This window comes from Antarctobacter sediminis (assembly GCF_019218285.1).
In the GTDB taxonomy this organism is placed as follows: domain Bacteria; phylum Pseudomonadota; class Alphaproteobacteria; order Rhodobacterales; family Rhodobacteraceae; genus Antarctobacter; species Antarctobacter sediminis.
Genome location: NZ_JAHUZG010000005.1, coordinates 54586 through 112136 on the forward strand (window position 1 = coordinate 54586; position 57551 = coordinate 112136).

Annotated in this window: 53 protein-coding genes and 1 tRNA gene (1 of these 54 running past the window's edge); 29 read left to right on the forward strand and 25 right to left on the reverse strand. The window is 63.1% G+C overall.

Going from position 1 to position 57551, the window contains the following annotated elements; all coding sequences use genetic code 11:
• Nucleotides 1–73 precede the first annotated feature (73 nt).
• From KJP30_RS20790 to KJP30_RS20815, 6 genes are all read left to right on the forward strand, one after another.
• Nucleotides 74–751, forward strand: coding sequence for an SURF1 family protein (locus KJP30_RS20790; protein WP_218451293.1), 678 nt, complete (start codon nucleotides 74–76; stop codon nucleotides 749–751).
• 1 nt (nucleotide 752) lies between these two features.
• Nucleotides 753–2141: a threonine synthase gene (gene thrC, locus KJP30_RS20795; RefSeq protein WP_218451294.1), complete on the forward strand. Its 1389-nt coding sequence runs from the start codon at nucleotides 753–755 to the stop codon at nucleotides 2139–2141.
• Nucleotides 2138–3400, forward strand: a complete 1263-nt coding sequence (locus KJP30_RS20800) for a M16 family metallopeptidase (RefSeq protein WP_218451295.1) — start codon at nucleotides 2138–2140, stop codon at nucleotides 3398–3400. The genes thrC and KJP30_RS20800 overlap by 4 nt, the downstream gene beginning before the upstream one ends.
• The gene (locus KJP30_RS20805; RefSeq protein ID WP_218451296.1) at nucleotides 3400–3984 is read left to right on the forward strand and encodes a GNAT family N-acetyltransferase; all 585 of its coding nucleotides are present in this window, start codon (nucleotides 3400–3402) and stop codon (nucleotides 3982–3984) included. The genes KJP30_RS20800 and KJP30_RS20805 overlap by 1 nt, the downstream gene beginning before the upstream one ends.
• Nucleotides 3985–4120: 136 nt before the next feature.
• On the forward strand, nucleotides 4121–4948 hold the full coding sequence (locus KJP30_RS20810) for an MBL fold metallo-hydrolase (RefSeq protein WP_218451297.1): 828 nt from the start codon (nucleotides 4121–4123) through the stop codon (nucleotides 4946–4948).
• Between the two features lie 62 nt (nucleotides 4949–5010).
• Nucleotides 5011–6426: an FAD-binding oxidoreductase gene (locus tag KJP30_RS20815; protein WP_218451298.1), complete on the forward strand. Its 1416-nt coding sequence runs from the start codon at nucleotides 5011–5013 to the stop codon at nucleotides 6424–6426.
• 90 nt (nucleotides 6427–6516) lie between these two features.
• Here KJP30_RS20815 and KJP30_RS20820 read toward each other — a convergent pair whose 3' ends face one another.
• A complete protein-coding gene (locus KJP30_RS20820) occupies nucleotides 6517–7404 on the reverse strand; it encodes a lytic transglycosylase domain-containing protein (RefSeq protein WP_425515726.1) in 888 nt (295 codons plus the stop codon).
• A gap of 359 nt (nucleotides 7405–7763) precedes the next feature.
• On the opposite strand from KJP30_RS20820, the gene KJP30_RS20825 reads away from it, so the two are divergent.
• From KJP30_RS20825 to KJP30_RS20890, 14 genes are all read left to right on the forward strand, one after another.
• Nucleotides 7764–7943 (forward strand): hypothetical protein, encoded by a 180-nt coding sequence (locus KJP30_RS20825; RefSeq protein WP_218451299.1) that lies wholly within the window; start codon nucleotides 7764–7766, stop codon nucleotides 7941–7943.
• Between the two features lie 126 nt (nucleotides 7944–8069).
• Nucleotides 8070–8249, forward strand: coding sequence for a hypothetical protein (locus tag KJP30_RS20830; RefSeq protein WP_218451299.1), 180 nt, complete (start codon nucleotides 8070–8072; stop codon nucleotides 8247–8249).
• Nucleotides 8250–8361: 112 nt separating this feature from the next.
• Complete coding sequence (locus KJP30_RS20835; protein WP_218451300.1) at nucleotides 8362–8541, forward strand: Flp family type IVb pilin; 180 nt, start codon at nucleotides 8362–8364, stop codon at nucleotides 8539–8541.
• A gap of 195 nt (nucleotides 8542–8736) precedes the next feature.
• A complete protein-coding gene (cpaB, locus tag KJP30_RS20840; RefSeq protein WP_218451301.1) occupies nucleotides 8737–9591 on the forward strand; it encodes a Flp pilus assembly protein CpaB in 855 nt (284 codons plus the stop codon).
• A 221-nt stretch (nucleotides 9592–9812) separates the two neighbouring features.
• Entirely contained in the window at nucleotides 9813–11246 is a 1434-nt protein-coding gene (locus KJP30_RS20845; RefSeq protein ID WP_218451302.1) for a type II and III secretion system protein family protein, read from the forward strand.
• A gap of 47 nt (nucleotides 11247–11293) precedes the next feature.
• Nucleotides 11294–11917: an OmpA family protein gene (locus KJP30_RS20850; RefSeq protein WP_224874554.1), complete on the forward strand. Its 624-nt coding sequence runs from the start codon at nucleotides 11294–11296 to the stop codon at nucleotides 11915–11917.
• 352 nt (nucleotides 11918–12269) lie between these two features.
• Nucleotides 12270–13520, forward strand: a complete 1251-nt coding sequence (locus KJP30_RS20855) for a CpaE/TadZ family protein (RefSeq protein WP_218451304.1) — start codon at nucleotides 12270–12272, stop codon at nucleotides 13518–13520.
• Between the two features lie 14 nt (nucleotides 13521–13534).
• Nucleotides 13535–14980, forward strand: a complete 1446-nt coding sequence (locus KJP30_RS20860) for a TadA family conjugal transfer-associated ATPase (RefSeq protein ID WP_218451305.1) — start codon at nucleotides 13535–13537, stop codon at nucleotides 14978–14980.
• A 5-nt stretch (nucleotides 14981–14985) separates the two neighbouring features.
• Nucleotides 14986–15951, forward strand: coding sequence for a type II secretion system F family protein (locus KJP30_RS20865; RefSeq protein WP_218451306.1), 966 nt, complete (start codon nucleotides 14986–14988; stop codon nucleotides 15949–15951).
• A gap of 10 nt (nucleotides 15952–15961) precedes the next feature.
• Nucleotides 15962–16939 (forward strand): type II secretion system F family protein, encoded by a 978-nt coding sequence (locus KJP30_RS20870; protein WP_218451307.1) that lies wholly within the window; start codon nucleotides 15962–15964, stop codon nucleotides 16937–16939.
• 4 nt (nucleotides 16940–16943) lie between these two features.
• Nucleotides 16944–17516, forward strand: a complete 573-nt coding sequence (locus KJP30_RS20875) for a tetratricopeptide repeat protein (RefSeq protein ID WP_218451308.1) — start codon at nucleotides 16944–16946, stop codon at nucleotides 17514–17516.
• 114 nt (nucleotides 17517–17630) lie between these two features.
• A complete protein-coding gene (locus KJP30_RS20880) occupies nucleotides 17631–18482 on the forward strand; it encodes a tetratricopeptide repeat protein (RefSeq protein ID WP_218451309.1) in 852 nt (283 codons plus the stop codon).
• A 5-nt stretch (nucleotides 18483–18487) separates the two neighbouring features.
• Complete coding sequence (locus tag KJP30_RS20885; protein WP_218451310.1) at nucleotides 18488–18991, forward strand: prepilin peptidase; 504 nt, start codon at nucleotides 18488–18490, stop codon at nucleotides 18989–18991.
• Between the two features lie 443 nt (nucleotides 18992–19434).
• Entirely contained in the window at nucleotides 19435–20748 is a 1314-nt protein-coding gene (locus KJP30_RS20890; protein ID WP_218451311.1) for a DUF8689 domain-containing protein, read from the forward strand.
• A 6-nt stretch (nucleotides 20749–20754) separates the two neighbouring features.
• Here KJP30_RS20890 and KJP30_RS20895 read toward each other — a convergent pair whose 3' ends face one another.
• Nucleotides 20755–21786 (reverse strand): AbrB family transcriptional regulator, encoded by a 1032-nt coding sequence (locus KJP30_RS20895; protein ID WP_343222804.1) that lies wholly within the window; start codon nucleotides 21784–21786, stop codon nucleotides 20755–20757.
• Between the two features lie 144 nt (nucleotides 21787–21930).
• On the opposite strand from KJP30_RS20895, the gene KJP30_RS20900 reads away from it, so the two are divergent.
• A tRNA-Met gene (locus KJP30_RS20900) sits at nucleotides 21931–22007 on the forward strand.
• A 138-nt stretch (nucleotides 22008–22145) separates the two neighbouring features.
• Here the strand turns inward: KJP30_RS20900 and KJP30_RS20905 are convergent.
• The 5 genes from KJP30_RS20905 to KJP30_RS20925 form a co-directional block, all read right to left on the reverse strand.
• Nucleotides 22146–22643: a pseudoazurin gene (locus KJP30_RS20905; protein ID WP_224874531.1), complete on the reverse strand. Its 498-nt coding sequence runs from the start codon at nucleotides 22641–22643 to the stop codon at nucleotides 22146–22148.
• 190 nt (nucleotides 22644–22833) lie between these two features.
• Nucleotides 22834–23553 (reverse strand): hypothetical protein, encoded by a 720-nt coding sequence (locus KJP30_RS20910; protein WP_218451313.1) that lies wholly within the window; start codon nucleotides 23551–23553, stop codon nucleotides 22834–22836.
• A gap of 80 nt (nucleotides 23554–23633) precedes the next feature.
• Nucleotides 23634–24674, reverse strand: coding sequence for a lipocalin-like domain-containing protein (locus KJP30_RS20915; protein WP_218451314.1), 1041 nt, complete (start codon nucleotides 24672–24674; stop codon nucleotides 23634–23636).
• On the reverse strand, nucleotides 24664–27060 hold the full coding sequence (locus KJP30_RS20920) for an FtsX-like permease family protein (protein ID WP_218451315.1): 2397 nt from the start codon (nucleotides 27058–27060) through the stop codon (nucleotides 24664–24666). The genes KJP30_RS20915 and KJP30_RS20920 overlap by 11 nt, the downstream gene beginning before the upstream one ends.
• Nucleotides 27057–27713, reverse strand: a complete 657-nt coding sequence (locus KJP30_RS20925; RefSeq protein ID WP_218451316.1) for an ABC transporter ATP-binding protein — start codon at nucleotides 27711–27713, stop codon at nucleotides 27057–27059. The genes KJP30_RS20920 and KJP30_RS20925 overlap by 4 nt, the downstream gene beginning before the upstream one ends.
• Nucleotides 27714–27882: 169 nt before the next feature.
• On the opposite strand from KJP30_RS20925, the gene phnF reads away from it, so the two are divergent.
• Complete coding sequence (gene phnF, locus KJP30_RS20930) at nucleotides 27883–28599, forward strand: phosphonate metabolism transcriptional regulator PhnF (protein WP_218451317.1); 717 nt, start codon at nucleotides 27883–27885, stop codon at nucleotides 28597–28599.
• Nucleotides 28600–28605: 6 nt separating this feature from the next.
• Here phnF and KJP30_RS20935 read toward each other — a convergent pair whose 3' ends face one another.
• Complete coding sequence (locus KJP30_RS20935) at nucleotides 28606–29421, reverse strand: sugar phosphate isomerase/epimerase family protein (RefSeq protein WP_218451318.1); 816 nt, start codon at nucleotides 29419–29421, stop codon at nucleotides 28606–28608.
• Nucleotides 29422–29558: 137 nt separating this feature from the next.
• Nucleotides 29559–30929, reverse strand: a complete 1371-nt coding sequence (locus tag KJP30_RS20940) for an aspartate aminotransferase family protein (RefSeq protein WP_218451319.1) — start codon at nucleotides 30927–30929, stop codon at nucleotides 29559–29561.
• A gap of 251 nt (nucleotides 30930–31180) precedes the next feature.
• Here KJP30_RS20940 and KJP30_RS20945 point away from each other — a divergent pair, with 251 nt between their 5' ends.
• The 3 genes from KJP30_RS20945 to KJP30_RS20955 all read left to right on the forward strand — a co-directional run bounded on the left by KJP30_RS20945 (nucleotide 31181) and on the right by KJP30_RS20955 (nucleotide 34616).
• Entirely contained in the window at nucleotides 31181–32365 is a 1185-nt protein-coding gene (locus tag KJP30_RS20945; protein WP_218451320.1) for a M24 family metallopeptidase, read from the forward strand.
• Between the two features lies 1 nt (nucleotide 32366).
• Entirely contained in the window at nucleotides 32367–33521 is a 1155-nt protein-coding gene (gene argE / locus KJP30_RS20950; RefSeq protein ID WP_218451321.1) for an acetylornithine deacetylase, read from the forward strand.
• Between the two features lie 63 nt (nucleotides 33522–33584).
• Nucleotides 33585–34616 (forward strand): L-idonate 5-dehydrogenase, encoded by a 1032-nt coding sequence (locus tag KJP30_RS20955; protein ID WP_218451322.1) that lies wholly within the window; start codon nucleotides 33585–33587, stop codon nucleotides 34614–34616.
• Between the two features lie 46 nt (nucleotides 34617–34662).
• Here KJP30_RS20955 and KJP30_RS20960 read toward each other — a convergent pair whose 3' ends face one another.
• From KJP30_RS20960 to KJP30_RS20980, 5 genes are all read right to left on the reverse strand, one after another.
• Complete coding sequence (locus tag KJP30_RS20960; protein ID WP_218451323.1) at nucleotides 34663–35400, reverse strand: SDR family oxidoreductase; 738 nt, start codon at nucleotides 35398–35400, stop codon at nucleotides 34663–34665.
• Nucleotides 35397–36722: an FAD-binding oxidoreductase gene (locus KJP30_RS20965; RefSeq protein ID WP_218451324.1), complete on the reverse strand. Its 1326-nt coding sequence runs from the start codon at nucleotides 36720–36722 to the stop codon at nucleotides 35397–35399. The genes KJP30_RS20960 and KJP30_RS20965 overlap by 4 nt, the downstream gene beginning before the upstream one ends.
• Nucleotides 36719–37141 (reverse strand): GtrA family protein, encoded by a 423-nt coding sequence (locus KJP30_RS20970; protein ID WP_218451325.1) that lies wholly within the window; start codon nucleotides 37139–37141, stop codon nucleotides 36719–36721. Before KJP30_RS20970 ends, KJP30_RS20965 begins: the two co-directional genes overlap by 4 nt.
• A 1-nt stretch (nucleotide 37142) precedes the next feature.
• On the reverse strand, nucleotides 37143–38633 hold the full coding sequence (locus KJP30_RS20975) for a UbiA family prenyltransferase (protein ID WP_218451326.1): 1491 nt from the start codon (nucleotides 38631–38633) through the stop codon (nucleotides 37143–37145).
• Nucleotides 38634–38749: 116 nt separating this feature from the next.
• On the reverse strand, nucleotides 38750–39505 hold the full coding sequence (locus tag KJP30_RS20980) for a hydroxypyruvate isomerase family protein (protein WP_218451327.1): 756 nt from the start codon (nucleotides 39503–39505) through the stop codon (nucleotides 38750–38752).
• Nucleotides 39506–39680: 175 nt separating this feature from the next.
• Here KJP30_RS20980 and KJP30_RS20985 point away from each other — a divergent pair, with 175 nt between their 5' ends.
• Both KJP30_RS20985 and KJP30_RS20990 read left to right on the forward strand, forming a co-directional pair.
• Nucleotides 39681–40997 (forward strand): aromatic ring-hydroxylating dioxygenase subunit alpha, encoded by a 1317-nt coding sequence (locus KJP30_RS20985; protein WP_218451328.1) that lies wholly within the window; start codon nucleotides 39681–39683, stop codon nucleotides 40995–40997.
• Nucleotides 40979–42427, forward strand: coding sequence for a glutamine synthetase family protein (locus KJP30_RS20990; RefSeq protein WP_246594674.1), 1449 nt, complete (start codon nucleotides 40979–40981; stop codon nucleotides 42425–42427). Before KJP30_RS20985 ends, KJP30_RS20990 begins: the two co-directional genes overlap by 19 nt.
• On the opposite strand, the gene KJP30_RS20995 is transcribed toward KJP30_RS20990, so the two are convergent.
• Complete coding sequence (locus KJP30_RS20995; RefSeq protein ID WP_218451329.1) at nucleotides 42424–43119, reverse strand: response regulator; 696 nt, start codon at nucleotides 43117–43119, stop codon at nucleotides 42424–42426. The genes KJP30_RS20990 and KJP30_RS20995 overlap by 4 nt on opposite strands.
• Nucleotides 43120–43309: 190 nt before the next feature.
• Between KJP30_RS20995 and KJP30_RS21000 the strand changes: the two genes are divergently transcribed.
• Nucleotides 43310–44011 (forward strand): sensor histidine kinase, encoded by a 702-nt coding sequence (locus KJP30_RS21000; protein ID WP_218451330.1) that lies wholly within the window; start codon nucleotides 43310–43312, stop codon nucleotides 44009–44011.
• A gap of 5 nt (nucleotides 44012–44016) precedes the next feature.
• Here the strand turns inward: KJP30_RS21000 and KJP30_RS21005 are convergent, their stop codons facing one another.
• From KJP30_RS21005 to KJP30_RS21015, 3 genes are all read right to left on the reverse strand, one after another.
• Entirely contained in the window at nucleotides 44017–44415 is a 399-nt protein-coding gene (locus tag KJP30_RS21005; RefSeq protein WP_218451331.1) for a response regulator, read from the reverse strand.
• On the reverse strand, nucleotides 44412–47075 hold the full coding sequence (locus KJP30_RS21010) for an ATP-binding protein (RefSeq protein ID WP_218451332.1): 2664 nt from the start codon (nucleotides 47073–47075) through the stop codon (nucleotides 44412–44414). Before KJP30_RS21010 ends, KJP30_RS21005 begins: the two co-directional genes overlap by 4 nt.
• A gap of 120 nt (nucleotides 47076–47195) precedes the next feature.
• Entirely contained in the window at nucleotides 47196–48164 is a 969-nt protein-coding gene (locus tag KJP30_RS21015; RefSeq protein WP_218451333.1) for a ketopantoate reductase family protein, read from the reverse strand.
• A gap of 325 nt (nucleotides 48165–48489) precedes the next feature.
• Here KJP30_RS21015 and KJP30_RS25120 point away from each other — a divergent pair, with 325 nt between their 5' ends.
• Nucleotides 48490–50928, forward strand: coding sequence for a PIG-L family deacetylase (locus KJP30_RS25120; protein ID WP_218451334.1), 2439 nt, complete (start codon nucleotides 48490–48492; stop codon nucleotides 50926–50928).
• Between the two features lie 3 nt (nucleotides 50929–50931).
• On the opposite strand, the gene KJP30_RS21025 is transcribed toward KJP30_RS25120, so the two are convergent.
• The 7 genes in view from KJP30_RS21025 to KJP30_RS21055 are tightly spaced (at most 36 nt apart) and all read right to left on the reverse strand, a layout consistent with a single transcriptional unit that may run on beyond the window.
• A complete protein-coding gene (locus tag KJP30_RS21025; RefSeq protein ID WP_218451335.1) occupies nucleotides 50932–52206 on the reverse strand; it encodes an aspartate aminotransferase family protein in 1275 nt (424 codons plus the stop codon).
• Nucleotides 52207–52210: 4 nt separating this feature from the next.
• On the reverse strand, nucleotides 52211–53314 hold the full coding sequence (locus KJP30_RS21030) for a mandelate racemase/muconate lactonizing enzyme family protein (protein WP_218451336.1): 1104 nt from the start codon (nucleotides 53312–53314) through the stop codon (nucleotides 52211–52213).
• Complete coding sequence (locus KJP30_RS21035; protein WP_218451337.1) at nucleotides 53311–54417, reverse strand: mandelate racemase/muconate lactonizing enzyme family protein; 1107 nt, start codon at nucleotides 54415–54417, stop codon at nucleotides 53311–53313. Before KJP30_RS21035 ends, KJP30_RS21030 begins: the two co-directional genes overlap by 4 nt.
• Nucleotides 54414–55520, reverse strand: coding sequence for a mandelate racemase/muconate lactonizing enzyme family protein (locus KJP30_RS21040; RefSeq protein WP_218451338.1), 1107 nt, complete (start codon nucleotides 55518–55520; stop codon nucleotides 54414–54416). Before KJP30_RS21040 ends, KJP30_RS21035 begins: the two co-directional genes overlap by 4 nt.
• Before the next feature lie 28 nt (nucleotides 55521–55548).
• The gene (locus KJP30_RS21045) at nucleotides 55549–56136 is read right to left on the reverse strand and encodes a dimethylsulfonioproprionate lyase family protein (protein WP_218451339.1); all 588 of its coding nucleotides are present in this window, start codon (nucleotides 56134–56136) and stop codon (nucleotides 55549–55551) included.
• A complete protein-coding gene (locus KJP30_RS21050) occupies nucleotides 56133–57215 on the reverse strand; it encodes an alcohol dehydrogenase family protein (protein WP_224874536.1) in 1083 nt (360 codons plus the stop codon). Before KJP30_RS21050 ends, KJP30_RS21045 begins: the two co-directional genes overlap by 4 nt.
• Before the next feature lie 36 nt (nucleotides 57216–57251).
• Nucleotides 57252–57551, reverse strand: the 3' end of a protein-coding gene (locus KJP30_RS21055; RefSeq protein ID WP_218451340.1) for an FAD-dependent oxidoreductase. 2157 nt of this gene lie beyond the right edge of the window; the window shows 300 of its 2457 coding nt (coding positions 2158–2457); its start codon lies beyond the right edge, outside the window; the stop codon is at nucleotides 57252–57254.

The following is a 57551-nucleotide window of genomic DNA, read 5'->3' on the forward strand; positions in this document are numbered from 1 at the left end:
TTGAACCCAGAGCCTCAGAAGGTACACCAAGGCGCGCCCACCCGGGCGCGCCTTTTCCGTTTCGGAGCCGCTGTTGAAACGTTACATCGCCCCCCTGCTGATCGGTCTTCTTGGCGCCGCCATCCTGTTGTGGCTGGGAACCTGGCAAATTTCGCGGCTGGACTGGAAACGTGGAATCCTTGACGACATTGAAACCACCATCGCCAGCGATCCAAAACCCCTGCCCCGCCTGATCGACCCGGACGCCCAGCGCTATCAGCCGGTGGCCCTGAGGGGAGAGATCGGGGACGAGGCGCTGGCCGTTCTTGTTTCGGTCAAACAACGCGGTGCCGGATGGCGGCTGATCTCGGCCTTCCAGACCGACGACGGACGCCGCGTCCTGCTGGACCGCGGGTTCGCCCCGGTCGACCAGAAAGACGCTCCGCTCTATGCCGGACCTGCCGAAGTTACCGGCAATCTGCACTGGCCTGACGACCGCAATTCCTCAACCCCGGACAATGACCCGGCGGGCAACACATGGTTCGCCCGCGACCTAGCCCCGATGGCCGAGGTGCTGGACACCGAACCGCTTCTGGTCGTGGCGCGGCAAATGTCGCCCGCAGACAAGGGTGTGACGCCCCTGCCCGTCGACACCAGCGGCATCCCGAACGATCACTTGCAATACGCCATCACGTGGTATTCGCTCGCCGCGGTCTGGCTCATCATGACCGGCGCCTGGATCTGGCGCCTCAGGACAGGCAGGGAGGCCTGACATGCGATACATCTCCACCCGCGGACAGGCCCCGGCCCTGACCTTCGAAGAGGCGATGCTGTCGGGCCTTGCCCGTGACGGCGGTCTTTATGTGCCCGAAACCATCCCGCAGATGAGCGCCGATGACATTCGCGCCCTGCATGGTCTCAGCTACGAGGAAACCGCCTTTCGCGTGATGCGCCCCTACGTGGGCGACGGGTTCACGGATGAGGTCTTTGCCGACCTGATCGCCAAGGCCTATGCCGGGTTCGGCCACAACGCCCGCGCACCCATGGTGCAGCTGGCCCCCGGTCACTTCCTGCTCGAACTGTTCCACGGGCCGACGCTGGCCTTCAAGGACTTTGCCATGCAGCTGATCGGCCAGCTGTTCCAAGAGGCGCTGGAGCGCCGCGGCGAGCGTGTGACCATCGTCGGCGCAACCTCGGGTGATACTGGTTCGGCCGCGATCGAGGCCTTCAAGGGGCTCGACAACGTGGATGTCTTCATCCTCTTCCCGCATGGCCGCGTCTCCGAAGTGCAGCGCCGCCAGATGACCACGCCCGCCGAGGCCAACGTGCACGCCCTCGCGCTCGACGGCCATTTCGACGACTGCCAGGCGCGGCTCAAGGACATGTTCAACCACTTCGAGTTCCGCGACAGCGTGCGGCTGGCGGGTGTGAACTCGATCAACTGGGCGCGCGTGCTGGCGCAGGTCGTCTATTACTTCTCTGCCGCCGTCAGCCTCGGCGCTCCGGACCGCAAGGTCAGCTTTACCGTCCCCACCGGCAACTTCGGGGACATCTTTGCGGGCTATATCGCCAAGAAGATGGGCCTGCCCATCGACCGGCTGGTGGTGGCGACCAACCAGAACGACATTCTGCATCGCTGCCTGTCCTCGGGGGCCTACCAAACCTCCGAAGTACATCCTTCGATCAGCCCCTCGATGGACATTCAGGTCAGCAGCAACTTTGAACGCGCTCTGTTCGATGCCTATGGCCGTGACGGCGCGGCGGTGTCGCAGCTGATGGATGAACTCAAGGCGGGCGGTTTCAACGTCAGTCAGGGCGCGCTAGAGGCCCTGCGCGAACATTTCGACAGCGGTCGTGTCTCCGAGGACGAAACGCTGGAAACCATCCGCACCGCCAACACCACGATGGGAGAGCTGCTTTGCCCGCATTCGGCCATCGGTGTCCGCGTGGGCGAAACGATGCGCGATCCGGCCACGCCCATGGTCACTCTGGCCACGGCACACCCGGCCAAGTTCCCCGATGCGGTGGAAAAGGCCAGCGGCATTCGCCCCCCTCTTCCCAATCGCATGGCCGATCTGTATGAGCGTCCGGAACGGGTGACGCGGGTCGCGAATGACCTGACCGCCCTAGAAACCCTCATTCAGGAGCGTATTGCCAAGTGACCGTCCAGCTCGCCACCCTTTCCAACGGACTGCGCGTCGTGACCGAAAACATGCCCGGGCTGCAAAGCGCGGCTGTCGGGCTATGGGTCACGGCAGGGGGACGCCACGAAAGGGAAGAGCAGAACGGCATTGCCCATTTCCTCGAACACATGGCCTTTAAGGGGACAAAGACGCGCAGCGCGCTTCAGATCGCCGAGGCCATCGAGGATGTGGGCGGCTATATCAACGCCTATACCTCGCGCGAGGTGACGGCCTATTATGCCCGCGTTCTTCAGGCCGATGTCGGGCTGGCCGTGGACGTGATCGCCGACATCCTGCGCAACCCGGTTTTCGACCCCGCCGAAATCGAAGTCGAACGCCACGTGATCCTGCAAGAGATCGGACAGGCGCATGACACGCCGGACGACGTGATCTTTGACTGGTTGCAGGAACAGGCCTACCCCGACCAGCCCATCGGTCGCACCATCCTTGGCGAAGCCAACCGCGTCCAACTGTTCGGCCGCGACGATCTGGCCGGTTTCGTGCAGGAACACTACGGCCCCGATCAGATGATCCTGTCGGCTGCGGGTGCAGTGGATCACGACGCCCTTGTGCGGCAGGCCGAGGCATTGTTCGGCGACATGATCCCGCGCAGCGCCCTGTCGCCGGCGCCGGCCCGGTTCCGCGGAGGCGAAACGCGCAAGTCGAAGGACCTCGAACAAGCCCATCTGGCACTGGCCTTCGAAGGTCCGGGCTATCGCGATCCGGCCTTTTACACGGCGCAGATTTATTCTGTCGCTCTCGGCGGCGGTATGTCCTCGCGCCTGTTCCAGGAAATCCGCGAAAAGCGGGGCCTGTGCTATACAATCTTCGCTCAGAACGGGGCCTATGCCGACACCGGCATGACCACGATCTACGCGGGCACCTCGGGCGAGGAAATGCCGGAACTGATCAACCTGACCATCGACGAGATGAAGCGCGCCGCCGAGGACATGAGCCCGGCGGAAATCGAACGCGCCCGCGCCCAGATGAAGGCCGGCCTGCTTATGGGGCTGGAAAGCTCGTCTTCGCGGGCCGAACGCAGCGCCCGCATGGTACAGATCTGGGGCAAGGTTCCCGATATCGAACAGACGGTGGCAAAGATCGATGCCGTTACCCGCGAGGATGTTCTGGCCTTTGCGCAGGAACAGGCCGCGCAGGCGGCAGCTGCACTGGCACTATATGGTCCGGTCGCCGGAGCGCCTTCGCTGGCCGATCTACAGGCCCGCCGGGCGGCATGATGCTGGCCTTCAGGCGCAAGGTGAAGCTCGAAACCGAGCGGCTGACCCTGCGCCCGCCGGTCCATTCCGATTTCACGCCCTGGGCCAACCTGCGCCGCGAAAGCCGTGATTACCTCACCCCGTGGGAACCATCCTGGGCCGAGGATCACCTCACCCGCAAGGCCTTTACCAACCGTGTCTACTGGGCCTCACGTTCCATCGGCATGGGCAGCGCCCTGCCCCTCTTCCTGATCCGGCGCGACGATCAGGCCCTTCTGGGGGCGATCACGCTGGACAATATCCGACGCGGCCCGGCACAGGCCGGCACGCTGGGATATTGGATCGGCGAACGCTATACCCGGCGCGGCTACATGTCCGAGGCCATCGCCGCGATGGTGCACCAGTCCTTCGAGAAGATGGGCCTTAGCAGGCTCGAAGCCGCCTGCCTGCCGGAAAACGTCGCTTCGCGCGGGTTGCTGGAGCAATCCGGCTTCAAATACGAAGGCGTCGCGCAAAGCTATCTTCAGATCAACGGGCGCTGGCGGACCCATGTCCTGTATGCCGCCCTACGCTCGGACCGGCGCGGCCGGACCGAGGTCGGCTGACCGCTGTCAAACTGACAGCAAGCCGCCCGGAAACAAGGCACGACCCGGGAAACCACGGCGCCGCGTCGCATTTGTTAATTTGGCTGAACGCCCTGACGCGCTACCCTTTCGGAAACCCACCGGAACGGAGCGCCCCATGATCCGCCTTGCCGCCGTCCTTCTGTGCCTGCTGGCCACGGTCGCCAGCGCACAGGACCAACGCCGCCCCAGCCATTGCATCGCCATCGCCGACGCCGCCCCCGGCCTGCAATACCTGCACAAGGCCAGCTGGACCGCGCCGATCCCGGAATACACCGTCCGCATCCACTATATCGCCCATGCCTCTTTCCTGATCCAGACACGTGGCGGGCTGGAGGCCGTGACCGATTTCAACGGTTTTATCGGCAACACGCGGCTGATCCCAGATGTGGTCACCATGAATCACGCTCATGAAACGCACTGGACCCGAGCGATTGATCCGGCCATCCCGCATGTGCTGCGCGGTTGGGGCGAAGAGTTCGGCACCGGGATCGACCACTACCTTGATCTGGGCGAAATGCTGATCCGCAATGTTTCGACCGACATCCGCTCGGCGTTCGGCGGCGACGAACCCAAGGGCAATTCGATCTTCATCTTCGAGGTCGAAGGCCTGTGCATCGCCCATCTCGGCCATCTGCACCATGAACCCACTGATCGGCAATACGCTGCACTTGGACGCGCCGACATCCTGATGGTGCCGGTCGACGGCGGCATGACCATTCCCTTGTCCACGGTCGAACGCATCGTCGACCGGCTCAAAAGCTCTGTGGTCATCCCGATGCACTGGTTCTCGGGCTATGCGCTTGAACAATTCCTTGGCAATGTCAGCGATACCTTCGAAATCGACCTTCGGGACACCGCAACGCTGGAAATCTCGCTGCGCGACCTGCCGCGCCGCCCCACCGTCATCGTGCTGCAACCACGCTACCTCGAAGATCCGGACTGATCCGTCTGGCCTCACGCTCCGCCGCATGCCACAAACGGCCCAGCCCAGCGAATGAGGATGCCATGCCGCTTGTCCCCGCCGACGACAATTTCGCACAAACGCTCGCGGCGCTGCTGCCCCCGGATACCCTGCGCCGCGCCGAGCCGCGCTACCGCGAGGAACCGCGCGGACGCTGGACCAGCACCGCGGAATGGATCGCCCTTCCCCGCAACACCTCTGAGGTCGCCACGATCATCAGGGCCTGCGCCACCCATATCGTCGGTGTCCTCCCCTGGGGCGGCGGCACCGGCCTTGTCGGCGGCCAGTTGAAACCTGACGGCCCAGCGCCCCTGATCCTTGCCCTCGAACGCATGAACACGATCCGCGCCACGCACCCGCAGGAAAACGCCGCTGTGGTCGAAGCAGGCTGTATCCTGGCCGATGTTCAGGACGCGGCACAATCCGTCGACCGCCTGTTTCCCCTATCGCTTGCCTCCGAAGGCTCCGCCCGCATCGGCGGCCTGCTCTCGACCAACGCGGGCGGCATAAACACGCTGCGCTACGGCAATGCCCGCGACCAGGTTCTGGGGCTCGAAGCCGTGCTGCCCGACGGATCGGTCTGGAACGGGTTGAAACGGCTGCGCAAGGACAACACGGGCTATGACCTTCGGCACCTGCTGATCGGTGCCGAGGGCACGCTGGGCATCATCACCGCCGCCAGCCTGAAGCTCGCCCCGCGCCCAGCGTCAACCGGCACCGCGCTGCTGACCGTCCCCTCGCCAGAGGCCGCAATCAAGCTGCTGGCCCTCGCACGTGACCATGTCGGCGACAGCATCAGCGCCTTCGAACTCATGCATCGCACCGGTTTCGACTTTCTCGCCGAAACCCTTCCTGAACTGCGCCAACCCTGGGACAGCCCGCCGGACTGGTGCGTATTGATCGACCTCGGGCTTGGTCGTGGTGCCGATCCCGCCGCGGCATTGGAAACGCTCTTTGCCGACGCTTTCGAGGCCGGGCTGGCCACCGATGGCATCGTCGCGCAATCCCTCGGCCAGGCCCGCGACCTCTGGACCCTGCGCGAGCATATGTCCGAAGCCAACCGCCGCATCGGTGCCGTCTCCAGCCATGACATCTCGGTCCCGCTCGGCACCATCCCCGAGTTCATCTCCCGCGCCGGCCCGGCACTGGCCCGGCTTGGCGACTGGCGGATCAATTGTTTCGGCCACGCCGGCGACGGAAACCTGCACTACAACGTCTTTCCCGCCCCCGGCAAAACCCGCGCCGACCATGTCGACCAGCGCGACGCAATCAAGACCTGCGTGCATGATCTGGTGCATGACCTCGGCGGCTCGGTCAGCGCCGAACACGGCATCGGACGGCTCAAGGTCGATGACCTCGAACGCTACGGCGACCCGGCCAAGCTCGCCGCGATGCGCGCCATCAAATCCGCGCTGGATCCAAAGGGCATCATGAACCCCGGCGCCGTCCTGCGCGGCTGACCCCGCGACGCACAGCAACCTGCCCGCTTCTTCTGTCCTCAAATATCCCGGGGGTGAATTGGCCGTCAGGCCAAGAGGGGGCAGCGCCCCTTATTGCGTCATCACCCGGAATACACAGCCGTCCGAGATAAGCTCGGGCGGCGTCACGCATAGCCCGCGCGCCACGGAAAATGCAGCCAGAACCTTGGGAACATAATCCCGTGTCTCGGCATAGGGCGGCACGCCACCGTGGGTGCCGATCGAATTCTCGCCCGCGTTGTACCCGGCAAGGACAAGGATCGGATCCCCCTCGAACTTCTCCATCAGGAAATCAAGGAACGCAACGCCACCACGGATGTTCTGCGTCGGGTCAAAGGCATCCTTGACCCCGAACCGGGTCGCGGTGTCCGGCATCAATTGCATCAAACCCTGCGCACCGGCCTTGCTGCGGGCATGGGCCTGCCCGCCGGATTCCACCGCGATCACCGCCAGTGCAAGGGCTGGCGAGACCCGCGTGCCGACCGTTTCGCGCAAAAGGTCGATGCCATGCGCCGCCGCGATCTCTTGCAGGCCTTGCAGGCGGGGGGCGCCGACGCTTTGCCCTTCGGGGCCTTTTGCAAGCGTGGCAATCGCCGCAGGAAGACGCCCCGGTCCGGTCGCCGCTGCCTCTGGCGAAACCGCGCTCCAGAACCACGAATAACTGCCCAACGGCACCGAGGGCGCGCCGGCCAGAGCTGGCGAAACCGGCGCGGGGGCAACTGCCGCGGCCGCCTCTGGCGCAGCGGGGGCTTTCGGCAAGGGCGGTGCAACCGCTGGATTGGCCCGCGGCGCGATCTGCACGGTGATGCGTTTCTTGACGCCAGCCTTGGGCGGTTTGACCCGCTTGAAGGTGAAATCCTCGAAAGGCGCCGGCGCGCTGCCCGCGTCTTGCGCCAAGGCGGGCGGCATACATAGGCCAATAGACGCAATCGCGGCGCCGATCAGTGTTCTGACGACCATGGGGCTGCTCGATCCCTGTTGTCCGGTCTGACTTTTCCACAGTTTCGCACAATCCGCGCGAATTATCCATCAGTGTTGCGAAAAGCCGAACCCGACACACCCAAAGCGGGCATTCTTCGGTCAACATTAACCTTTGCACCACCATCAAGGACAAAAATTTCCGTTCAAAATCAGCTTGCTAACCTAATTTTCACATGTTTTTTGCCCGGCTGCAAAATCAATCCATTCGGGCCACACTCTCGCCCCAAACCAACTGCTTAATAAGCTCATACCGACGAGGGACAGGGCAAGGTGAGAGAGGCCCACAACGCCCAAGACGGTCACTGAAACAAACGCACTACACCTACGGAGAGAGAACCATGATCAACTTCATCAAGAACTTCCGCAAAGACGAAGACGGCGCCGTTACTGTTGACTGGGTCGTCCTGACCGCAGCCGTCGTCGGCCTGGCCGTCGCAGCCTATACCACCATCGAAGGCAACTCGCAGGCTCTGATCGACGCAGCCGCGGCACGTGTGGCTCTCGAAAACGACTTCTAAGTCGGGCGCGGCCTGAGCGCCGCGTAACCCACGGCGCGCGCCCGATGCGCGCGCCCTCCCTACAGTTCCCCGCGGCCAGGTTGGTCGCATGACATCACTGACCTGAGGGTCAACCGGAGAAAAACCATGATCAACTTCATCAAGAACTTCCGCAAAGACGAAGACGGCGCCGTTACTGTTGACTGGGTCGTCCTGACCGCAGCCGTCGTCGGCCTGGCCGTCGCAGCCTACACCACCATCGAAGGCAACTCGCAGGCTCTGATCGACGCAGCCGCGGCACGTGTGGCTCTCGAAAACGACTTCTAAGTCGCCTGATCGCATGACGATCACCTAAGACATCCAGGCGCGCGCCCGCCGCGGCGCGCGCCTTTTTCACACCCGCACCACATTGTTCGTGCGGGCAACCCGGAGAAACACGATGCGCAAGCTGTTCAGATCCTTCAAGGACAAGGAAGACGGTGCCGTAACTGTGGACTGGGTCATTCTGACGGCCGGCATCGTCGGTTTCTGTATCGCGGCCTATACCGCGGCCGAAAACGCGACGCTGGGTCTGCGAGACGGCGTAAGCGCCGAATTGACGCGCCAGAACGATTTCTAATCCTGCTGCCCCAAGACTTTCCGCGGACGGCCTGGGTATCCGGGCCGTCCGTCGACGTGTCGGGGCTCACCAACCGGATCAGTTCCGGGTCGCCAAGAAGCCCTGCATCCGTCCCGTTCTTGCCGCATTCGCGTGCGAGGCTGGCCCGAGCCGGTGAAAACCGGCCGAAACCAAGTTGTCCAAGTGAGGTGAAAAATGCGACTCGTATTCGGACTTGTGCTGATCGCCGGCCTCGCCCTGGCGGGCTTTGCCGTCTACATGGCGCAGAATTACATCGGGGCCTATGAAAACGCGCTGGCGCAAGAGCGCGCGAAGTCCGGAGCATCGGTGCCCGTGGCCAAGATCTATATCGCCAAACGTGCCATCAACTATGGCGAAGAGATCAAGGAAGAAGACGTGGCCCTTGCGCCATGGCCGAAAAAGACCCTCCCCGAAGACTACTTTGACGAAGAAAACCCCTTCTTCATCGACGGCGAAGGCCCGCGGCTTGCCATGCGACCGATCGAGAAATTCGAAGCGTTGATGAAGGTCAAAGTGTCCGAACCGGGCGGCGACGCCGGTCTGACGTCACGGCTGGATCGCGGGCAACGCGCCTTTGCAATCAAGGTCGACGTGGCCTCCGGCGTCTCGGGCTTTCTGCGTCCCGGTGACCGGGTCGATGTCTACTGGACGGGCCGCCTGCCCGGCGAAGTCGGGGAACGTGCGCAGGGCGAGGTCACCAAGCTGATCCAGACCGGCATCCGCCTGATCGCCATCGACCAGACCGCGAACACCGAATACAACACCGCCACCATCGCACGCACAGTGACCGTCGCCGCCAGCCCCCAGCAGGTTGCCGCGCTGGCACAGGCCCAGTCCACCGGCAAGCTGTCGCTGTCGCTGATGTCCCAGCTTGACGATACCGTGGCCGAGGCGATCGAGGTCGATCAGCGCTCGCTTCTGGGGATCGTGGCCGAGGAACGGGTGGAAAAGCAGGCCGCGAAATCCTGCACGACCCGTGTCCGTCGTGGCGCGGAAGTGATGGAGATCCCGATCCCCTGCACCAACTGAACGCGCAATTCAAACGGCGTTTTCAACCGCTTGAACAGGAACGACCCCCGCCTTGGCGGGGGTCTTTTGCTTGCCGGTCAGCCCTGTCTGTTGCGGGTTATCCACATAAGCCCCCCGGCTTAGGGCTTTGATTCTTGCAAAAAAACAGGGAATGCCGCATGGTTGCAAAAAAAATGCAGGCGTCAGACCTGCGTGTGAGCAGTGATCGAGAGGCAGGTCACATGAAAATTGACAGATTCCTGAAGACGGCCCTTCTGGGCCTGTCGCTTGCGGTTGCGCCGCTTGCGTCGCAAGTGCAGGCCGAAAACCTGCGCATCCTTCGCAATGGCACGCAACCGGTTTTGCAGGTGCCGATGAACCGTGCGCTGGTTGTCGAAAGCGACATTCCCTTTGCGGAACTGTCCATCGCCAACCCGGCCATCGCGGACATTTCTTCGCTGAACGACCGCAACATCTATGTTCTGGGCAAGGCTCCGGGAACGACGACGCTGACGATTCTCGATGCCGCAGGTGAGTTGATCACCAACGTCGATATCCGCGTCTCTCCCGATGTGTCCGAGTTCAAGGAACGCCTGCGCCAGATTCTGCCGCAAGAAAAGATCGAGGTGCGGACCGCCAATGACGGCATCGTGCTGTCCGGCACCGTATCGTCCACGGGTCGGATGCAACGCGCCCTGGATCTTGCCGAACGCTATGCACCGGACCGCGTATCCAACCTGATGAGCGTTGGCGGCGTCCAGCAGGTCATGCTGAAAGTCCGCTTTGCCGAGATGGAACGGACGGCGGCCAAGATGCTGCGCACCTCGCTTGCCACCGGCGGATCTGTTGCCGGCGGCGATCTGGGTGTGGAACTTGGCACACTGAACGCCGCATCGCGCGCTGCTGTCGATGCCGTGGCCGACAAGCTTGCGCCCGCGGGTCTGGACGTCGAAGGCGCTGTTCTCTTCGGTTTCAACGCCGGTGGGCTCGAAGTCGGCATCATGCTGGAGGCGCTGGAACGCAAGGGTGTTGTCCGGACGCTGGCGGAACCGAACCTGACCGCCCTTTCGGGGCAAGAAGCCAAGTTCCTGGCGGGCGGCGAATACCCGATCCCGGTCAGCCAGCAGAACAGCACGATCACCATCGAATACAAGCCCTTTGGTGTCGAACTGAACTTCATTCCGCGCGTCATCGACGGCGACCTGATCAACCTCGAACTCGAAGCGGCGGTGTCGGCCATCGACACCAACAACTCGATTGTGCTTTCGGACATCACGGTCAACGGCTTCCGCCGTCGCGAGGCTTCGACCACCGTGGAACTGCGTGATGGCGAAAGCTTTGCCATCGCCGGCCTGCTGATGGACGATTTCACCGACACCAACTCGCAATTGCCATGGCTGGGCGACGTTCCCGTGCTGGGCGCGCTCTTCCGCAGCGCGGAATACCAGCGTTCGCAATCCGAACTGGTCATCATCGTGACGCCGCATCTGGTCACCCCAACCCGGGGCGAATACCTCGCGCTGCCCACGGACCGCGTGGTGCCACCGACCGAACGTGACCTCTTTTTGCGTGGCAAGGTGGCCGGGCAGCCGAACAGGAACGCTCCGAAATCCGGTGCCGCGGGCGAAGTGGCCAAGCAGGACTTCACCGGGTCCTACGGATATGTGATGGACTGATGCAGAGGCGCAAGATGATCAGGCTCCCCCTTACCGCCGCACTGGCCATGGGCCTTGCGATCACCGGGTGCAGCAAGGCCCCTGTCGGTTTCGACCGAGAGGCGGGCGCGCTGATCGACACCGGGCATTTCGGCAATGCCACGATGAACAACCATCAGCTGATGACCGGTGAAAAGCAGATCATCTACGACCTGTCGCAACGCTTTGCCTCGGAGGTGATGACCACGGTCAACTTTGCCTTCAACAGCGCCGAGCTGGACCATGGCGCGCGCGACACCCTGCGCGAGCAGGCCCATTGGATCCGCCAGTTCCCTGAAATCCGCTTCCGCGTTTACGGCCACACCGACAAGGTCGGATCGGACGGGTACAACAAGGCTTTGGGCATGCAGCGCGCCCGCGCCGTGGTGAACTACCTCGTCAGTCAGGGCATCAGCCGATCACGGCTGGAGGCGGTTGTCTCCTACGGAGAAACGCAGCCGTTGATCGTGACCGAAGGCCGCGAACGGCGCAACCGACGCACAGTGACCGAAGTCTCGGGTTTCGTGTCCGGGCATCCCACGGTGATGGACGGAAAATACGCCGAAGTGATCTATCGCGAGTACATTCGCAGCGCCGAACCCAAGACAGGCCTGACCGGCCAGCAGGGGCAGGATTTCGCGATCACGCAATAAACTCCAGCGTGTTGCCGATGCAGAAAAGAGGGCCCCGGCCCTCTTTTTTCGTTTTGGACCACCTGCGTTTCCCGGCCCCCTTGATCGCGAAACCGCGACAATCCCCCACTATCGCAAAAATTGTTCGTCTGCTTCGCGGAACCACCAGAACGTCAGGTGCGCCGCGTTTCGGCCCGGTTTCGGTCGCCGATCACCGTACAATTTCGGTTTTTTGGCCCAAATGTTGCCTCCTTTGTGGGTGAACTTCGCCTTGGAGACCCAGTGCGTGCCGCAAGGCGAGTCGCGCATCGCGGGACCGGGGGACATTTTTCGCCACGTCCGACCGGTCCGGCAAAAGCAAAGGACGACAGGCATGACGAACGCGACATCACAGCAAACCGATCCAGCGCCGATCGTGGCCTGCACGATCAGCCGCGATGTCCAGAATTTCGATCTGCTCATCGACGATATGGAAGCCCTGCTTGGCGAAGGCTGGGGTGACCTCGGGTTCGACGAGGCCACCGCCTTCCTCAACCAGCCGGACGGCCGGTCGCTGGAGTTCGTCGCCATGGCGATCGACGCCATTGACGAACCGGACCTGCCGATGTTGTCCAGCGTTATCCGGGCCGCCAAGGAAAACGACGTCAAGGTGATCCTGATCGCCGAGGACGTAACGCCCGCCTCGTTGCACCAGCTATTGCGCGACGGCGCCGATGAATTTGTCCCCTACCCCCTGCCAGAGGGCGAACTGGCTGGCGCGCTGGAACGAATCCGCCGCCCCGCGCCCTCGGCGCCCGCGGTCGAAGCCCCCGGCACATCACCCGAAGGTGTCAAACTGTCGGGCGGCGGGGACGGCGTTCTGATTGCCGTTCACGGGTTGGCCGGAGGTGTCGGCACCACCACGGTGGCCGTGAACCTGGCCTATGAACTGGCCACCAGCGGTAAGGAAAAGAACCCCAAGGTCTGCCTGATCGACCTCGGCCTGCAATTCGGGTCAGTTGCCACCTACCTTGATCTGCCCCGACGCGAGGCCGTCTACGAAACCCTGTCCGACATCGAAGCCATGGACGGCGACAGTTTCGGGCAGGCATTGGTCAGCTTCGAAGACAAGCTTCAGGTCTTTACCGCGCCGTCGGACATCCTGCCGCTGGACATCATCGGCCCCGCCGAGGTCAAGCGCCTGCTCGACATCACGCGGGACCATTTCGACTATGTCATCGTCGACATGCCGTCGACTGTCGTTCAATGGACGGAAACTGTCCTGTCCGAGGCGCAGCTGTATTTCGCCCTGATCGAGTTGGACATGCGTTCGGCCCAGAACACCCTGCGGCTGAAACGGGCGCTGCAATCCGAGGATCTGCCATTCGACAAGATCCGCTTTGCGCTGAACCGCGCCCCCAAATTCACCGACCTGCAAGGCAAAAGCCGGGTCAAGCGTCTTGCCGACAGTCTTGGCATCTCGCTGGACGTGCAACTGCCAGATGGAGGCCGCACCGTGATGCAGGCCTGCGACCATGGCCTACCGCTGGCCAGCCACGCGGCCAAGAACCCGCTGCGCCGTGAAATCGTCAAGCTGGCACAACAGCTTAACGCAATCGGCGACAGCGACGCCGAAGCCGCCTGATCGAGGGGATTTAAATGTTTTCGCGTTACAAGAAGCCCTCCGCGCCGGGAACCCAGCCGGTCAAGGCCCCCGCGCCTGCCGCACCGGCCGCCACGCCGTCCCAACCCGCCGCCCAGCCAAGCGCCGTGCGCCGCAAGGTCGCCAAGTCCGCCGCTCAGGCCGGGCCGGTCGACAAGGAAAAGAAGCGCAAGGAGCGGCTGTCCGAGATCAAGCTCGAACTGCACCGCGCATTGCTGGAAAACCTGAACCTCGCGGCGCTCGACAAGGCCTCGGAAGGTGAACTGCGCGAGGAAATCGGCGCTATCGCCAACGAGACCCTTCAGGAAAAGGGCGTGGTGCTGAACCGCGACGAACGCCGCACCATGATGGCCGACCTCTACGACGAGGTGAAAGGCCTTGGCCCGCTGGAGCCGCTGCTCAAGGACGAGACGATCTCGGACATCCTTGTTAACGGGCCGCACCAGATCTTTATCGAACAGAACGGCAAGCTGTCGCTCTCGGACGTGACCTTCAAGGATGAAAAGCACCTGATGCGGATCATCGACAAGATCGTGTCCGCCGTCGGCCGCCGTGTCGATGAATCGAACCCCTATGTCGACGCCCGTCTTCAGGACGGGTCACGTTTCAACGCCATGGTGCCACCCGTTGCCATCGACGGCAGCCTTGTTTCCATTCGTAAGTTCAAGAAGGACAAGCTGGGCATCGACGACTTGGTGAACTTCGGTGCCTTTACCGAAGAAATGGCCGTCTACCTTCAGGCCGCCGTGGCCACCCGGCTGAACGTCATCGTCTCGGGCGGGACCGGTTCCGGTAAGACCACCACGCTCAACGCGCTTTCGTCCTTCATCGACGACAGCGAGCGGATCCTGACCATCGAGGACACCGCCGAACTTCAGTTGCAACAGACCCACGTGGGCCGGATGGAAAGCCGCCCGCCCAACGTCGAAGGCAAGGGGGCCGTCACTCCGCGCGACTGTCTGAAAAACGCCCTGCGGATGCGCCCGGACCGGATCATCGTCGGTGAAACGCGGGGCGAGGAAGTCATCGACATGTTGCAGGCCATGAACACCGGCCACGACGGTTCGATGACCACGATCCACGCCAACTCGGCCCGCGATGGCGTTGCACGTCTGGAAAACATGATCGCCATGGCCGGGATCGAAATGCCGCTCAAGGCGATGCGCAGCCAGATCGCTTCGGCTGTGAACCTGATCGTGCAGGCCAGCCGCCTTCAGGACGGTTCGCGCCGCATGGTCTCGATCACCGAGATCACCGGCATGGAAGGCGATGTGATTTCAATGCAAGAGATCTTTCGCTTCCAGCGCGTGGGCCTGACGCCCGATAACAAGATCATCGGCCATTTCACGGCCACCGGTGTCCGTTCCGCCTTTGCCGAACGGTTCCGCATGTGGGGCTACGACGTTCCGGCCTCGATCTACGAACCCTTCAGAGCGGAGTAACGCCCATGCTCAGCGCAGAACCAATCATCTACGGGGGGATTTTCCTCGGCGTTCTGATCCTGGTCAACGGCGTCTACCTCGTGGCCTTTGGCCAGTCGATCAGCCTGACCCGCCGCGTCAACCGCCGCCTTGAAATGCTCGACAAGGGCGAAAGGCGCGAAGATGTGCTGGCCAAGCTCCGCAAGGAGATGGACCAGCACATGCAAAGCCGCTCGCTGCCCATCTATTCCATGCTGGCCAGCAAGGCGCAGAAGGCCGCTCTGGCCTTTTCGCCGCAACAGCTCATTATGGTCATGGTCGCGGCCTCTGTCTTTGCCTTCCTCGGCCTAAGCATCGGGACCGAGGCCACCGCGCCGGTACGCGCTGTCATGGCGGTCGGCATGGGGGTCGGTGGTGTCTACTTCTGGGTCAACCACCGCGCCAAAAAGCGCCTGAGCATGATCGAGGAACAATTGCCCGACGCGGTCGAACTGATGGTGCGCTCGCTGCGCGTGGGCCATCCGTTTTCCTCGGCCATTTCCATCGTCGCCAAGGAACTGAAAGACCCGCTTGCCACGGAATTCGGCATCATCGCCGATGAAAGCACCTATGGCCGCGACATAGGCGAGGCGCTGAAGCATATGGCCGAACGGCTGGATCTTCAGGATCTGCGCTTTCTTGCGGTGGCCGTCGCGATCCAGCAACAGGCCGGCGGCAACCTTGCTGAGATCCTCGAAGGGCTGGCCAAGGTGATCCGCGCCCGGTTCCGCCTGTTCCGAAGGGTCAAGGCCATCACCGCCGAAGCGCAGTGGTCGGGCAAATTCCTGTCCGGCTTCCCGGTCGCGGCACTGGTATTTATTCAGGTGGCCAAGCCCGACTACTACGATGAGGTGCTGGATCACCCGTGGTTCATTCCCGCCTGCTTCATCGTGGGCATCATGCTGGCCGCGAACATGATCGTCATGCGCTGGCTGGTGAACATCAAGGTCTGAGGAAAGCCCCATGCTCGACACGCTCAACACGATGATCACCGACATGCTGGGCCCGGCCGGTCCGCTGATCGTGGTCGCCGGTCTGGCGGGACTGCTGATCCTCGCCACGATCCCGATGCTTCTGAATGCCAAACCCGACCCGCTGGACAAGCTCAAGCAAGACGGTCAGAAACGTATGAACGCGGAAACCCGCGCCGTACTGCGGGAAAGAAGCAAGAACGAGAAGCTGAACAAATACGCGCAGTTTCTCGAACCGCAGGACGAAAAGGAATACTCGGAAATCCGCACCAAGATGATGCAGGCCGGCTATCGGTCCAAGGATGCGGTGCAGATGTATTACTTTGCCCAGTTCGCCCTTGGAGTGACACTGCTGGGTGCGGGGGTGGCATATTACTTGCTGATGATCGACCCGGCGACGGCCACGATGCAGACCAAACTGATGTATATCCTCGGCCCCGGTGTCTTTGGCTACATGGCGCCCAAGTACTGGATCAACAAACGTGTCGCAAAGCGGCAGGAACAGATCCAGCAGGGCTTTCCTGACAGTCTGGACATGATGCTGGTCTGCGTCGAGGCTGGCCAGTCGATGGAACAATCCATCGTCCGCGTCGCCAAGGAACTCCGGTCGTCCTTTCCGCCGCTGGCGGAGGAATACCAGATCATCAGCTACGAAATGAAGGCCGGCAAGGACAAGAGCCAGGTTCTGAACGATATGGCCGACCGCTGTGGCCTGCCCGATATTTCCTCTTTCGTGACGGTTCTGAACCAGGCCCAGACCTTTGGCACCTCGATTTCCGACGCCCTGCGGGTCTATGCAGGTGAAATGCGTGACAAAAGAGTCATGCGCGCGGAAGAAGCGGCAAACAAACTGCCGACAAAGATGACGCTGACCACTATGATGCTGACGGTGCCGCCGCTCCTGATCATCCTTGTGGGCCCGTCCGCGGTTGGCATTTCCGAGATGGGTTCGATCGCCGTAGGTAACTGACCGAATGAAGCAGGCTCTTTGGGCCGCCGTTCTGATCCTTCCGCTGGCCGCCTGCACCGCAGGCGGCCCGTTCGCGCGTGGCCCCTCCCCCGATGCGTCACCATTTGCTCCGGGGCTTGATCCGCGTGGTCAGGCGGTGGATGGCCTGACCGTCGGGCACCGCCTGATGGCCGCCGGCCAATATGAACTGGCGCTTGAGGCTTTTTCCCGCGCGGCGGCCGAGCAGGGCTTGACCGGTGAGATCCTGATGGCGTTGGGATCCGCCAATCTTGGTCTGGGGCGCCTGAATCAAGCTGAACCGCTGCTGCGCCGCGCCGTAGAGGCCGAACCGGAATGGGCCGAGGCCTGGAACAATCTGGGAATCGTTCTGATCGAATTGGGCGAAACCGCCGAGGCGTCTCAGATCTTTCGCCGGGCCTATGCGCTGGACAATGGCCAAAGTGACTCAATTCGCGACAATCTGCGCTTGGCGCTCGCAAAAATGGAAAATTCCGGTTATGGTTCGGAGTTAGAACAAGAATACAAGATCGTTCGCCGCGGGCATGGGGATTACCTGATCCGCCGCACCGGCGGTTGAGGGCGACGCGCCACACAGGTGGTGCATGGAAAGACCGGTCTCGCAACGACGGGACACAAGAACAACCGCCGCAAAGGCGGGTACGAGGCAGAGCAGCACAAGGACGCAGGCAAAATGCGCCACCCTATCATCGTTTCCCTCTGCGCGGCCGGCGTGGTCGCGCTTTCGGCCTGTGACAAGGGCGTCGACAGCGCCGAAATGGATCGTAAGTTCCAAGGCGTGAACGTCGTCGACGAAAGCGACCTGAACGAGGTCATGCTGACCGTGGGCGACCCGAACGAGGCCGTAACCTACTTTCAGCGCACCGCGCGCGACAATCCCGAACGGATCGACGTGCTGCGCGGTCTTGCGCAATCTCTGGTCCGGGCCAAGCGCATCCCCGAGGCCCGCGTCGCATGGGCCAAGGTCGTGGACCACAAGGACGCCACCGAAGAGGACAAGGTTCATCTGGCGGATGTGCTGATCCGCGCCGGCGAATGGGATCAGGCAGAAAAGGTGCTGGACGCCATTCCGCCGACCCATGAAACCTTCAAGCGCTACCGGCTGGAGGCAATGATCGCCGACGGCAACAAGGAATGGAAGAAGGCCGACAGTTTCTACGAAGTCGCGGTTGGCCTGACGACCAAGCCGGGGTCCGTGCTGAACAACTGGGGATATTCCAAGTTGACGCGCGGCGATTTCGAAGCTGCCGAAAAAATGTTCCTTGAGGCAATCCGCCATGACGACAAGCTGTACACCGCCAAGAACAACCTTGTGATGGCGCGCGGCGCGCAGGGCAAATACACCCTGCCGGTCATCCCCATGACACAGGTTGAACGGGCGGAGCTGCTGCACACGCTTGGTCTGGCCGCGATCAAGAGCGGTGACGTCAAGACCGGCAAGGCACTGCTGCGCGAGGCGCTGGAAACCCATCCGCAGCATTTCGAGGCCGCGGCCCGCGCGCTGGCGGCGCTGGACGAGGTCTAAGCGCGATGTCCCTGTCCGCCAGCGCCGCGATGTGGTTCCTGCCCTTCGTGCTGCCGATCTGCATCTACATCTGTTACACTGACATGAAGGGCATGCGCATCCCCAACCATGCGGTTGTCGCGCTATTCCTTGTCTATCTGTTCATCGGCGCCATTGCCTTGCCGCTGGATGCCTATTTCTGGCGTTACCTGCACCTGATCGTCGTGCTGGTGGCCGGGATCGCGCTGAACGCGGGCGGCGCTATGGGGGCAGGCGATGCAAAGTTCGCCGCCGCGGCGGCACCTCTGATCCATATCGGTGATCTGCGGTTTCTGATGGCGCTCTTTGCCGCCAATCTTCTGGCCGCCTTCGTGGCGCACCGGTTGGCGAAACGCTCGCCGCTTCGGCAATTGGCACCGCATTGGCACAGTTGGGAATCCGGGTCCAAGTTCCCCATGGGGCTGGCTCTTGGCGGTACGCTGGCGATCTATCTCGGGTTGGGCATTCTTTACGGTCAACCGGCCCCTTGAGCTGGGACCTTCGTACTCAGCCGAACTTGACGCCCTGCCCCCGCCCGTCGCTCATGTCACCGGCGACTGGCACCCCCTGACCATCGAAACCAAGACCCCGCAACGGACCATCTCTGAGCATCTGCCCGGGACCGACTGGACAGATCCCGCATGGGGCCTGTTGCAAGGCTCCGACTGGTCCATCGAATGCAAAATGGGAACCGAGCCCCGCACCATGTCGACCGCGCTCTACGTGCGCGGTGGAGAGGGCGAATGCCGGTTTTGCCGCCTTCCGCGCTTTCCGGGACAAAGCCCTGGCGCACCACCAACCTCCGCGCGGGCTGTTCAGCCGATTGCGCGATACCTTTGGGATTTAAGGTCCGCGTCTTTCCCAATCGCCGCCCCCCTGCCGCCACAATCAACTGACAGGTTTGCCCCCAAAAGCAGTCAAGGGCAGATCCGTCATGAACATGGAAACCGGCAACGTCATCGCCCCGCCACAGCCGCGGCGGATCGAGGAAATGCAGCTTCCTCTGGTGATGATGCGCGACATCATCCTCAAGACGATGTTCCGCAAGAATACCAATGTCGTGACGGATCTGGCCCGCACCGTCTGCTTGCCGGTCCCGGTTACGCAGGAATTGATCGACATGTGCCGTGGTCAGGGCCTGATGGAGGCCATGGGCACGCTGGGCGCAGCGGGCGAGGTTTCCTCCGAAATGCCCTACCAGTTGACCGACAGCGGCAAGGCCCGGGCGCTGGATGCGCTGGCCCAGTCCGAATATTTCGGCCCGATGCCCATCCCTCTGGATGTCTATTCCGAACAGGTCAAACGGCAGTCCATCCGCAACATCCAGATCACGCGCGAGCAATTGACCGGGGCCATGGGCCATCTTGTCCTGCCCAACGACCTGATTTCCAACCTTGGGCCGGCGGTGTCCTCTGGCCGGTCGATCCTGATGTATGGCCCGCCCGGGAACGGCAAATCCTCGATTTCGAACGGCATCCGCGACGCCATGGGCGACAAGATCTATGTCCCGCGCGCCATCGAATATTCCGGTCAGGTCATCACGGTGTACGACCCGATCGTGCATTCCAAGGCCGAAGGCGACGAGGAAAACCCCAATGCCCTGCGCCGCACAGCCCGGTTCGACCGGCGCTACGTGCTGTGCAAGCGGCCCACGGTCATCACCGGGGGCGAATTGTCGTTGAACATGCTGGATCTGGTCTACAACCCGACGGCACGCACCTATCAAGCACCGCTTCAGCTGAAGTCCACCGGCGGTATCTTTATCGTCGACGACCTTGGCCGGCAGGCGGAACCGCCGCAAAAGCTGGTCAACCGCTGGATCGTGCCGCTGGAGGAATCGAAAGACATCCTTGCCCTGCAATCAGGCGAAAAGTTCGAGGTGCCCTTCGACACGCTGGTGATCTTTTCAACCAACTTCCACCCGAATGAGATCTTCGACCAGGCCGCCCTGCGCCGGATCTTTTTCAAGATCAAGATCGACGGGCCGAACCAGCAGGATTTCCTCAAGATCTTCAGCCTCGTGGCGCGCAAGAAAAAGATGCAGCTGGACGAGGCAAGCCTCGTTCATCTGCTCAAGAACAAGTACCCGACCATCAACAATATCTATGCCAACTACCAGCCGGTCTTCCTGATCGACCAGATGATTTCCGTTTGCGATTTCGAGGGCATCCCCTATCGCATGACACCCGAACTGATCGACCGGGCGTGGAGCAACATGTTCGTCAAGGACGAACATATCGTCAAATAGGCCGGACTAGCGGGTTTGCCCCGAACCGACCCGATGCACCCATAGCGGCACGAGGAAAGTCAGGATCAACAGGCGCATCACGTGATGCGCTGCCACATAGGCCGGGTCCAGCCCCAGCGTCACGGCGATGGCCGCCATCGCCTCGACCCCGCCGGGGGCATAGGCCACGATCAGCACCGCAGGCGACATCCCCAGCAGCACCATGGCCACGGCCATGGCACCCAGAGCCGTGACCACATTCACCAGCGTCAGCCAGAGCCCTGCCAGAACCGAGCTGCGCAGCACGGCGGCGCTTTGCCCCGCGAACCGGGAACCGATCAGGGTGCCCATGATCAGGAAGGCGCCAAAGCCCAGTTCCCGCGATAACCGCCCCGGCGTCAGGTCCAGCACATGACCCAAGGCGCTAACCGTCATCCCTGCCATCAAAAAGGCCGCCGGGACGCGCAGCCAGCCATAGGCATAGCCCAGCGCCAGCGCTGCAACCGCCAGCACAACCAGTGACAGCACCGTCATGTCCGCTACCGGCAATAGATCCGCTCCGCTTGCGCCAAAGACCGAGCTGACCAGCAATGGCACGCAGAGCGTGAGAAACAGCACCCGGATGCTTTGGATTACGGCGATGCGGGCGGTGTCGCCCCCCTGCTCCAAGGACATGCTCAGCACATAGCTCAGATGTCCGGGGGCCGAGGCCAGCACCGCATCGCGGCGGTCAAAGCCCATCCAGCGGACCATTCCCGCCTGCGACACCGCCATCCCGATTGGCAGGCTGGCCGCCAGCACGGCGATGCTCAGCGGCCAGTTGGCCGCCGCCTGCAAGGTTTCCGGCGTGACCCCGGTGCCGATGTTGATGCCCAGCACCACAAAAGCCCCGTTGCGCATCCAGACCGGCAGATCAAAACGCAGCCCGGCCAGCCCCGCCAAGGTGACACCGACCGCCGATCCCGTCAGCGCCGCTGCGGGAAAGCCGATCAGGGCAAAGGTCAATGCGCCCAAGGCCCCGGCACAAAAGGCCAGAAAGATCCCGATGACATGAGACATGTGGCCACGTTTATCGCTCTGTTCGGGCAACGACCAGCCCCACGGGGGCGGCATCGACCGGCACAAAACAAGAAGACGCCGATCCATGTAATTTTGCGCTTGACGGCAGGGCGCAGCTTCCGTATCCGACCCCCCACACTGCTTGGCGCGGTAGCTCAGTTGGTTAGAGCGAACGACTCATAATCGTTAGGTCGGGGGTTCGAGTCCCCCCCACGCCACCACTTCCCCCTCATGGAATCTGCCAGTGACCGCGCATTGCCGCGTGAAGTCATGCGCCGTCCAGAGTCCTACCTGACGGCCACAAAAAAGGGGGGAGGCAGTGCTGCCTCCCCCCCGTGGACCAGTGATCGATCCTGAAATCAGGCGGACAGGTCCATGCCGTCCACTTCGGCCCAGATGTCGCCCCAGACGGCGCGCGCCTTGCCGCGGTGGGTGACAGCCTTTGCCGCTTCGAGGTTGTCCATCATGCCTTCGCCCTTGACGACGATCAGGCCCACCATGCCGATCGCGTAGTGCGGCTGGCACTGGTAGCCGTAGAAACCCGGCTTGTCGAAGGTGACTTCGATCTCTTCGTTGATCTTGCCTTTGAAGTCTTCGGTGCCCTCGGGGGTCATGTCCTTGGACGACTGGGCGTTGTGGCCCTTGTCGGTGGCAAGGAACTTCACGCTGTCGCCGGGTTCGATCACGACGATGCGCGGGAAAAAGACCTGCCGCAGCTTGCGGTCCTCGGGGTGCACGTTGAGCATCTGCACTTCGTGGGTGGTGGCCGCCAGAACGCGGCTGGGCAGCGTCAGGGCCAGCGAAGCAGAGGCCGCTGCGGACAGCAGGGCGGTGCGGCGGGTGATGAATTGAGTCACGATATTCTCCATCAGGTTTGCGATCCGGCAGTCTTGCCAGGCCTAGGCGGGACGCAATCAGCGTGCGGTATCAACAGCCGACTTGTCCAGCGCGTGCCCGGCCCGAAGGCCGATTTCCGCCTTGCCATTTAGTAGCGGTTTAGCGCTAAACACGCCCCAAAGCGTCAATCTGCGTCGCTTTGTCCTGCTCTCAGCCAAGACCCGGCAAACGCCGGCCCAGCCGCCACAGGCCCAGCCCCGCCAACAGCCCGATCACTGCCGTCGCGCCCATCAGCCAGCCTTGCCGGCGCGGGGCCGTCGCGGGCACATTCAGCGCCTCCCCCGGAGCCAGCCACACGTCTTGCCGCGTCACGCCGCCGTCGGTCCCATAAACCGTCAGAGCCACCTCCAGCCCCTGCCCAGAAATGCCCGGAATGGCAAATTCCAGTCCGCCGCGCGGGTCGGGCGGATAGGCCACAAAACCGGAATAGAGGTACAGGTCGTTCAGGCGGGGCGGCACATCAGGCGCTGTCACCCCGCAAACGGAAATCGCGGTCAGCCCGTCCAGCGGAGTTTGGAACGGCAGGCGTTGGTCTTGCAGGTGGACCATCAAAGAGGTGGCTTCGAACCGCGCCGCCTGCCCGCCGATCCGTGTTTCGACGGCTTGCAGCAGGGCGTCGCCCAAGTCCCATGTGCCTTGCCGGAAATCCTCGAAATGGACTTCGCCCTCTGCGTCCGTCAGCAGGCCGGGGGCCATGCCAAAGGCACTGACCGCTGTCTGCGCAGGCATGCCGAAAAAGACCTCGACCGCCGAGGCGCTGCGATCCACGATCAGTTCGACCTGCGCCGCCAACGCCGGACGCAGGCCCAGGACCAACAGCAGCGCCGCAGCCCTGATCGACCCTGTCGCCATCTGTCCCAGCGTGCGCATCACTTTCAATCTCCGGCCGTTTGAGCCGGATTTAACCAGCTTTTGAGCCTGATCAATGCGTGACAGCGCCGCGTCGCGGATTAGTCATAGCCCGTCATCTCAAGATAGCCGCGCCCGCCGTGGCTCCCCCTGACAAGCACCGGGCCCTCCCAATAGGGGATGGACAGCGCCATCCATGCTTGTGGGTTCAACGCCTCGACGGTGACATCGACCTCGCGATCCGCCAATTTGAGCTGCCACGCCACGGGCACTGTTCGTCCGGCCACCTGCGCGCTGTCCAGCGGTTCGGCGGCAAAAGCGCCGTCGGGATAGGCCCGCGTGCCCCCGTCCCGCCCGATCCATGTGGCCGAAGTATAGTGGCTGCCATCGGTCTGGCGCAGGCGGAACCCCATCAACTTGTCCCCGCTGTCGAAGGACAGCGAAAACCAGTCCCACCCCGACTGGTTTTCGCTCAGTGGTTGCGAGGAATACTCACGGTCCAGCCAAGCCTCTCCCGTGACTGGCACATCCCCTTGCGGCAGGTGCAGCACACCTTCAACCCGGTAGAAGGGTTGCGAATAGTAATAGCTGGCCTGCCCTTCGGCGGATTTCACCGAAAAGCCGCCCTGCCCGTGAAAGACAAGCGGCCCCTCGACGGTCAACTGCAAATCATAGCGGAATTCTGAACCGCTGGCCCGCAGCGACACCTGGTCCAGAGTGTCCCCTGACATCTGCCAATCGTCGATCCATGCGCGAAAAGGCTGAGCCACGACATCGGCCTGACCGATCCCCCCACGGGCAAAGCGTTCCGCCACATGGTGCTCCGTTGGCGTGGTGACGGCGGCATGGGCAAACCAGACCTGCGGCGAGCGCCAGCCCTCGCCTTCCCCCGGGGCCAGCGCCGAACGGAACAACGTCCACTGGATCCCGTAGTCCGTGCCGTCCGGTCCGGTCAGGTTGGCGGTCAGATACCACCATTCGATGCGATAGTCCGGGTGCGGCCCATGATCGGCGGGAAAATCGAAATCGACACCGGCGCGCGGCACGGCAAAGCCTTCGGCATCCGTACCCAGCCCGGCAAACCCCTGCGACAAGGCCGCAACAGGCCAGAACAGCAGAATGACCAGCAACCTAACGCTCATTGGCAAAGACCCTCAGCAAATGGGACACCGGCACCCGTGCCATACGCAACGCGGGCCAGAGCGCAGCCAGCCCCGCCGCCAACAGCGTCAACAGCCCCAGCCGCGCATAGTCCAGCGGGAACAGATACATCGGCAGACTCCAGCCAAAAGCCTGAACATTGACCATCGCCAGCAGGACCCAAGCCAACGCCAGCCCAAGCGGCAGGGCCAAAAGCGCGGTCAACACGGCAAGAACCAGCGCGCGGATCAGTTCCACCCGGGCCAGCGTGCCCCGAGTCAGCCCCATGGCCCAGACCGGCGCCAACTGTGGCAAGCGGATCGCGGACAGTGTCAAAAGGCTCATCAGGATGGCAAAGCCCGCCACCGCCAGTGTCAGGACATTCAGCGCCGCCGTCACGGTAAACGTCCGCTCAAAGACCGCCAGCGAAAAGGCCTTGACCGCGGCTTGGTCGGAGACGCTGGTGCGCGGTACGCCGAACGCCTCGCCCAGTGCGTCGCGCAGCTCTTCGGCTCCGGCTCCCAAGACCCCGAATTGCTGCGGTCGCTCCTCGGGAAAGCGAGCGGCAAAGCGCGTCTCGGACAGGATCGCCTGCCCCAGAGGGTTGCCATAATCCCCATAGACCCCAACCACCGGCAGGCTCAGCCCCTCGCCCAGTTCCAGCCCGTCGCCCAGCCAAAGGCCAGCCCGTCGCGCCAGTTGTTCGTTCACGATCACCGCTTGTCCGGCGGCCACCCGATCCCATGCGTTTGGCTGTGCATCGACAAACGCCCAGTTGGCGCGATAGGCCGGGCCGACCCGCGCGCCCATCAGTTCGGAAGGGACGCCGGCCAGCCGGGTTTCGACCCGCAACAGGGGCAGCACTGTCAGCCCCTGATCCTGCAAATAGACCTCGATCTCGGCCATGCGGTCACCGTCGATGCCCCGCACATAGGCCTCGGCAAACAGGCGCTGGTCGAGGAAATCGACAAAAGTCAGCCGAAAGCTGGACACCATGGTCGACACGCCCACGTTGGCCGCCATCGCCAACAGCAGCGCCATCAGCGCAAGACTGAGGCCCGGCAATTGCTGGCGCGTATCCGCCCAGAACCAGCCGCCGATCACCCCTTTGGCGCGCGCCTGTCCAAAAGCCAGCACCGCCCCAAGCACCATCGGCAGCGCCAAGGCTGCACCGATCAGCAAACAGGCCAGCAAGGCAAAACTGGCCAAAAGACCCGCATCTGCAAGGGCAAGGCCGCCCGCCCCCATCAGCAAGAGCAGCGACACAGCCGCCTGAATCCAACGCCCGCGCCCCGCAGCCATGGCCCAGGCCCTTGGCCGGGCGCTGGCAAGGATTGGCATCCGCACGATCTTCCACAAGGCGCCGCCACCGGCGACACAGGCCCCAAGCACCGCGATCCCCAGCCCCGACAGCCACCAGACCGGGCGCAATTGCAACCCGCCCGACACCTGCGCGCCATAAAGGCCCTCCAGCGTGGCGGCCACGTCGGGCAACAGCAGCGCCGCCACCACATAGCCCAGCACAACACCGATCGCGCCCGCCAGCACCGCAAGAACCAAAAGTTCCAGCGCCATCAACAGAACCAGCCTGCGCAGCGGCACACCCAACGTCCGCAGGGTGCGGACCATGCCGCGCCGCTGTTCGAACACCAGCCCGATTGTGCCATGCACGATAAAGATCCCGACAGCAAAGCTCAGCAGGCCAAAAGCCGTCAGGTTCAGGTGGAAACTGTCCGTCAGCTGCCCCACGTCGCTGCCCGATTGCGCCGCAACGCGAGTCACTCCGGGAGCGACCTGTTCAAGGGGCGGCAAGCCCATCGGCTGTTGCGGGGCCACGATCAACCGGCTGAGCCGTCCGGGCCTGTCCAGCAAACGCTGTGCCACCCCCACATCGGTCAACACCGTATCCGGCGCGACAGAGGCATCGACAACCACCTTTTGTGGCAGTTCCCCCAGACGCGCCGCCGTTTCGGCATCGGCAAACAACACACCGACCGTAAGAAAGGCCTGCAAGTCGATGTCGCCGTCGCCTTCGACCGGGCTTAGCGCGCCGGGTGTGGTCAGCGGGTCCAGCCCCACCAGCCGCAGGCTGCCATCTGTCAGGCGCAGGCGCCCCTCGACCACGGGGGAAACCTGCCAGCCTGCGCGCCGCAGCGCGATATAGGTGTCTTGTGCAAGTTCATCGCCCGCCCGCGGCACCAGCTGATCAAAGCGCCCCTCGCCCAAAGTGGCGGCAGCGGCGTCATAACTCGCCCGCGCCTCGGCGTTGATCGCCTGCACGCCGGACCACAGCGCAGTGGCCAGCGCCAGCCCCGCCAGAAAGGTAAAGAACTGAAGCGGGCTGCGCCGCCAGTGAGAGATCAGCGCCTGAAGGACCGCGCCGGTCATGCCAGCCGCCCCCCCGCAAGATGCAATTGGCGGTCCATCCGGGCGGCCACTGCGGGCGAATGCGTCACCACCATCAACCCCGCGCCGGTTTTGCCCACCAGCGCCAGCATCTCTTCCAGCACTTCGCCGGCGGTGGCCTCGTCAAGGTTGCCGGTCGGCTCATCCGCCAGGATCAGCCGCGGACGCGCCGCAAGCGCACGGGCAATCGCAACCCGCTGTTGCTGTCCGCCGGACAACTGCTCGGGGTATTTGTGGCGGTGGCTCGCCAGACCCATGGCGCGCAATAGCTGTTCCGCCTGCCCCGCATCCGCGCGCCCTGACAGCCGCGCCTGAAACCGGATGTTATCCCAGACGTCCAGCGAGGGGATCAGGTTGAACTGTTGAAAGATCACCGCCACGTCCGAACGCCGCAGCGCGGCGCGGCCCGCTTCGTCCAGCGTGGCGATATCGCGACCGTCGAACAGGACCTGCCCGGAATCCACCGTATCCAGACCGCCGACGATATGCAGCAAAGTGCTTTTGCCGGACCCGGATTCGCCTTGCAGGGACATGGTCTGTCCCATGTCCAGCCTCAGATCCACACCAGCCAGAACCGGCACGGGCCCTTCGGCCCCGGCGAATGTCTTGGTCACGCCTTTGACATCAAGCAGCATGGCAATCCTCCGTCGGGGAGACATAGCCCCCCTGCCCGCTTAGCAAACCCGCAAGACCGGCAACAGCGCCGGCAGCACCCTGTTTTCCGCTCTCGACCTTGGTTCGCGCATTTGTCACACCCGGGGCATCCTGCGATGCTATGCTCAAGGATCCGAACGGAACGCCCTCATGCCCCGCACCACCTGGACCACGATCAAAGATGCGCTGGAACGCGACATTGCCGAGGGACGCCTGTGCCCCGGCGACCGGCTGCCGACGGAACCCGATCTGGCCCAGCGTTTCGAGGCCGGGCGGCATTCGGTGCGCCGCGCCGTGGCCGCGTTGGCAAAAGAAGGCAAACTGAGCATCGAACAGGGACGCGGCACCTTTGTCGAAAGCACGCCGCTGCTGACCTATGCGATTTCCCGCCGGACGCGGCTGCGGCGGAACCTTGCGCCACAGGGGCTGGAGGTCAGCGGTGACCTTCTGAACGCCGAGGTGATCGAGGCCACGGCCCCTGTGCGGCTGGCGCTGCGTCTGAACAAGGGGGCCAAGGTCATTGCAAGCCGCCGTATCACCTACGCGGACAAGATGCCGATCTCTGTCGGGGTCTCCTATCATTCGGCGGACCGGTTCCCCGACTACCTCGAACGGCGGCGGGTGACAGCCTCGGTGACGGAAACCTACAAATCCTACGGGATCGACGACTACCTGCGCGGCGAAACCCAGTTGCACGCCCGGCAGGCGGACCCGGACGAGGCCAAGCTGCTGCGTCAGCATCCCGATCTGCCGGTGATCGTGGTGCGTGCCATCGATACTCTTCCCGATGGCACGCCCATAGCGTTCAAAGAGGTGATCTGGTCGGCCGCGCGTGTACAGTTCACCATGACCGGGGGCGAGGACTGAGCCCGCTCAGACCGCCAATCCCAAAGCCTTGAGATAGGCAAAGCCTTTCGGGATCTCGCCCTTGTCCCTCAGTTCCAGCACAAGATGCGGCGCGCTTTCGCAATCCGCCAAGGCACGGAAAACCGCGGCCCATTCGATCTCGCCCTCCCCCGGAGCCCAGTGCCGGTCGGCATGGCCGTCCACATCCTGAAGATGTACGTGGCGCAGCAGGCTGCCCGCGTCGCGCACGAAGTAATCTACCGGCGGGGCACCCGACATGCGGCGCGCCAGTTGCGCGTGACCCGTGTCGATGGACAGGGCAATCGCCTCGGAATCGAAGCTTGCGACCATCTCGCGGCGGGTGGCGGGGTCGACGTCCTGAATGTTCTCGATCACCAGTTGGATGCCCATTTCTCCTGCGGAGGCGACAACCGGCGACAAAACCTCGTGGATGCGCGCCAGTTTCTGTGCGGCATAGCCCGGCTGGCACAGCAGGTTGTTGCGATACCACAGTGTATAGGGCGAATGCAGCACCACTTGCCGCGCACCGATCCGGTCTGCTGCCTCCAGAGCGCGCAGCATCCGCGCGGTTATCAGCGGGCGCAGTTCAGGATCCTTGTTGTCCAGATCCAGCCCCTCAAACGGGCCATGGATACCCAGCCGCCCCTCGAACCCTTGCAAGACGGCCTGCGCCGCGGAAACCAGATCATCCAGTTCCGTCGTCAGGGCGGCGTGACTCATGAAATCCTGCAATTCAAGGTCGCGCGCACTGTCGAACAGCCAATCACGATGTTCATAGACCTGCGTGATCTTCAGGCAGGCCCCGATCTTCAAGGGGGTCATGGTATTGTCTCCTGCCCCGGCGGCGTGCGGGGGCCTTGGGCAGGGCTATCGGCAATCCCGGTGTCAGCGGCGTGACGGGCGGGCGACAGAAATGTAACGGGTGGGCGCGCCGGGTTCGCAGGCGCGCCCCAAGGGGATCAGCCCAGCACTTCGGCCACCGCCTGCGCCGTCTTGCCGGCGACCTCTTCGGCCTCGGCCCGCGTCAGGCTGAAGGGCGGCGCAAAGCCGAGGATGTCGCCCTGCGGCATGGCACGCCCGATTACGCCGCGCTTCAACAGAGCAGCCGCGATCGACGGCCCCACCTTTTGCGACGGGTCGAAAAAGCTGCGGCTGTCGCGGTCGGCCACGAATTCCACCGCCGCCATCATGCCTTCGCCACGCACCTCGCCGACATTCGCGTGATCGCCCAGCGCGTCCCGCAAAGCGGCATTGAAATGCCCACCGACCTCGCCCGCGTTCTGCACAAGGTTCAGCGCGTCCAGAAGTTTCAGGTTCGCCACGCCGGCCGCCGCGCCGATAGGATGGGCCGAATAGGTCCAGCCGTGGCCGATGGGGCCGTTTTCATCGGTGCCCTGTTCCAGCACTTTCCACATGCGGTCGCCCACGATGGACCCGGACAGCGGCGCATAGGCCGAGGTCAGCCCCTTGGCGATGGTGATCAGGTCCGGTTTCAACCCGTAGTGGTCCGACCCCATCATCGTGCCCAGACGGCCAAAGCCCGTCACCACTTCATCCGCGATCAGCAGGATATCATGTTTGCGCAGCACCTCCTGGATCGCCGCCCAATAGCCCGGCGGCGGCGGCACGATGCCGCCTGTGCCCAGCACCGGCTCTCCGATGAAGGCGGCGATGGTATCCGCGCCCTCGCGGTCGATCAGCGACTCCAGTTCGGCCACGCAATGCGCGGTGAACTGCTCCGGCGTCAGGTCAAGGTTGTCGCGGCGGTAGTAATACGGTGCCTCGGTGTGGATCACCTGTGCCAGCGGCAGATCGAATTTCTTGTGGAACAGCTCCAGCCCGGTCAGCGAGCCGGTCATCAGCCCCGAGCCGTGATAGCCACGCCAGCGCGAGATGATCTTCTTTTTCTCGGGGCGGCCAAGGATGTTATTGTAATACCAGACCAGCTTGATGTTGGTCTCATTCGCGTCCGAGCCGCTGAGGCCGAAATAGACCTTGGACATGCCTTCGGGCGCGCGGTCGAGGATCATCTTGGACAGGGTGATGCTGGCCTCGGTGCCATGGCCGACATAGGCGTGGTAATAGGCCAGTTCCCGAGCCTGCTCGGCAATCGCCTCTGCGATCTCGGGGCGGCCATAGCCCACGTTCACACAATAGAGCCCGGCAAAAGCGTCCAGCAGGCGGTTGCCATCGCGATCCTCGATATGGCAGCCCTGTCCGCCGGTCACCACGCGGTTCGGCAGGTTGCCGCGCGCAAATTCCGCCAGATGGGTGGAGGGGTGAAAGAAATTCTCCCGGTCCCAAGCGTCAAGTTGATCGTTTTTCAGCATGTCAGGCTCCTCTTGCGCGGCAGCGCGCCGCTGGCTGTTAAATCAAGGAAGCCCCGTGTCGCACGCATCGGGCGCCAGAGGCTCCACGATCCCCGGCAGCAGCGCGCAATGCCTTTATTGCGGGGGATGCCACATGGCTATCCGATTCACCGCGCCCTGACCAGCCTGTCGGACGCCCTGCCCAATTTCTCCTTGCAGAACCGCCGCATGAGACAGCAAATGTCAGGATCACCCCAACAAAAAGGCCCGCCATGTCCGCCCCCAACCTGCCCTTTTCCCAGTCCGAATACGACCGGCGCCTGCGGCTGGTCGAGAAACGTATGGAACGGCTTGGGCTTGATGCATTGTTTGTCGAGGACCCCTCGAACATGGCTTGGCTGACCGGCTATGATGGCTGGTCCTTTTACGTCCATCAGGGCGTTCTGGTCATCCCCGGCGAGCCGCCACTGTGGTGGGGCCGTGCGATGGATGCCTATGGCGCGCTGCGCACCGTCTGGATGAAGCCGGAACGCATCCTCGGCTATGCCGACGATTACGTGCAGGCCACCGACCGCCACCCGATGCAGGACCTTGCCAGCCACATCCGCGCGCGCGGGTTGGACGCGGGCCGCATCGGGGTCGAGATGGAAAACTACTACTATTCCGCCAAGGCGCATCTGACGCTGCTGGCCGAACTGCCCGAGGCCGAACTCGTCGATGCCACCGCGCTGGTGAACTGGCAGCGCACCATCAAGTCCGACGAGGAAATCACCTTTATCCGGCGGGCTGCGCGCATCTCGGAAAAGCTGGTGGACGGCATCCTTGAACGCGTCGAACCCGGCCTGCCCAAGAACGAACTGGTGGCCGAGATCTATGCCGATGCGATCCGAGGGGCCGATGGCCATTGGGGCGATTATGCCGCCATCGTGCCGCTGCTGCCCTCGGGCCTTGATGCCTCTGCCGCGCATCTGACATGGGACGGGCGCCCCTTCGCCAAAGGTGAGGCAACCTTCTTTGAACTCGCCGGGTGTTACCGCCGCTACCATGCGCCTTTTTGCCGGACGGTCTTTCTTGGCAAGCCGCCGCAGCACATGCTGGACGCGGAAAAGGCGCTGGTCGAGGGGCTGGAAATGGGGCTGGAGGCCGCGCGCGCTGGCAATACCGCCGGCGACATCGCCCGCGCGCTCTATGCCGCGCTGGCCAAGGGCGGCATCCAGCGCACCGGGCGCTGCGGCTATCCCATAGGCCTCAGCTATCCGCCCGATTGGGGCGAACGCACCATTTCCATCCGCACCAGCGATGAAACCGTCCTGCAACCGGGCATGACCTTCCACTTCATGCCCGGCCTCTGGATGGAAGACTGGGGGCTGGAAATCACCGAATCCATTCTGATCCGCGAGGACGGCCCGGCGGAATGCCTTTGCGACCGGCCGCGCCAACTGTTTGTGAAAGACTAAGATGGAACTCCTGCACCGGACAGAGGGCCTGCTGGGCGAATTGATCGGCTTTCCGACCGTCTCGGCAGACAGCAACCTCGACCTGATCGGCTGGGCTTCGAACTACCTCAAGGGGCTGGGGGCGGTCTGTGACATCTCGCTGGACGAAAGCGGTCACAAGGCCAACCTCTTTGCCACATTCGGCCCCGAGGGTGACGGCGGGCTGGTCCTGTCCGGGCATTCCGACGTGGTGCCGGTGGCCGATCAGGATTGGTCCAGCGATCCCTTCGTGATGAAGGCCCGCGAGGGTCGGCTATTCGGGCGCGGCGCCTGTGACATGAAAGGATTCATCGCCTGCGTGCTGGCGCTGGCACCGCGGATCGCCCAATGGCGGTTGACCCGTCCGGTGCATATCGTTCTGACATATGACGAAGAGGTCGGCTGTTTCGGGGCCCGCGCGCTGGTCGAGGAACTGCGCGACCGCGGGCTGCGCCCGGCCACCGCCATTCTGGGCGAACCGACCATGATGCGGGTGATCGACGGTCACAAGGGGTGCTACGAATATACCACGCGGATTACCGGCTGCGCCGGGCATGGCTCGGCCCCCGATCTGGGCGTGAATGCCGCGGTTTGCGCCACGCGCTACGCCGCCCGCCTGATGGAACTGGAAACCGACCTGCGCCAACGCGCCCCGCAGGGCAGCCCATTTTCGCCGCCATGGACCACGCTGAACATCGGTCGGATTCACTCTGGCCATGCCCATAACGTCATCCCCGACCACGCGGAAATCGACTGGGAGATGCGGCCCGTGCAACGGTCCGACGCCGATCACGTGTTGGCCCAGATCGACCGCTTTGCCGATAGCCTGCTGCCCGCCATGCGCGCCATCCACCCGGAGGCCACCATCACGCGCGAGGTCATTGGCGAGGTCGCGGGATTGGAGCCTGTGCCGGGCAATGCCATCGCCGGGATCGTTTCGGCCCTGACCGGATCAAACGGTACGGATGTGGTCAGCTTTGGCACCGAAGCCGGGCTTTTCCAGTCTCTCGGCATGGATTGCGTCGTCTGCGGGCCGGGGTCGATCGAACAGGCGCACAAGCCCGACGAATACGTCAGCCGCGACCAATTGGCCGCCTGTCTGTCCATGCTGCAAGGGTTGGAAAAACACCTGTCCTGACGGGTCTCGACAAGCCTTCCTGCCGGTCTCATCATGGCCGCCAATCTCGGGGAGGAGACCGACATGAAAACCATCGTCGCGCACGGCGCTCATGACCTCAGGATCGAAGAACGCGAGATGCCCTCGCCCGGTCCCGGACAGGTGCTGATCCGCCTCGAAACCGGCGGGATCTGCGGATCGGACCTGCATTATTATCACCACGGCGGCTTTGGCCCCGTCCGGCTGAAGGAACCGATGATCCTGGGCCATGAGGTTGCCGGGATCGTCGAGTCGCTCGGCCCCGAGGCACAGGCGCTGCACAGGGGTCAACGTGTGGCGGTTTCACCCTCGCGCCCCTGTCGGGCCTGCCGGTTCTGCCACGCCGGTCAACCGAACCAATGCCTGAACATGCGGTTTTATGGCTCCGCCATGCCTTTCCCGCATATTCAGGGGGCCTTTCGCGAATATCTCGTGGCCGACGTGGCCCAATGCGCCCCGGCCGAGGGGCTGACCGCGGGAGAGGCCGCCATGGCCGAACCCCTATCCGTGGTGCTGCATGCCGCCAACCGTGCAGGCGTCCTGTTGGGCAAGCGTGTGCTGGTGACGGGCTGCGGCCCGATCGGGGCGCTGGCCGTTCTGGTGGCCCGCGCGGCGGGCGCGGCTGAAATCATCGCAACGGACCTGACCGACTTCACCCTGAACATGGCACTGAAGCTGGGGGCCGACCGCGCGATCAACATGGGGCAGGAACCCGATGGGCTGGCCCCCTACGCCAGTGACAAGGGGCAGGTGGACGTCCTATTCGAATGCTCTGGTGCGGCACCCGCGCTGGTGGGTGCCATTCCCGCCATGCGCCCCGGCGGTATCATCATGCAACTTGGTCTTGGCGGGGACATGACCCTGCCCATGCAGGCCATCACCGCGAAAGAGCTGCAAATGCGCGGCTCTTTCCGCTTTCATGAGGAATTCTTTACGGCCGTGCGGCTGATGCAATCCGGCCGTATCGACGTCAAGCCGCTGATCACCCATGAAGTCGCGCTGGACAAGGCCGAGGAAGGTTTCAAGCTTGCCTCGGACCGGGCGCAGGCGATGAAGGCGCAGATCCGCTTTTCCTAGGGCCACGGCGCATTCGGTGCGCAACTCTTGCGCATCCGATGCCGGATCAGATCTTCATTTTCTTGAAGATCGGTTCCGGGATATTGCGAATGATCGCCATGACCAGCCACCAGATACTGCGCACGTAGATCACGTTGCGCCGTTTCGCGACCGCCTTCACCACCGCCGCGCCGACCTCGGACGGATCCGCGGTCAGCTTGTCGGGCAGGTCCATCCCTTCGGTCATGGCGGTGCGCACGAATCCGGGCAGAACCGTCACCACATGCACCCCCTTGGGGGCCAGCCGGTTACGCAGCCCCGACAGGAACGCCGTGAACCCGGCCTTGGCCGAACCGTAGACATAGTTCGTGGCGCGCCCACGGTCCCCGGCAACCGAACTGACCCCGACCAGCGTGCCGCTACCGCGGGCCTCGAACCGGTTGGCGAGCAAGGCAAGGATGCTGGCGGGGCCTTCGAAATTGCTGCGCAGGACCAGCGCCGCCTGTGCAAGATCCTGTTCGTTCTCAGCCTGTTCGCCCATATAGCCGACCACGCAGACCGCAACGCCCGGCAGATCTGGCAGACCGTCGATGAACGCGGCGAAACCGTCCCGATCCAGCACGTCGAACTCGTGACAGCTCACATCGACCCCGTGGCGCAGCGACAGGTCGGTGCGCTGGGTTTCCAGCCGCCCCGCATCGCGTGCCGCAAGCTGCACCGGGTGCCCCTTGGCCGCAAAGGCATGGGCAATGGCCTGTCCCATATCGGACCGGGCACCAAGGATCAGGACGGGGGCAAGAGTCACAACGATAGCCTTTCGGATTGGGATGAGGCGAACCGCGCCTTGAGGCCCTGCGCATGGCGCAGGGTTTCGAATTCGGCAACCCGAGGATCAGCCTTGCGCAGGGTCTCGGCCCGCATCCGGCTGTCCTTGGCAAGGTAGAACCGCCCGCCATGGGACAGCGCGATGGCATCCAGCCGTTCCAGCAAGTCCAGCGTGTGCGCCTTCATCGGGAAATCCAACGCCAGCGTGTATCCTTCCATCGGGAAGGAAAAGGCGCTGTCCTGTGGGCCGAACCGTTTCAGCACCGCAAGAAATGACCCGGCCCCCGCGTCCGAGATCGCCCCCAGCAATTCGGTCAGGCCCTCACGTGACGTGGCCAGCGGGATCACGCATTGGAATTGGGCAAAGCCCTTGCGCCCGTAGATGCGGTTCCATTTCAACACCGAGTCCAGCGGGTAGAAATAGGTATCCCAATCGACAAGCGCCTGCCCGGATTTCCAGACGCCCATGCGATAATAAAGCTCGTTGAAGGCGCGGACGGTCCATCGGTTCAGCGCAAATCCCGGAAAGTCCATCGGCACCGACAAGGCGCCCTTGTGGCCGGCATCCAGCGGGTTCGCTGCCTTTTTTTCATCCAGTTCGGACAGGGTTGCGTGCTCTCCCAGCATCACAAGAGACCGGCCCAACGTCCGGTCGTGGCCCATGCAATCAATCCAGGCGACGGAATATGTATCCTGCCCATGTTCCTCGAACAGATCCATGGCGGCGGCAAGGTTCGGTGCCGGGATCGTTTTTTGCCGGATCCATGCGGTTTCGACAGAGCGCAGGCGGATCGCAGCCCGCAGGATGACCCCGGTCAGCCCCATGCCCCCCAGAGTGTAGCGAAAAAGGTCAGCATTCTCACGGCGTGAGGCGCGCCGGACCTGTCCGTCCGGCCCCATGATCTCGATCCAGTCGACCGAGGAGCCAAAACTGCCGTCAACGTGATGGTTCTTGCCATGCACATCCGCCGCGATGGCCCCGCCAAGGGTGATCAGCTTGGTCCCCGGCGTGACCAGCGGAAACCAGCCGCGCGGTAAAAACGCCTCGATCACATCGCCAAGCAGCACCCCCGCCTCGGCAACCAGTTGCCCGGTTTCCGCGTCGAAGCTCAGCATGTGGTTGAAATGGCGCATATCCAGCGTCAGGCCCGCGCCCACGGCGCTGTCCCCGTAGGACCGGCCATTGCCCCGCGCGATGACCGGCCTGTCCCCTGTGACGCAATCGCCCAGCGCCGTCAGGTCACGCGGCGCACAGACCTCGGTTTCGACCTGTGGAAATCGTCCCCACCCGGAAAGTTTCATGACATCGCTCCCAACCGCGCATCCGTGAAAACAAAGCGCCGGTCGAGATTGTACTTGATGACATAGCCGATGGTGAGCCCGATGACTGCGCCCAATTCGCGCATCATATCGCTTTTCCAGAATATCCAGAAAGCGCTTTCCGTCCCCCAGAATATCGCCGTCGTGACAAGGCCCATGGCGGTATACAGCGTGAACTTGCGCCCATGCGCCGCCAGCCCCTTGGCGTCGTCGTAAAAGATCCAGCGCTTGTCGAGAACGTATTTCACCACAAGCCCGGCCAGCGTGCCCGCCGCCATCGCCATCAGAAAGGCCGCACCGCTGTCGCCCGCCAGCAGGATCAGCCGCTGAACGGCCAAATTCGCTATTGTCGCGATCACGGCAAATCCGGCGTAACGCAGGACCAGTGTCTTGCGGGTCATTCTACAACGCCCCCGCCACGGCAAAGCCGAGGCACAGGATCATGCAGATCTGGCTGACGCGGTCGCGGGCGGCATAGACCAGCGGATCGTCATGCATATGACCGCGATGCGCGATCATCACCGTCCGCGTGAGCCAGAACAGCAGCACGCCGCCGATGCCCCACAGCATGCTGGGTTCCTTGTACAGCGTGCTGACATCCGGCGAGTCCACGTAAAGCACCAGAACCAGCACCGAAACATAGCCGGCCGCAATCGCGATCATCGTGATGATCGGCAGATCGCCCACGTTATAGCCACGTCCCCGCGCCCGCAGCGTTCCGCGTTTGGCGCTGTCGACCAGTTCGGCCTGCCGTTTCACAGCGGCCAGCGCGAGGAAGAAAAAGATCGCAAAGGCCAAAAGCCAGACCGACAGGGGAATCCCGGTGGCCACCGCCCCCGCAACGATCCGCATGCTGTACAGCCCCGCCAGTGTACAAATGTCGATCACCATCCGACGCTTGAGGTTCAGAGAATAGGCCGTCGTCAGCACAAAATACCCGCAGACCACCGCCAGAAAGGCCGGTCCGACGGCCAGTGATATCCCCGCCCCCGCAAGGAACAGCAGCGGCGCCATCAACATCCCGTGTGACAGCGGCACCGCACCAGAGGCAAAGGGCCGGCGCTTTTTTCGGGGGTGCGCGCGATCCGCGTTCAGGTCGGTCATGTCATTGACCACGTAAACGCTGGACGCCACGAGGCTGTAGGCCACAAAGGCGGCGACCGCCAGAACCACGGTCCGCGCGTCGATCTGGTGACCGGCCAGCATCGGCAGGAACACGAGGATGTTCTTGAGCCATTGGTGCGGACGCAAAGCCTTGAGATACGGCCGGACAGAATTCGGCACCGTGGTCAGATGTTCGACGTCATGTGCAACGGATTCGGCCTCGGCGCGTAGGCGGGCCGAGGCATTCACCGTGACCGCCTTGGCGGCAAGGCTCCAGACAGGCAGATCGGCGGGGCTGTCTCCCATGTAGACAAATCGCCCCTGTCCGAAACGTTCGGCCAGAAAGGCCGCCTTGGCCTGTCCCTTGAGGTTGCGGCTGTCGTCCGAGCCATGCACCTCGTCGAACAGATCCAGATGCGCGGCGATCGGGTCGGCCAGCGCCTGGTTCGACGCGGTGACAAGCGCGGTGCGCCCCCCGTTTGCACGCCACGCGCGCACGTAGTCCAGCACCTCCTTGTCATAGGGCAAGGTCGCCGGTTCCAAACGCGCAGTTTCCGCCAGCGCAGCCTTCAACGCCGCACGTCCCTGAACCAGCCCGCGCATCGCCGTCAGCGCCACGGTCCAGTCGCGTCCAAAAGCGGTCCAGAAACTTTCGTACAGCATATCGCTGCGCAAGAGCGTCCCGTCGAGGTCAACGACCAGGGTCAGGCTGGTCTGGTCCTGTACCGGTCCCTCCCCTGCCCCTCCGGACAGGCCATCGGGGCCGCGTGCTGGCTCTTGCGGGTACATTTCTTTGCCTGTTCAGGTGCTTGCTCCGGGAGATACCCTAGGCGGGCGGCTGCGTCACGTCGAGACCGGAAAACAGAGGCTGCAACCTGTGTCCGGGCGGACACAAACCTGTGGCTTCAACCCCTGCGCGCATCCGCCAACCAGCCCAGACTATCCTCGGTGGCGCCTGCGGGGCGATATTCGGCACCAATCGGTCGGTCCCAGCCGAGTTGATCGAACAAGGCAAAGAGCGGCGGGTAATCAACCTCTCCATGGTCGGGCGCGCCACGGTCCGGCACCGCCGCAAACTGGACATGGCCAATGCGCGGCAACAGCGCCCGAAAGCGCCCTGCCACGTCGCCCTCGGTACGACCGACATGGTAACAATCAAACATCAGGCGCGCATTCGCTGTATCCAGTTCGGCCAGAATCCTTTCGGCCTGCGCCGTGTCCCGCAAAAAATAGTCGGGGGCATCATGCGCGTTGAGGGGTTCGATCAGGATCATGCGATCCGTCTGGGCACAGGCATAGGAAAGCGTTTCAAGAAACGCCTCATGCGCCGCGGGCCCCTTGGAATTTCCTGCCATGACGTGGATTGCCTGCGCGTCAAAAGCCTCGGCCAGCGCAATCGCTTCGTCCACGGCGGCGCGGGCCTCTGCCGCGCGCCCCGGAAGCGCCGACAGCCCAAAATCCCCTGCCGGTCCGCGCGAGGTGTTCAGCCCCAGCAAGCTCAGCCCGGTCTCATTCAATGCCGCGCGCACGTCACCTTTGGGCTCGGCAGCCGGCCAGTGGCATTCCACCGCGTCAAAACCGGCCCGTGCCGCCGCCCGGATCGCCTGAGCCAACGGCATGTCCGCCCAGAGAAAGCCAAGGTTGGCAGAAAATTTCGGCATCGGATCCCCCCAGTCGTCCTGCCCCACGGTGCAGGGATTAAGACATGAATGCCCGCCGATGAACAGAACCTCAGGTTGACCCTGGGGCACCCCATGCAGTTCCCGCCTTGGCCTTGACGGGACAACCAAGCCGCCGCCACACTCTGCGCGAACAGAGCCTTGGGAGGGGCCGCAAATGATCAGCCAGGAACTCAACGATCGCCTGACACGGGTGGGACCGGGCCAACCGGCAGGCGAAGTCCTGCGCCGGTATTGGCAGCCGGCGGCGCTGAGCGACGAGCTGAAGGGCGCGCGTCCGGTGGTGCCCGTCACGCTACTCGGCGAACGATTGGTCCTGTTCCGCGACAACGAGGGCGAACTGGGTTTGATCGGGCGTCACTGCCCGCACCGCGGGGCCGATCTTTGCTACGGACGGCGCGAGGACAACGGCCTGCGCTGTCCTTTTCACGGCTGGCATTTCGACCGCAGCGGGCAATGCGTCGAAACCCCTGGCGAGCCGGAAGACTCGCGGATGCACGAGCAGATCCGCACCCCCGCCTACCCGGTGATCGAACGCAACGGTATCGTTTTTGCCTACCTCGGCCCCGGCGACCCGCCGCCGCTGCCCAATTTCGACTGTTTTCGCGCGCCGGACAGCCATGTCTTTGCCTTCAAGGGCCTGTGGGAATGCAACTGGCTTCAGGCGCTGGAGGTCGGGATCGACCCGGCCCATGCCTCGTTCCTGCACCGTTTTCTGGAGGATGAGGATCCCAAGGACAGCTATGGCAAGCAATTCCGCGACAGCGCCGCTGACACCAACATCCCGATGACCAAGCTGCTGCGCGACTACCCCCGCCCCGAAATCCGGGTGGAAGAAACCGATTTCGGGCTGAAGCTGACCGCGCTGCGCCACATGGAAAACGGGCTGACCCATGTCCGCGTCACAAACCAGATCTTCCCCGAGGCGATCTGCATCCCCATGAGCCGCGAGATGACGATCACCCAATGGCATGTGCCGATCGATGATCAGACTTGCTATTGGTATTCCATGTTCACCAGTTTCGACAAACCGGTGAACAAGGAACTGATGCGGGAACAGCGGCTGAAGGAACACCGCCTGCCCGACTATGCGCCGCTAAAGAACAGGCGCAACGACTATGGCTATGATCCTGAGGAACAGGCGCGCGAGACCTATACCGGCATGGGGCTGGACATCAACGTTCACGACCAGTGGGCCGTGGAAAGCATGGGCGCGATACAGGATCGCACACAGGAACACCTTGGGCGCACGGACGTGGGCATCATCCGCTATCGCAGGATGCTGCGTGCCGCGATGGATGCGCTCGACGCTGGCGTAGAATCGGCCCTGCCGATGCGGGGGACCGTCGATCCCTCTACGATCAGGGGGCCACTGTCCAATGACGCCATTGCCGACAGCTCTGACTGGAACGGTGCCAGCCTGCGCGCCGACGCCGACCGCAGGGCGGCCTGCCCATGGGACGCAGAACTTTGATGCAAGAACGGCTGGCGCAGGGGCGGCTTTGCCGGGAGGGCCTGCTGTCAGCCGAGGCCGCCGCCGACCTGTGGGCACGGGTCGAGGCCGAGGGGATCGAAACCGTCCGCATGGTCTTTGCCGATGCGCATGGCATCCTGCGCGGCAAGACCCTGACCCTGCGAGGGTTGGCAGGCGCGCTGACGAACGGGATGCGGGTGCCGTCGACCCTGCTGCTGAAAGACCTGTCCCATCGGACCGTCTTTCCCATCTGGACAGAAGAAGGAGGCACCCCGATGGCCGGGGCCAGCGACCTGATGCTGGTGCCACGGCCCGAGACGTTCGCCCCTTTGCCCTATTCGCCACATTCGGCCCTTGTGCTGTGTGAACCAAGGTATCCTGACGGCCGAACGATCCCCTTTTCATCGCACAGTTTGCTGCAAGGCGCGGTTGACCGCATGAGCGGACGGGGATTGCGGGCGGTCATGGGGCTGGAGGTCGAATTTCAGGTCTTCGAGGTGACAGACCCTGCGCTGGACCATGCCGACGCCACAATGCCGTCCCGCCCGCCCGCAACACGCGGCCTGAACCAAGGATGGCAGTACCTGACCGAAACCCGCTATGACGCCGTGGAACCGCTGATGGACAAACTGCGCCGCACGGCCGAGGCAATAGGCCTGCCCGTGCTGTCCGTCGAGGTGGAAATGGGGCCCAGCCAGTTCGAATTTACCTTTGACGCAAGCGACCCGGTGACGATTGCGGATCGAGCGGTTTTGTTCCGGACCCTGGTCAAGGAGGTCTGCGCGCGCGACGGACTATTGGCATCGTTCATGGCCAAGCCGCGGGTGGAAAACGCCGCCGCCAACGGTTGGCACATCCATCAGAGCGTGACCGACTCGGCCGGCACAAACCTTTTTGCACCGGACGACACCGGGCAGCTGACTCCGACTGCATCGGGGTGGATTGCCGGGCTGTTGGAACATGCGCGGGCCTCTTGTATCGCGACCACGCCCACTGTGAACGGGTACAAGCGCTATACGCCTTTCCAACTTGCCCCCAACCGCATCGGCTGGGGCAAGGACAACCGCGGCGCCATGCTGCGAGCCTTGATGGCCCCCGGCGACCGCGCCAGCAGGGTCGAGAACCGGGTGGCCGACAGCACTGCCAATCCCTACTTCGCGCTGGCGTTCCAGATCCTTTCGGGGTTGGACGGCATTGCCGAGGCCCGCACAGCGCCCGCGCCGCTTGGAAATCCCTATGACGAGGGGGCTGAACGGTTGCCCGCAACACTGGGCGAGGCCATTGCCGCATTTGAGACCTGCCAGATGTACCGCAAGACCCTCGGGGATGAGACCCTGGCCTATCTGGCCACGTTGAAACGGGCCGAATGGGATCGGTATCTGTCCAGCATTTCAGAATGGGAACAGGCGGAATATTTCACCGCCTTCTAGCGAAACTTGAGCGGTTCATCGTTGTCGAACAGATGCGAGCCGTTCCAGTTTTCCGGTTCGGTAAAGCCGCGCGCGGTCAACATGTCCACAATACGCTTGTCGATCGTATCGACGAAGCGCCCGAATTCCATCTCTTCGCGGATGACCTTGGCCACGTCCTGCGCGATCTGCACCCTTTGTTGCGCCAGAAGTTCACCGATCCAGTGGCGAGAAGCCTCTGCAAAGACCTTGGCCGAGGCAATCATCAGGTCGCGCAGCTTGTCCGTGCTCAGCGCATCCTTGTCGAGACAGTCAAGCGACCCTTTCTTCATCGACGCCACCGCAACATCGGTCCGCATCTCGGACGAGATCATGACAATGGCAGCCCCGAAATTCATCGCGTGGTTCTGCACGATCCGTTGCGCATGCAGTCCGTTCCCATGCGGCAGCAGGTAATCGACAAAGATCACGTCATAGGTCCGTTCATCAAGCGCCTGTTCGAATTCTGACAGGTCCGAGGCCGTCCATGCACGAACCGGCAGGCCGGTTTTCTGGCAATCGCGGATGATCCGGTTCTGATCGAAACGGCTGTCATCCAAAATCAGGATATCGAATCCGCTGTTGCGCTGAAAGGCGGTAGAGGCCTCATGATAGCTTGCCTCGATCGCCGACAGGTCGCGCGCTGCCGTATGGTCCGACGATACGGGGTGCATGGCGTAAACTCCGGGTTAATTCCTATTTCACGTCCACGTTATTTCACCGCGCCCTAACGGCACATTTAGAGAACATCGCAAACTGCCTTCAATTCAGCGAAAAACAAATATGCTATAAAATTGTCCGAACAACGAATTCCTGTTATTCCTCGACACCATAACAAGAGCAGTCTTCACGGGATCCAGCCTGATGGACGGAAACGCGGCCTCTTCGCGGGAATTCGAATCGTATCTTTATGCGATAACACATGACCTCAAGAGCTATTCGCGTGCCATGCGGGTGATCCCGGACTGGATTGTCGAAGATCTGGGAAAGTCCAACGCCACCTTGCCCAGCGAAGTCGCGGATCACCTTTCGATGCTTCAGCACTATGCCCGCGGAATGGACAGGATGCTGGATGGTCTGACCGATCTGTCTCGTGTTGGTCGCCTGGCCGATACCCCGACAAAGTTGGACCTGCGCCCCGCCCTGTGCCACGCGTGGGACACGATCCCCGATACGCAGGGTTTTGTCGCCAATTTCGACGGTGCTGCGCTGGCTGTCATAGCGCCTGAGAACGACCTTCAAAGGCTCTTGCGAGCCTTGCTGGACAACTGCGTGCGACACCATGACCGGCAAGTGGGCCGCATCGCCGCCTTTGCCACCAGACAAGGGGACAGGGTCATCTTGCAAATGGCCGACGATGGCCCCGGCATCGAGGCCCCCTATCGTGAAAAAGTGTTTGAGCCGCTGCACACGCTTTTCCCCAAGGATGACACCGGCTTTTCCGGGTTGGGACTGACGATTTCCCGCAAGGTCGTGAGCACCCTCGGCGGCGTGATCCGCATCATCGACGGTCCCGCCCAGTTCGGACGCGGTTGTCTGGTGGAATGTGATCTGCCTGCCGCCTGATCGGGTCAAAGCGCTCGGGCGCTCAACATCCTGTCCATTTCTTCCAGATGCGCCATGTCCAACGGCTTTTGAATGTAGTCTCTGACCACATCATACCCCGAAGCGCGTTTGCGATCCTCATCCGAAATTGAGGTCGTAAGCATGATGACCGCCGCCTTGACGAAATCAGGGCCAAAGGCGGCCACAGCAGCATCGAGGAATTCAAACCCGTTCATCCGTGGCATATTGATGTCCAGCAATATAATGTCGATGTCTGGCCGTTTGGGGGAGGCAAGAAACTCCATCGCATCCGTCGCCATCAGAAAACAATGCAAGTCTTTCACCAATCCGCTTTTCCGAATGATCCGCGAATAGAGCTTTTGATCCACCGCATTGTCATCAATGATCATCAAGGATCCGATCATGGTATTTCCTTTCTGAGAAAAACGGTAAATGTGCTTCCCTGCCCCGGAGTTGACGCCACGGAAATCCGCCCGCCGTGATTCAGGGCAATTCGCTGGCAAATCGCCAGCCCCAGTCCGTTCCCACCGAAATCAGTGGTCGAGTTCAGTCTTTGAAACAATTGAAAGATACGATCCCGATGCGCAGCGTCGATACCGATGCCATTGTCCGTCACCGCAAGTCCTACGAACCCCTCTGGCGCGGCGGCGGGACCGATGGCAACGACGGGTGTACGGCCCCGTGCACAGAACTTGATCGCGTTGTCTATGAGGTTGGCCAAAAGGATGCGCAACTGGCCGGGCGACCCGCGCATGCGGTCCAGAGGCGCCAAAGTGACATCGGCCCCGCTGCGGCGTACCCTGTCCGACACAGAAAGGATGGCAGCACGCGCTGTTTCTTCCAGATCCAGATCTTCGTTCGCCACGTTTGGACCGATGGCATTTGTGTAGCTCTGCACGTCGTCGATCAGCCCGGACATGTCGACCAACGTCTTGCGCAAATCTGACAGCAACTCCTCATCCTCGGCACAGAGTTTGCCTTCCAACTCTTCTGACAGCGCAGCCGCGATCATGATCGCGGTATTGGTCGGCGATTTCAGGTCATGAGAGGTCGCGTAAGCAAAGGCGCGCAGGTCCTCCGTGGCCGCACGGGCAAGGCGGATCTGGTCCTGCAAATCCTCGTTCAGCATCTGGATCTGGCGCAACCGCGCCCGTTCTTCGGTAACATCCTGCCGCAGCAAAAGCGTTTCTCCGCCACGCAACAGTTTGGTTGTGCGGACAAAGATCGGCCCGCTCGCAACCTGCACCTCACGGATGCAACCATCGGTTCGGATGTCTTTGATCTGCTGGTCGATCCATTGATCCCGCGACATGCCAGCCAGATCGGCGCGTCCCGCGTCCACAAGATCGCGCACCGCATCGACATAGCATCGGCCCACGGACAACATTCCGCTGGTCGAGGCCCGGGTCGAGGCGGTGACCTCGTTCACGTATTTGATCCGGCCATCCCGGCCCAGAAGGATCAGCCCCAAAGGAATCTTGTCGATCAGGTCTTCGGCAATGTCGCGCCGCGCCTCGGACAAGCGCCGCTGGTAACGTTGCCACCCCATCCCGGCCACGAACAGCACCATCGCCGCCCCGGTCGCGCCAAGATAGCTGGACAACCCCGCAACCGCCCAATGCGGCCTTTCGTGCAACCACGCGATCTTGAGATCAACATACCGGGGCGAGGCCAGATAGCCGGGAACCGCCGCATCCATCCGCTCGACCACCGGCTGAAGCCCCGCGCGATAGCCAATGGCATGTTCCACATCGAAAACGTCCGGCGACCATTCCACGATCCGAGCATCCAACCCCCTGCCCGACAAGGTGCGCCGCATACTATGAGCTTCGTGCAGGACAGCATCGATCCGACCGGTCAAAAGGGCAAAAATCATCGTTTGTCGGCTGCCGAAGGGTATGGCGCGCGCCTCTGCCAGCTTGCCCCGTCGCGCCAGCGACATCTCAGTGGACAGGACGCCAAGCCGCACACCGGACCAGTCCACCGAGCCGCTGTTGCCCGCCTCCCTGCGCAAGCTAAAGACCGAATAGGATGTTGTCAGGATCGGCAGACCATAGCCGGTCTTGCCTGACCGTTCGCTGGTGATCGGCACCAGAGACATCAGATCATAGCCCTCTGGGGATGGCCCCTCGCGCCAATCCATCGGCGCAATCCTCTGGAACGTCAGGCTGAGACCGGACAGTTCCGCAAGATCGCGCATGACCTCGACCGAAAACCCGGTCAGTTCACCCGTCTCTGTCAGGACCACGAAAGGCGGGTCCAACAGCATACCCACGGTCAGTGATTGCGGTTGCGGCTGGGGCGGTGCCATGCCCCAACGTTCGCGGATCTTGTCCAGCTTGCCGGATGTCTCAAGCGTCACGACGGCTGCGTCGATCCGGCTGCGCAGTTCGGTCCGGCCATGGTGGAGCGCCACGACCCGTGGCGACACCTGGATCGGTTCCGGGATTTCCTCGTATGCATCCGATAGGTTGCGAGCCTCAAGCACCCATAGAAATGCATCCCCCGGCCCCACGAACGCGTCGATACTCCCGTCATCAAGGGCATGGAACAGCGCGTCCAGCGTGGAAAAGGTGGTCAATTCGTTGCGCAGCAACACCCCGACCAGTTCAGACCCGCTGGCCCCGCGCATGGCACCAAAGCGCAGCCCGCTCGCGGTGTCTGGGTCGATATCCGGCCCGCGGGTGCGGTGGCGGAAAATCGAAACGCGCGTCTGTGCAAGGGGATCCGAATAATGCGATGTCGCCCGCAAAGACGGCAGATCGACCACCCCGGCCAGCATTTCGGACCGCCCCATGGCCTGCGCAGCCAGTAAATCCGGGACGGTTTCGTAACGTTCAAGCCGCAGGTCCAATTGCGCCTCTGCCGTCAGCGCGCGCGCAAGGTCGATCATGAACCCGCCGAGCCGCCCATCGGGCATTTCCTGCATCAGACCCGGCACCGGCGTCCAGCCCACAGTGATCTGTTCGGCGCCGACCTTGACGGGCAGAACAGAACTCAGCAGGCCCAGCATGACAACGCAAGACAGCGCGCCCCGCAGGTGCCCCCATATGGACAGCCCCATGGCCATTTCCGGGATGGTCTCCGACCGATGATGTCCCCCGAAACTTGGCTAGGACATGCAGGTTTAGAGGCCGTTAAACCGCGCGCTCTGCATCGGTCAAATTTGCACGAGCCAGATGGCTCACAGCCCCAGTTCGGCGGCCAGCGCAGCAGGTGTCAGGGTTCCTGCCGCCTTGCCTTCACGGGCCAGCCGCGTGGCCAGAGCTGTCACACGACCGTTCAGCGGCGCATCAAGCCCGTGCCGCCGCGCGATCATCGCGACCTCGCCATTCAGATAATCCGTCTCGACCGAACCTGCGCCGCGCAAAAGACTCTGCGTCGTGGAGTTGCCCTTTCGGTCTGCCCCCGGCAATGCCGCAAACTCCATCAGCGTCCCGCGCCTCGGGTCGCCTTCGCCCATGTCCAGCCAGTCCACGCCGACCTTGGCAAAGATCCCCATGGCCTCTTGCCGCAGTGCCTGCGTGATCTTCGGCTCCATGGCGTCACGGCCCAGCGCAGCCTCGACGATATTACCAAGGTTGACCAACAGTTTGCCGTATTTGTTCCGCATCACGGTTTCGGTGACGAATGTCGGAATGCCCGCCTTGGTCAGAATCCGCGCCAGCCTGTCATCGGCGGCGTCACTCCCTTCTGGATAGCGGCCGATGTCGAAAATGCCAAAGTTCGGCCTGCCGAAACAGACCGCCTCGTCCGGTGCCAGATATTCCGCTGGCAACATCACATTGATCCCGTGGACATTGGCAAAGAACCGCAGGGCAAGGTCTTCGTTCGCCACACCGTTCTGCATGCAAAAGACCGGTTGCCGGGCGTATCCTGCCGCCCGCAGATCCCCCAGCGCTGCCGCGCTGTCCTGGCTTTTGGTTGCCAGCAGGATCACATCCTCGGGACGGGGCAGCAGGTCGGTGGCCCGCGCCACCAAGGCCAGCGGCAGTCGGTGTTCGCCGCGATGACTGCGCAGCAAGAGCCCACGGTCACGGATCGCGGCAAGGCGGGCTCCGCGCGCCACACCCACGACCTCTACCCCCTCCAAGGCCAAGGCGGCGGCGACGACGCCACCTACCGCGCCCACACCGAAAATGATGACCCGCATCCCCTGTCCCCCGGCTTCTGTCCGCCCCTGACCTGTATCTCAATCACCATGCGTCCGGGCGCAGACATCCACAAGCCGCGCCCACTGTCTCCCTTCTGGAAACGCAGCTTCCTTGTTTCAGGTGCTAATTTCTACCTTAGCGAAAGTACGAGACGTGCTAGCATGCCGGCAGACATAGGTACGAGTGTCGGCCCGAGGCCGCATTGTTGACGCGATTTCATCTGCCCGTTGACCAATGGCAGCCCCAAGGCGGCAAATCCTCCGCCCTTTGCGCAACATTGGTTCCGGGCCCGGGCCTTTTTCGGCCGCATTTGGGGGATGGGTCATGCCACCGCTTGAAATTACCGGACCTCTTGACGAGATCGAGGATGTCACCGGCCCATTCGAGATCGAGGTCATTGCAAGGTTTGACGATCTCGCCTCCGGCTATTGGCAAAGGGTGTTCGATTTCGGCGATGGACCAAACAGCAACAATATCCTGCTGACACAGTATGAGAACACGAATGCGCTGATGTTCGTCCTGTACCAGGATGGCGAGGCCCATCGCGTGGTCGCCCCCGAGGCCATCGTCGAGGGAGAAACCGCCACCTGGACCGTGGGGATCGACGCCGACGGGACCATGTGGATCGACAAAAACGGCCTGCGCCTGGCCGAGGGGCCGGCAGCCGTCCCTGTGGACACCATCCGTTTGAACGAACTGTTGGGCGAATCCAACTGGGCCGAGGATTCGCCGCTTGACGGTGCGATCCTGGGGATCGACGTCACACATGACGGAGAGACCCCGGATGGGGGCCGCCTGAACGCCCCTTCGCAGATCGACGGTGCCTTTCAACTGGATGTGGTCACCCGCTTTGACGATCTTGACGCATCGGCCAACCAGACGGTCTTTGATTTTGGCGGGGCCGGTGCAGCGGACGCCCTGCGCCTGCATCAGGTCGGCACCTCGGACGACCTGCGGTTTACCCTTGTGCAAGATGGCATCACTTACAGCGTAACCGCGGCGGACGCGCTGGTCGAAGGCGAATACGCGGTCTGGTCTGTCGGGATCGACGCGGACGGGCGCATGTGGCTGGAAAAGGACGGCACGTTGCTGGCCGACGGTCAAGGTGTGGTGCCCGACGTCGTGGATCGAGGTCCCCTGCTGGTCGGGGACTCCGGGGTTCCGGGCGAAGGGGCCTTGGACGGCGTGGTGTTGGACCTGACGATAACGCAGGGCACAACTGAACCAGTCGATCCTGTGGAGCCTACGGACCCTGTTGACCCAACGGACCCGGTGGAGCCGACCGACCCGGTGGAGCCGACTGATCCGACCGCACCCGCCGACCCGGTTGCCGGCCCGCAACAGATCGACGGGGCCTTTGTGATCGACGTCACCGTACGCTTTGACGACGTAGAGGGCGGCTATTGGCAGCGGGTGATCGACTTTGGCGACGGTCCTGCCACCAACAACATCCTGTTTACGCAGATCGAAAACACCTCGGGCGTCATGCTGGAACTCTGGCAGGACGGAGAAATCCACCGCGTGGTGGCCGAAGGTGCGATCGTCGAGGGAGAAACCGCGGACTGGAGCTTTGGCATCGACGAAACCGGGCTGATGTGGATCGACAAGGACGGTGTCCGGCTGGCCGAGGAACAGGGGGCTGTCCCTGCCGATGTTCCGCGTGCGAACCTGCTGGTCGGCACATCCAACTGGGCGGGGGATACCCCCTTGATCGGAGAGATCACCGATCTCTACGTCACCGAAGGCGCTGCCCCTACCGATCCGACGGACCCAATAGATCCGGTCGACCCCGTCGATCCGGTGGATCCAACCGATCCAACCGACCCGACGGAGCCAACCGATCCCGGCCCGCCGATTGTCGGACAAGGCGACATGGTGATCGTCGCCCATCAGGACGATGATCTGTTGTTCATGAACCCTACGCTGGACACGCTGATTGACGGCGACGAGCCGGTAACGACGATCTACCTCACGGCTGGCGACGCTGGCCGCGGTGAGGAATACTGGGCCGGGCGCGAGGCCGGCGAAAAAGCAGCTTATGGCTATATGGCCGGGTCCGGGGATTGGGTCGACGAAACGGTCAGCGTGACAGTCGGGGATACAACCTACGAATTGGCCAGTTCCTATCTGGCCAGCGATCCGGGCGTGCGCTTGTACTTTCTGCGGCTGCCCGACGGGTTCGGCGATGGCAGCGGCTCGGCCACATACGGGTTTCAAAGCCTTGAACAACTGGCCGAGGGGGAAATCCCGACGATTACGGCCGTGGATGGCAGCGCGACCTACACGTCGGAGGATCTGACAGGCCTGCTGACCGCGCTGATGGAAATGCACACCCCGGATCACATCCACATTCAGGACCACACCAGCGAACACGCGGGGATCGAACATTCCGATCATCTGAGCACGGCCAGTTTCGCCACGGACGCGGTGGGCGACTACAACGCCGACCTCACCGTAACCAGCTATGTGGGCTATGCGTCCTGGGGGATGGAAGAGAACCTCACACCTGACGAACTGATGGTGTCGACCACCACCTTCGACATCTACGCAGGCCACGATCCGCTGGTCTTTGGCAGCGACGGGATGTTGATCGGGTCCTACGTGGATTGGGTTCAGCGTGAATATGTGGCGGACGAATACACGCTAACAGCGACCGAACCGGACAACGCCGCGCTTTATGCCTCGGTGATGCTGCCGCCGGAAGATCCCGCAGCCGAAGAAGACCCCGCCGCGCAGGACGCCGGGGCCGAATTGCTTGTCTGACCGTCAGGCGGTGATTGCAGCCACGGCGCGCGCAATGGCCTGTTCGGTCAGTTCCATGTCCGCCTCCGTCAGCGCCAAAGACGGATAGAGCTTGCCCGGAGACTTGAAAACGCCGGCTTGGCGGAGCGCCGCGTTCCAGGCCTCGTTCACCTTGGGGTCACGGTGCTTGGCGGTGCGGTAATCGACGCACTCCGCATCGGTGAAGTAGATATCAAACAGCGTGGTATCGCCACAAATCCGATGCGCGACGCCCGCCTCTGTCAGGGCGCCGGACATCATGTCCTGCAAACGCTGACCCAACGCACGCAGCTGATCGTATTGGCCGTCACGGCGCAGCACTTCCATGGTTTTCAGACCCGCCGCAGAGGCGACCGGGTTGCCCGACAGCGTCCCCAGTTGCATCAGCCACTTGTCTGGCCCGACAACGGATTTGTCGAAATGAGACATGATCTCGGCGCTGGCGCCCAGCGCGGCCAGAGGAAAACCGCCGCCGATGATCTTGCCCATGGTGCAGATGTCCGGCGTCACACGGTACCGTTCCTGCGCACCGCCATAGGCAAGCCGGAACCCGGTCACGATCTCGTCGAAGACCAGCAAGACGCCATGCTTCGTGCAAAGATCCCGAAGCCCCTGAAGAAAGCCGGGTTGCGGCGGAATGATCCGCTGCAAAGGTTCGACGATCAGCGCGGCAATATCGTCATGTTCGGCCATCAGCGAAGCCACGGCCTCCAGATCGTTGTAAGGCGCGATCAACATCTGATCGGCCACGCCCTGCGGAATGCCCGCACTGTCGGGAACGGCGGTTGGAAAATTCACCTGCTTCGTCGGCGCAAGGCTCATCTGCGCCTCGGCGCTCATCCCGTGATAGCCGCCTTCGAACTTCAGGATCTTGGTCTTGCCGGTATAGGCCCGCGCCAGCCGCAGCGCGTACATGTCGGCCTCGCCGCCCGAGGCGACGAACCGCACCTGTTCGCAACATGGCACGGCGTCCACGATCGCCTCGGCCAGTTCGATGCCGCGCGCGTTGTTGGCGAAAAAGGTCATACCCAAAGGCAACTGTTCCAGCACAGCTTCCATAACCTCGGGGTGGCCATGGCCCAGCAGCATGGGACCGGACCCGATCAGGTAGTCGACATATTCATTGCCATTTTCGTCCCAGACCCGGCTGCCGTCACCGCGCGCGATGACGATCCCGGACTCGAAGTTGCCGAAACCGCCAGCGGGCAGCACCTCGCGGGCGCGGGCGATCCATTCGTCTTGGCTGTGCAGTCTGTTCATGTGTCTAGTCCAGAATTAGGTCGGGCGTACCAAGGCACGCGGTATCAACGGTGATGCCAAGGCCGGGGCCCTTGGGCGGGGCGATACGGCCGTTTTGACGGGCGGGTGCATCGGGGGCAAGGCGCGGCGCGACATAGCCAGACAGGTCACAGACGTTCAGAACGCGCCCCGGTTCGGTCGCCGCACCAAGATGCAGCAGCGCGGCGGTGGTGATATCGCTGCCCCATGTGTCCTCGATGCACATGCGTGCGCCAAGGTGCAGGCACAGATCGCGCGCCCGACGTGTGGCGGACAACCCGCCGAACTTGGACAGTTTCAACGCCACCGCGTCCATGACCCCCAATTCATGCGCCCGCAACAGCGAGGCGGTGTCATGGGCCAGTTCGTCCAGCTTCATCGGCAGGCCTGTGGCGGCCCGCACGCGGGCGCAATCCTCCAGCGTGGCGCAGGGCTGTTCCAGCATCACGTCCAGATGAGCCACCGCGCGTCCCACGCGCGTTGCCTCCAGCGAGGCCGCGCCACAGTTCCAGTCCCCATAGACCAGCGGACCGGGGCCAACGGCCTCGCGCACTTTGGTCAGCCGTTCGACATCGGTCTGCCAATCTCCCGAGGCACCAAGCTTTGCCTGAAACTGGGTGATCCCCTGGCCCTGCGCCTCGCGCGCGATGCGGGCCATTTCATCGGGTTCGACGCAGGTGATCGAATGATAAAGCGGCATGTCCGCCTGCCGCTGGCCACCCAGAAGGGCATGCAGGGGCAGGCCCGCCACCTGACCGGTGATGTCCCACAGCGCGATGTCCAGCGCGGACTTGGCATAGACATGCCCTTGAAGATAGGCGTCGGCCTTGGCCATCAACGCGCCTACGCCGACAGGGTCGCCGCCGATCAGCACTGGCGCCAGTTCCTGCAAGGCCGGCCCCACGCCGCGCGCATAGGCAGGCAGGTAATGCGGGATCGGGCAGACCTCGCCCCAGCCAGTCAGACCGTCATCAGTCTCAACCGCGATCACGGCGGTTTCCACCGTGTCACAGGTCTTGCCATCGGCCATATAATAGGCGGTATGGCTGGTCAGAGCCACATGCCAAAGCGACAGGCGCGTGATCTTCATGCGTAGACTCCCACAGGATCACCCAAGGTGGTTTCATCAGGGTGGACGCCCAGACCGGGCGTTTCAGGCAAATGCAGGTGGCCGTCGACATTCCGCGGGCCACGGCCCCCGGCAATGTCCAGCGTGATCATGTCCTGACAGGCCCAGACCGCGCGGCAATTGGCATCCGGAACGGTGGCCGCAAGGTGTAGCGCCTCGGTATCGGCCAGAACGCTGCCGCCGGTGGCCATGACGAAAATGTCGATGCCATGGGCAAGGGCAATATCGCGCATCCGCGCCGCCTTGGTCAGGCCGCCCACCCGGTTCAGCTTGATGCCAAAAACCTCGGCCAGCCCGTCCCGCGCGATGCGGGCGGCGTCCTGAAGCGTGACAAGGCTTTCGTCGACGGACACCGGCGCCGCGTGCTTGCCCGCGATCGCGGCAATGTCGTCAAGGCTTTCACAGGGCTGTTCGAAGGTCACGCAGAGCGGTTCGGTCGCGCGCATGACCTGCAAGGCCTGCGCGCGGGTCCAGCCCCGGTTGACGTCGTAGAGAACGATTTCGTTGGGGGCGCGATGCGCCTCGACGTCACGGATACGGGCAATATCGCGGTCAACGTCACCGCCGATCTTGACCGAATGGGCAATGTAGCCACGCGCGCGATATCGATCCATGACCTCGCGGGTTTCCTCGACCGTCTTGGCCCCGACGGACGAGGCAATGGGGCGCGGCGTGCGAGAGCCGCCGCCCATCAGGTCCGCGATCGGCACCCCCGCCGCCTGCCCCGCGATGTCCCAGCAGGCCATGTCGATGGGCGACTTGGCATAAAGATGCCCGGGCAAGGCGAGGTCCATCGCCCGCTCGACCTCCAGCACCCGGCGCGGGTCGAGGCCCAGAATGAAAGGCGCCATGGTCTGGATGCCCGCGCGGATACCGGGCCCGTGGGCGGGAACATAGGTATGCCCCCAAGGTGTCCCTTCCCCCCAACCGGTAATCCCGGCGTCGGTTTCGATCTTGACCAGCGTCGCGTCGAGGACCTCGAACTTCAACCGGCCACCGGACAGCCAGTAGGGGTGTTCCAACGGCAGATCGACGTGGAACACTGTGATACGGGTGATCTTCATGCGCGAAACTCCGCGATTGGGGGGCCAAGGCTGTCGAAATCCGGCGTCACGCCCAGGCCGGGCGTGTCGCTGGCAAAAAGCTTGCCGTCCCGCGCAACCGGCCCGCCGAGTCCGGTGGACCGCGTGTTGTAGTTCATCAGGTCGGTCGTGTTCTGAAGATAGTCCTCGGGCGTCGAGGCCGCGAAATGGGCCACGACGGCGCTGGTGATCTCACCGCCCCAGGAATCCTCGCTGACCACGGGAATACGGTTGTCGACGAGGAAATCCCGCACCCGGCGCGCCTTGGACAGCCCGCCAAGGTTAGAGATCTTCAGGCAACAGATCTCGGCCCCATGATCAGCCACGACGCGCTGCGCCATGGCCATGCCGGTCACGCATTCATCCAGCTTCATCGGCTGTTCGGCCACGCGGCGGACCTGCTGGCATTCCTCGTAGGTGCGACAGGGCTGTTCAAGGATGAAATCAAGATCGCGGGTTGCCCGGGCCACGCGGATGGCATTGTCGACGCGCCAGCCCTGGTTGGCGTCGGCCATGGCCTTTTCGCCAGGTTGCAGCAACGCGACACCGGCATGGATGCGGTCGATGTCACTGGCCCAGTCGCCGCCGACCTTGATCTGGAACTGGCGATAACCGGCCTCGCGATAGCGCTGCATTTCGGCCAGTGTCTCCTCCGTCGCCTTCTGGGGCGCGACGCGATACATCGGTGCCCCGTCCGTCAGTTTGCCGCCAAGCAGCATCCAGACCGGCTGATCGCAGGATTGCCCCAGAATGTCCCAACAGGCGGCATCGAACGGCGCCTTGGCATAGCCGTGCCTCTGAACCGCGTGGTCCATGATCCGTTCGATCCGGGCCACCTGTCGCGGGTCTTCGCCCAGCAGGCGGGGCGCGACCAGTCGGGCCAGCGCAGGGACGCCTTCGGAATGGGCAACCATGTAGTTTTCGCCGCAGGGCGTGAATTCACCACAGCCCGACAGGCCCGCGTCTGTGTCGATCACCACGACGCTTGCCTGCGCGACGGTGATCGCGTTCCCCGCGCCCCACCCGTAAGAGCCGCCCACGTAGGGCAAGCCCGTCTGGTAGACACGAATGCGGGTGATCTTCATCCCGGGCGCTCCTCCGCTTGGATGCTGACTAGGCGGTGCCCATGCGTGGCACCCCGGCCAGCCCTGCCCCGCGCCAAAGCGCCAGCGCCAGAACCGGGCTGTCGGTCGTCGTCATTGCATGGGGTTGGTTCGAACTGTGGACACGGATGTCACCCGGGCCAAGCACCTGAGAAGGCATACCTTCGGCCTCGAACAGGGCTTGGCCGGCGATGATGTAGTACAGTTCTTCGGCCTCGTGGACGTGCCACGGGTAATAGAGGTTTTCCCCCCAGTAGGCGATGTAGGCGCGCACCTCGTTCGAATGGAAATGCCCCTTGGGACCGACCAGCTCGAACCATCCGTAACGATTCAGGAAATCCGCCCCGACCTCGTCTTCGGAATAGGTCTGGCGCCAGTCGGCAAGATCCGCGATTTCACGGACAGCCTCATGCAGTTCCGCCGTGGTGGCGGTGTTTCCCTCGGTCCAGCCGCGCACGAACTGCACGGCCGGAACGCTGGTCTGCGGCAGGGTCTGCGCCCGCGCAAGGGGCCAGCCCGCAAACCCCACGAGCTGCGGATTGGCGGCTATCAGCAGGGTCAGTGCGTGATAAGCCCGTGCAAAAGCCTCGTCTGTCATGGCGTGACCACGATGTTACCGGTGTGGTTCTTGGCGATGAAGGCGGTCTGCGCTTCGCGCAGTTGCTCCAGCGGATAGGTGGCGGCCAGCGCGGGCTTGATCTCGCCGGCTTCGATGTAGCGCACGAGGTTCGGCATGACCTCCGGGTCAATCACGGTGGAGCCGGTAAAGGTCAGATCCCGCAGGTAGAACGTGCGCAGATCGAATTCCACCATCGGGCCGGCGATTGCACCCGAACAGGTGTAGCGACCGCCACGTTCCAGAATGTCGATCAATTTCGGCCAATAGGGCCCGCCAACCACATCTGCGACAACGGTGATCTTTTCGTCACCCAGCGCAGCGCGCAGGTTCTCCGGTGCCCGGGGCAGGATCACGTCCGGTCCAAGGGCGGCCACCGCATCGTGCTTGGCCTCCGAGGCCATGGCGATCACGCGGGCGCCACGGCGCTTGGCCAGCTGCACCACCGCGCCGCCAACCCCGCCCGAAGCCCCCGGCACCAGCACCGTGTCAGCGGCGGTGACATTGGCGCGGGTCAGCATCCCCTCACCCGTGGAATAAGAACAAGAGAAGGTCGCCAGTTCCGCGTCGGACAGCGAACAATTCACCGCCAGCGCGTTGCGGGCGGGCATCGTGGCGTATTCGGCAAAGCCGCCGTCTCGTTCAGAGCCAAAGTAGCCGGTCTTGTTCTTGTCCATAGGGTCTGCCGGGTCACGCAGCCAGCAATCGACGATGATGCGCTCGCCGATGCGGCCCGGATCAACGCCCTCGCCAACGGCAACGATCTTGCCCGCAACGTCAGCGCCCTGAATACGCGGAAAGACGATCGGGGCGCCGCCCCATGACGGGTCTTCCTCGCCCACTTCCTGATAGGCCCCGCCGGTCGTCGCCTCGGTCACGGTCTTGGAATACCAGCCGCTGCGCGTGTTCACGTCAGTGTTGTTCAGCCCACAGGCCCCGACCTGTACCAACACCTCCCCCGGAGCCGGGTCAGGCCGCTTCCATGTTTCATGCAGGACAATCTGGTCGATATCGCCGTGGCCCATGGTGACCATGGCGCGCATCGTGTCGGGAAGGGTCATTGCATTTCTCCTGTCGCTATCCGATTCGCAGCCAGTCTATTGCGCCGGAACTGCCGCCGCATCGGTACGCGGAAGCATGCTTTGCGGATCATAGGCAGGTTCGCCCAGAACCCGGGCGGCGCGGGTTTCGCCGTGGATGATGGCCTGCAACTGGGTGCCCGGTTCGGCGGCTTCGGGTTTCACATATGCAAAGGCAAGGATCTTGCCGACCGTGTGCCCATAGGCCACCGAAGCGGTGGATCCCACAACACGGCCGTCCAGCAGGATCGCCTCGCCGCCGTGGCCGTCGACGACCCCATCGGGTTCGATTTCAAGATAGGCACAGACCCAGGGCCG

Coding starts and splice junctions, on each gene's coding strand:
- KJP30_RS20935 (WP_218451318.1), bottom strand. CDS start 29,421: ATGACCCCCTTGAAGATCGGGGCCTGCCTGAAGATCACGCAGGTCTAT.
- KJP30_RS20815 (WP_218451298.1), top strand. CDS start 5,011: ATGCCGCTTGTCCCCGCCGACGACAATTTCGCACAAACGCTCGCGGCG.
- KJP30_RS20925 (WP_218451316.1), bottom strand. CDS start 27,713: ATGCTGCTTGATGTCAAAGGCGTGACCAAGACATTCGCCGGGGCCGAA.
- cpaB (WP_218451301.1), top strand. CDS start 8,737: ATGCGACTCGTATTCGGACTTGTGCTGATCGCCGGCCTCGCCCTGGCG.
- KJP30_RS20895 (WP_343222804.1), bottom strand. CDS start 21,786: ATGTCTCATGTCATCGGGATCTTTCTGGCCTTTTGTGCCGGGGCCTTG.
- KJP30_RS20835 (WP_218451300.1), top strand. CDS start 8,362: ATGCGCAAGCTGTTCAGATCCTTCAAGGACAAGGAAGACGGTGCCGTA.
- KJP30_RS20985 (WP_218451328.1), top strand. CDS start 39,681: ATGATCAGCCAGGAACTCAACGATCGCCTGACACGGGTGGGACCGGGC.
- phnF (WP_218451317.1), top strand. CDS start 27,883: ATGCCCCGCACCACCTGGACCACGATCAAAGATGCGCTGGAACGCGAC.
- KJP30_RS20855 (WP_218451304.1), top strand. CDS start 12,270: ATGACGAACGCGACATCACAGCAAACCGATCCAGCGCCGATCGTGGCC.
- KJP30_RS21000 (WP_218451330.1), top strand. CDS start 43,310: ATGGACGGAAACGCGGCCTCTTCGCGGGAATTCGAATCGTATCTTTAT.
- KJP30_RS21045 (WP_218451339.1), bottom strand. CDS start 56,136: ATGACAGACGAGGCTTTTGCACGGGCTTATCACGCACTGACCCTGCTG.
- KJP30_RS20850 (WP_224874554.1), top strand. CDS start 11,294: ATGGGCCTTGCGATCACCGGGTGCAGCAAGGCCCCTGTCGGTTTCGAC.
- KJP30_RS20810 (WP_218451297.1), top strand. CDS start 4,121: ATGATCCGCCTTGCCGCCGTCCTTCTGTGCCTGCTGGCCACGGTCGCC.
- KJP30_RS20965 (WP_218451324.1), bottom strand. CDS start 36,722: ATGAAACTTTCCGGGTGGGGACGATTTCCACAGGTCGAAACCGAGGTC.
- KJP30_RS20990 (WP_246594674.1), top strand. CDS start 40,979: ATGGGACGCAGAACTTTGATGCAAGAACGGCTGGCGCAGGGGCGGCTT.
- KJP30_RS21010 (WP_218451332.1), bottom strand. CDS start 47,075: ATGGGGCTGTCCATATGGGGGCACCTGCGGGGCGCGCTGTCTTGCGTT.
- KJP30_RS21050 (WP_224874536.1), bottom strand. CDS start 57,215: ATGACCCTTCCCGACACGATGCGCGCCATGGTCACCATGGGCCACGGC.
- KJP30_RS20970 (WP_218451325.1), bottom strand. CDS start 37,141: ATGACCCGCAAGACACTGGTCCTGCGTTACGCCGGATTTGCCGTGATC.
- KJP30_RS20820 (WP_425515726.1), bottom strand. CDS start 7,404: ATGGTCGTCAGAACACTGATCGGCGCCGCGATTGCGTCTATTGGCCTA.
- KJP30_RS20980 (WP_218451327.1), bottom strand. CDS start 39,505: ATGCCGAAATTTTCTGCCAACCTTGGCTTTCTCTGGGCGGACATGCCG.
- KJP30_RS20860 (WP_218451305.1), top strand. CDS start 13,535: ATGTTTTCGCGTTACAAGAAGCCCTCCGCGCCGGGAACCCAGCCGGTC.
- KJP30_RS21025 (WP_218451335.1), bottom strand. CDS start 52,206: ATGAACAGACTGCACAGCCAAGACGAATGGATCGCCCGCGCCCGCGAG.
- KJP30_RS20830 (WP_218451299.1), top strand. CDS start 8,070: ATGATCAACTTCATCAAGAACTTCCGCAAAGACGAAGACGGCGCCGTT.
- KJP30_RS20885 (WP_218451310.1), top strand. CDS start 18,488: ATGTCCCTGTCCGCCAGCGCCGCGATGTGGTTCCTGCCCTTCGTGCTG.
- KJP30_RS20865 (WP_218451306.1), top strand. CDS start 14,986: ATGCTCAGCGCAGAACCAATCATCTACGGGGGGATTTTCCTCGGCGTT.
- KJP30_RS20890 (WP_218451311.1), top strand. CDS start 19,435: ATGAACATGGAAACCGGCAACGTCATCGCCCCGCCACAGCCGCGGCGG.
- argE (WP_218451321.1), top strand. CDS start 32,367: ATGGAACTCCTGCACCGGACAGAGGGCCTGCTGGGCGAATTGATCGGC.
- KJP30_RS21035 (WP_218451337.1), bottom strand. CDS start 54,417: ATGAAGATCACCCGTATCACAGTGTTCCACGTCGATCTGCCGTTGGAA.
- KJP30_RS20880 (WP_218451309.1), top strand. CDS start 17,631: ATGCGCCACCCTATCATCGTTTCCCTCTGCGCGGCCGGCGTGGTCGCG.
- KJP30_RS20910 (WP_218451313.1), bottom strand. CDS start 23,553: ATGCGCACGCTGGGACAGATGGCGACAGGGTCGATCAGGGCTGCGGCG.
- KJP30_RS20915 (WP_218451314.1), bottom strand. CDS start 24,674: ATGAGCGTTAGGTTGCTGGTCATTCTGCTGTTCTGGCCTGTTGCGGCC.
- KJP30_RS20975 (WP_218451326.1), bottom strand. CDS start 38,633: ATGTACCCGCAAGAGCCAGCACGCGGCCCCGATGGCCTGTCCGGAGGG.
- KJP30_RS20995 (WP_218451329.1), bottom strand. CDS start 43,119: ATGCACCCCGTATCGTCGGACCATACGGCAGCGCGCGACCTGTCGGCG.
- KJP30_RS21040 (WP_218451338.1), bottom strand. CDS start 55,520: ATGAAGATCACCCGCATTCGTGTCTACCAGACGGGCTTGCCCTACGTG.
- KJP30_RS20825 (WP_218451299.1), top strand. CDS start 7,764: ATGATCAACTTCATCAAGAACTTCCGCAAAGACGAAGACGGCGCCGTT.
- KJP30_RS20945 (WP_218451320.1), top strand. CDS start 31,181: ATGTCCGCCCCCAACCTGCCCTTTTCCCAGTCCGAATACGACCGGCGC.
- KJP30_RS20920 (WP_218451315.1), bottom strand. CDS start 27,060: ATGACCGGCGCGGTCCTTCAGGCGCTGATCTCTCACTGGCGGCGCAGC.
- KJP30_RS20955 (WP_218451322.1), top strand. CDS start 33,585: ATGAAAACCATCGTCGCGCACGGCGCTCATGACCTCAGGATCGAAGAA.
- thrC (WP_218451294.1), top strand. CDS start 753: ATGCGATACATCTCCACCCGCGGACAGGCCCCGGCCCTGACCTTCGAA.
- KJP30_RS20875 (WP_218451308.1), top strand. CDS start 16,944: ATGAAGCAGGCTCTTTGGGCCGCCGTTCTGATCCTTCCGCTGGCCGCC.
- KJP30_RS20870 (WP_218451307.1), top strand. CDS start 15,962: ATGCTCGACACGCTCAACACGATGATCACCGACATGCTGGGCCCGGCC.
- KJP30_RS20805 (WP_218451296.1), top strand. CDS start 3,400: ATGCTGGCCTTCAGGCGCAAGGTGAAGCTCGAAACCGAGCGGCTGACC.
- KJP30_RS21030 (WP_218451336.1), bottom strand. CDS start 53,314: ATGAAGATCACGCGCCTGTCGCTTTGGCATGTGGCTCTGACCAGCCAT.
- KJP30_RS21005 (WP_218451331.1), bottom strand. CDS start 44,415: ATGATCGGATCCTTGATGATCATTGATGACAATGCGGTGGATCAAAAG.
- KJP30_RS20940 (WP_218451319.1), bottom strand. CDS start 30,929: ATGCTGAAAAACGATCAACTTGACGCTTGGGACCGGGAGAATTTCTTT.
- KJP30_RS25120 (WP_218451334.1), top strand. CDS start 48,490: ATGCCACCGCTTGAAATTACCGGACCTCTTGACGAGATCGAGGATGTC.
- KJP30_RS20845 (WP_218451302.1), top strand. CDS start 9,813: ATGAAAATTGACAGATTCCTGAAGACGGCCCTTCTGGGCCTGTCGCTT.
- KJP30_RS21015 (WP_218451333.1), bottom strand. CDS start 48,164: ATGCGGGTCATCATTTTCGGTGTGGGCGCGGTAGGTGGCGTCGTCGCC.